Source organism: Bythopirellula sp. (assembly GCF_041737835.1).
GTDB lineage: Bacteria > Planctomycetota > Planctomycetia > Pirellulales > Lacipirellulaceae > Bythopirellula.
Window position 1 is genome coordinate 1 of the sequence record NZ_JBGSQY010000022.1, and the last position, 57,671, is coordinate 57,671.

46 protein-coding genes (1 of these 46 running past the window's edge) are annotated in these 57,671 nt (G+C 54.9%); 26 read left to right on the plus strand and 20 right to left on the minus strand.

The features are described from left to right. Positions 1-259 precede the first annotated feature (259 nt). From AC6T8Q_RS06415 to AC6T8Q_RS06425, 3 genes are all read left to right on the plus strand, one after another. Positions 260-3,208: a hypothetical protein gene (locus tag AC6T8Q_RS06415; RefSeq protein WP_500678283.1), complete on the plus strand. Its 2,949-nt coding sequence runs from the start codon at positions 260-262 to the stop codon at positions 3,206-3,208. A gap of 317 nt (positions 3,209-3,525) precedes the next feature. Further along, positions 3,526-4,596 carry a pseudouridine synthase gene (locus AC6T8Q_RS06420; RefSeq protein ID WP_500678284.1) on the plus strand — a complete coding sequence of 357 codons (1,071 nt, stop codon included), beginning with the start codon at positions 3,526-3,528 and terminating at the stop codon, positions 4,594-4,596. Then, positions 4,593-5,492, plus strand: a complete 900-nt coding sequence (locus AC6T8Q_RS06425; protein ID WP_500678285.1) for a dihydroorotate dehydrogenase electron transfer subunit — start codon at positions 4,593-4,595, stop codon at positions 5,490-5,492. The genes AC6T8Q_RS06420 and AC6T8Q_RS06425 overlap by 4 nt, the downstream gene beginning before the upstream one ends. Positions 5,493-5,588: 96 nt before the next feature. On the opposite strand, the gene rpsT is transcribed toward AC6T8Q_RS06425, so the two are convergent. Next, entirely contained in the window at positions 5,589-5,870 is a 282-nt protein-coding gene (gene rpsT, locus AC6T8Q_RS06430) for a 30S ribosomal protein S20 (protein ID WP_496922260.1), read from the minus strand. A 58-nt stretch (positions 5,871-5,928) separates the two neighbouring features. Beyond that, positions 5,929-7,398 (minus strand): tetratricopeptide repeat protein, encoded by a 1,470-nt coding sequence (locus AC6T8Q_RS06435; RefSeq protein ID WP_500678286.1) that lies wholly within the window; start codon positions 7,396-7,398, stop codon positions 5,929-5,931. Positions 7,399-7,695: 297 nt separating this feature from the next. Here AC6T8Q_RS06435 and cobA point away from each other — a divergent pair, with 297 nt between their 5' ends. The 3 genes from cobA to AC6T8Q_RS06450 all read left to right on the plus strand — a co-directional run bounded on the left by cobA (position 7,696) and on the right by AC6T8Q_RS06450 (position 11,616). Then, positions 7,696-9,225: a uroporphyrinogen-III C-methyltransferase gene (gene cobA / locus AC6T8Q_RS06440; protein WP_500678287.1), complete on the plus strand. Its 1,530-nt coding sequence runs from the start codon at positions 7,696-7,698 to the stop codon at positions 9,223-9,225. A 78-nt stretch (positions 9,226-9,303) separates the two neighbouring features. Further along, positions 9,304-10,266, plus strand: coding sequence for a DUF1559 domain-containing protein (locus AC6T8Q_RS06445; protein ID WP_500678288.1), 963 nt, complete (start codon positions 9,304-9,306; stop codon positions 10,264-10,266). Between the two features lie 12 nt (positions 10,267-10,278). After that, positions 10,279-11,616 (plus strand): PQQ-dependent sugar dehydrogenase, encoded by a 1,338-nt coding sequence (locus tag AC6T8Q_RS06450; RefSeq protein WP_500678289.1) that lies wholly within the window; start codon positions 10,279-10,281, stop codon positions 11,614-11,616. Positions 11,617-11,640: 24 nt separating this feature from the next. Here the strand turns inward: AC6T8Q_RS06450 and AC6T8Q_RS06455 are convergent, their stop codons facing one another. Further along, complete coding sequence (locus AC6T8Q_RS06455) at positions 11,641-13,590, minus strand: acyl-CoA dehydrogenase family protein (RefSeq protein WP_500678290.1); 1,950 nt, start codon at positions 13,588-13,590, stop codon at positions 11,641-11,643. A gap of 1,224 nt (positions 13,591-14,814) precedes the next feature. On the opposite strand from AC6T8Q_RS06455, the gene AC6T8Q_RS06460 reads away from it, so the two are divergent. After that, positions 14,815-15,030 (plus strand): hypothetical protein, encoded by a 216-nt coding sequence (locus tag AC6T8Q_RS06460; RefSeq protein WP_496922268.1) that lies wholly within the window; start codon positions 14,815-14,817, stop codon positions 15,028-15,030. A gap of 294 nt (positions 15,031-15,324) precedes the next feature. Then, entirely contained in the window at positions 15,325-16,437 is a 1,113-nt protein-coding gene (locus tag AC6T8Q_RS06465; RefSeq protein WP_500678291.1) for a S1 family peptidase, read from the plus strand. A gap of 3 nt (positions 16,438-16,440) precedes the next feature. Here the strand turns inward: AC6T8Q_RS06465 and coaD are convergent, their stop codons facing one another. Further along, positions 16,441-16,929: a pantetheine-phosphate adenylyltransferase gene (gene coaD, locus AC6T8Q_RS06470; RefSeq protein ID WP_500678292.1), complete on the minus strand. Its 489-nt coding sequence runs from the start codon at positions 16,927-16,929 to the stop codon at positions 16,441-16,443. Between the two features lie 164 nt (positions 16,930-17,093). Between coaD and AC6T8Q_RS06475 the strand changes: the two genes are divergently transcribed. After that, positions 17,094-18,278 carry an alkaline phosphatase family protein gene (locus AC6T8Q_RS06475; protein ID WP_500678293.1) on the plus strand — a complete coding sequence of 395 codons (1,185 nt, stop codon included), beginning with the start codon at positions 17,094-17,096 and terminating at the stop codon, positions 18,276-18,278. Here the strand turns inward: AC6T8Q_RS06475 and AC6T8Q_RS06480 are convergent. Both AC6T8Q_RS06480 and AC6T8Q_RS06485 read right to left on the minus strand, forming a co-directional pair. Further along, the gene (locus tag AC6T8Q_RS06480) at positions 18,235-22,440 is read right to left on the minus strand and encodes a PAS domain S-box protein (protein WP_500678294.1); all 4,206 of its coding nucleotides are present in this window, start codon (positions 22,438-22,440) and stop codon (positions 18,235-18,237) included. The genes AC6T8Q_RS06475 and AC6T8Q_RS06480 overlap by 44 nt on opposite strands. Before the next feature lie 206 nt (positions 22,441-22,646). After that, on the minus strand, positions 22,647-23,792 hold the full coding sequence (locus tag AC6T8Q_RS06485; protein WP_500678295.1) for an aminotransferase class V-fold PLP-dependent enzyme: 1,146 nt from the start codon (positions 23,790-23,792) through the stop codon (positions 22,647-22,649). Between the two features lie 27 nt (positions 23,793-23,819). Here AC6T8Q_RS06485 and AC6T8Q_RS06490 point away from each other — a divergent pair, with 27 nt between their 5' ends. The 5 genes from AC6T8Q_RS06490 to pdxA all read left to right on the plus strand — a co-directional run bounded on the left by AC6T8Q_RS06490 (position 23,820) and on the right by pdxA (position 29,296). Then, a complete protein-coding gene (locus AC6T8Q_RS06490; protein ID WP_500678296.1) occupies positions 23,820-25,037 on the plus strand; it encodes a protein-L-isoaspartate(D-aspartate) O-methyltransferase in 1,218 nt (405 codons plus the stop codon). Positions 25,038-25,202: 165 nt separating this feature from the next. Then, a complete protein-coding gene (locus AC6T8Q_RS06495) occupies positions 25,203-26,201 on the plus strand; it encodes a TIGR03000 domain-containing protein (RefSeq protein ID WP_500678436.1) in 999 nt (332 codons plus the stop codon). 221 nt (positions 26,202-26,422) lie between these two features. Next, positions 26,423-27,166, plus strand: coding sequence for a hypothetical protein (locus AC6T8Q_RS06500; RefSeq protein WP_500678297.1), 744 nt, complete (start codon positions 26,423-26,425; stop codon positions 27,164-27,166). Then, on the plus strand, positions 27,166-28,143 hold the full coding sequence (locus tag AC6T8Q_RS06505; RefSeq protein WP_500678298.1) for an HTTM domain-containing protein: 978 nt from the start codon (positions 27,166-27,168) through the stop codon (positions 28,141-28,143). Before AC6T8Q_RS06500 ends, AC6T8Q_RS06505 begins: the two co-directional genes overlap by 1 nt. A gap of 115 nt (positions 28,144-28,258) precedes the next feature. After that, on the plus strand, positions 28,259-29,296 hold the full coding sequence (gene pdxA, locus AC6T8Q_RS06510) for a 4-hydroxythreonine-4-phosphate dehydrogenase PdxA (RefSeq protein ID WP_500678299.1): 1,038 nt from the start codon (positions 28,259-28,261) through the stop codon (positions 29,294-29,296). Between the two features lie 17 nt (positions 29,297-29,313). Here the strand turns inward: pdxA and AC6T8Q_RS06515 are convergent, their stop codons facing one another. Then, entirely contained in the window at positions 29,314-29,967 is a 654-nt protein-coding gene (locus AC6T8Q_RS06515) for a putative ATP-dependent zinc protease (protein ID WP_500678300.1), read from the minus strand. A 412-nt stretch (positions 29,968-30,379) separates the two neighbouring features. Here AC6T8Q_RS06515 and AC6T8Q_RS06520 point away from each other — a divergent pair, with 412 nt between their 5' ends. The 5 genes from AC6T8Q_RS06520 (at position 30,380) to AC6T8Q_RS06540 (ending at position 35,802) form a co-directional block, all read left to right on the plus strand. Further along, the gene (locus AC6T8Q_RS06520; RefSeq protein WP_500678301.1) at positions 30,380-31,492 is read left to right on the plus strand and encodes a hypothetical protein; all 1,113 of its coding nucleotides are present in this window, start codon (positions 30,380-30,382) and stop codon (positions 31,490-31,492) included. 82 nt (positions 31,493-31,574) lie between these two features. Continuing rightward, entirely contained in the window at positions 31,575-32,909 is a 1,335-nt protein-coding gene (locus AC6T8Q_RS06525; RefSeq protein ID WP_500678302.1) for a dockerin type I domain-containing protein, read from the plus strand. Between the two features lie 25 nt (positions 32,910-32,934). Further along, complete coding sequence (locus AC6T8Q_RS06530) at positions 32,935-33,975, plus strand: DUF1559 domain-containing protein (RefSeq protein WP_500678303.1); 1,041 nt, start codon at positions 32,935-32,937, stop codon at positions 33,973-33,975. A gap of 20 nt (positions 33,976-33,995) precedes the next feature. Beyond that, on the plus strand, positions 33,996-34,388 hold the full coding sequence (locus AC6T8Q_RS06535; protein WP_500678304.1) for a hypothetical protein: 393 nt from the start codon (positions 33,996-33,998) through the stop codon (positions 34,386-34,388). A 94-nt stretch (positions 34,389-34,482) separates the two neighbouring features. Further along, entirely contained in the window at positions 34,483-35,802 is a 1,320-nt protein-coding gene (locus AC6T8Q_RS06540; RefSeq protein ID WP_500678305.1) for a hypothetical protein, read from the plus strand. Here AC6T8Q_RS06540 and AC6T8Q_RS06545 read toward each other — a convergent pair. Beyond that, positions 35,696-36,670, minus strand: coding sequence for a hypothetical protein (locus AC6T8Q_RS06545; RefSeq protein ID WP_500678306.1), 975 nt, complete (start codon positions 36,668-36,670; stop codon positions 35,696-35,698). The genes AC6T8Q_RS06540 and AC6T8Q_RS06545 overlap by 107 nt on opposite strands. 317 nt (positions 36,671-36,987) lie before the next feature. On the opposite strand from AC6T8Q_RS06545, the gene AC6T8Q_RS06550 reads away from it, so the two are divergent. From AC6T8Q_RS06550 to AC6T8Q_RS06580, 7 genes are all read left to right on the plus strand, one after another. Further along, the gene (locus tag AC6T8Q_RS06550) at positions 36,988-38,352 is read left to right on the plus strand and encodes a hypothetical protein (protein WP_500678307.1); all 1,365 of its coding nucleotides are present in this window, start codon (positions 36,988-36,990) and stop codon (positions 38,350-38,352) included. Between the two features lie 27 nt (positions 38,353-38,379). Beyond that, positions 38,380-39,204 (plus strand): hypothetical protein, encoded by an 825-nt coding sequence (locus AC6T8Q_RS06555; RefSeq protein ID WP_500678308.1) that lies wholly within the window; start codon positions 38,380-38,382, stop codon positions 39,202-39,204. Positions 39,205-39,223: 19 nt separating this feature from the next. Beyond that, positions 39,224-40,531 carry a hypothetical protein gene (locus tag AC6T8Q_RS06560; RefSeq protein WP_500678309.1) on the plus strand — a complete coding sequence of 436 codons (1,308 nt, stop codon included), beginning with the start codon at positions 39,224-39,226 and terminating at the stop codon, positions 40,529-40,531. 436 nt (positions 40,532-40,967) lie between these two features. After that, complete coding sequence (locus AC6T8Q_RS06565) at positions 40,968-41,906, plus strand: YybH family protein (RefSeq protein WP_500678310.1); 939 nt, start codon at positions 40,968-40,970, stop codon at positions 41,904-41,906. A 39-nt stretch (positions 41,907-41,945) separates the two neighbouring features. Next, positions 41,946-43,400: a hypothetical protein gene (locus tag AC6T8Q_RS06570; RefSeq protein WP_500678311.1), complete on the plus strand. Its 1,455-nt coding sequence runs from the start codon at positions 41,946-41,948 to the stop codon at positions 43,398-43,400. A 110-nt stretch (positions 43,401-43,510) separates the two neighbouring features. Further along, positions 43,511-44,422 carry a DMT family transporter gene (locus tag AC6T8Q_RS06575; RefSeq protein ID WP_500678312.1) on the plus strand — a complete coding sequence of 304 codons (912 nt, stop codon included), beginning with the start codon at positions 43,511-43,513 and terminating at the stop codon, positions 44,420-44,422. Between the two features lie 83 nt (positions 44,423-44,505). Beyond that, positions 44,506-45,621, plus strand: coding sequence for a pyridoxal phosphate-dependent aminotransferase (locus tag AC6T8Q_RS06580; RefSeq protein WP_500678313.1), 1,116 nt, complete (start codon positions 44,506-44,508; stop codon positions 45,619-45,621). Positions 45,622-45,624: 3 nt separating this feature from the next. On the opposite strand, the gene AC6T8Q_RS06585 is transcribed toward AC6T8Q_RS06580, so the two are convergent. From AC6T8Q_RS06585 to aroE, 12 genes are all read right to left on the minus strand, one after another. Continuing rightward, the gene (locus AC6T8Q_RS06585) at positions 45,625-46,248 is read right to left on the minus strand and encodes a hypothetical protein (protein ID WP_500678314.1); all 624 of its coding nucleotides are present in this window, start codon (positions 46,246-46,248) and stop codon (positions 45,625-45,627) included. A 158-nt stretch (positions 46,249-46,406) separates the two neighbouring features. Next, positions 46,407-47,336: an ABC transporter ATP-binding protein gene (locus AC6T8Q_RS06590; RefSeq protein WP_500678315.1), complete on the minus strand. Its 930-nt coding sequence runs from the start codon at positions 47,334-47,336 to the stop codon at positions 46,407-46,409. A gap of 9 nt (positions 47,337-47,345) precedes the next feature. Then, positions 47,346-48,305: an ABC transporter permease subunit gene (locus AC6T8Q_RS06595; RefSeq protein WP_500678316.1), complete on the minus strand. Its 960-nt coding sequence runs from the start codon at positions 48,303-48,305 to the stop codon at positions 47,346-47,348. Continuing rightward, a complete protein-coding gene (locus AC6T8Q_RS06600; protein WP_500678317.1) occupies positions 48,292-49,224 on the minus strand; it encodes an ABC transporter ATP-binding protein in 933 nt (310 codons plus the stop codon). Before AC6T8Q_RS06600 ends, AC6T8Q_RS06595 begins: the two co-directional genes overlap by 14 nt. 87 nt (positions 49,225-49,311) lie before the next feature. Beyond that, complete coding sequence (locus AC6T8Q_RS06605) at positions 49,312-51,402, minus strand: elongation factor G (protein ID WP_500678318.1); 2,091 nt, start codon at positions 51,400-51,402, stop codon at positions 49,312-49,314. Positions 51,403-51,490: 88 nt separating this feature from the next. Continuing rightward, positions 51,491-52,246, minus strand: coding sequence for a 1-(5-phosphoribosyl)-5-[(5-phosphoribosylamino)methylideneamino]imidazole-4-carboxamide isomerase (gene hisA / locus AC6T8Q_RS06610; protein WP_500678319.1), 756 nt, complete (start codon positions 52,244-52,246; stop codon positions 51,491-51,493). 264 nt (positions 52,247-52,510) lie between these two features. Beyond that, positions 52,511-53,119, minus strand: a complete 609-nt coding sequence (gene hisH, locus AC6T8Q_RS06615) for an imidazole glycerol phosphate synthase subunit HisH (protein ID WP_500678320.1) — start codon at positions 53,117-53,119, stop codon at positions 52,511-52,513. Positions 53,120-53,236: 117 nt separating this feature from the next. After that, positions 53,237-54,067 (minus strand): OmpA/MotB family protein, encoded by an 831-nt coding sequence (locus AC6T8Q_RS06620; RefSeq protein WP_500678321.1) that lies wholly within the window; start codon positions 54,065-54,067, stop codon positions 53,237-53,239. A gap of 92 nt (positions 54,068-54,159) precedes the next feature. Beyond that, a complete protein-coding gene (locus AC6T8Q_RS06625; protein WP_500678322.1) occupies positions 54,160-54,669 on the minus strand; it encodes a hypothetical protein in 510 nt (169 codons plus the stop codon). Beyond that, positions 54,669-56,006, minus strand: a complete 1,338-nt coding sequence (locus AC6T8Q_RS06630; RefSeq protein ID WP_500678323.1) for a prepilin peptidase — start codon at positions 56,004-56,006, stop codon at positions 54,669-54,671. The genes AC6T8Q_RS06625 and AC6T8Q_RS06630 overlap by 1 nt, the downstream gene beginning before the upstream one ends. Positions 56,007-56,088: 82 nt before the next feature. Next, positions 56,089-56,619, minus strand: coding sequence for a shikimate kinase (locus AC6T8Q_RS06635; RefSeq protein ID WP_500678324.1), 531 nt, complete (start codon positions 56,617-56,619; stop codon positions 56,089-56,091). Between the two features lie 14 nt (positions 56,620-56,633). Next, positions 56,634-57,671, minus strand: partial view of a shikimate dehydrogenase gene (aroE, locus tag AC6T8Q_RS06640; protein WP_500678325.1) — the 3' portion only. It continues 465 nt past the right edge of the window; the window shows 1,038 of its 1,503 coding nt (coding positions 466-1,503); its start codon lies beyond the right edge, outside the window; the stop codon is at positions 56,634-56,636.

Genomic DNA, 57,671 nt, shown 5'->3' on the forward strand with positions numbered 1-57,671 from the left:
TAAGTTCGCAGTCGCTGCTTACCCAACGTGTGGGCGACCTGCAGAATTCGCTTCGGAGACTTGCTCGTCTGGGACATGCCTTCCACTACGATGACACGAAAAGCATTGTTTAGCTAGCAGGTGAGGGTTTTCGACAGAGCAGGTTAAGACAGATATTTCTTGACAGGCCATTTGTAAAGAACCACAATTCAGCCTATCCACACCAATCCTGGCTGTTCGTGAAATCACCTGGATCAAGCACTTGGGATTCGAGAAATCCATGATCAATAAATATCTTGTTATCGCTCTCGCGGGATTGATTTTTACGTTTGATGTTGAAGTTAGTTCTGCCCAAGTTTCATCGTCCTGGAACGGCACAACGGGCAATTGGTCCGACGCTACGCGGTGGAGCACCGATCCCTTGTTTCCCAACAACGGCAACGGGGAGAACGACTACAACGCCGTCATCAACGGCGGCACGGTGACGCTTGATCAGGAGATTGAGATCGAGGGACTGGCACTTGATAACGCAACAATCAATGGTGACTTCGATTTAACTCTGAAGGATATGTCGAATTGGTCCAGTGGCACGATGGAGGGTAGTGGCGTAACGACGATCGGTTCGGAGGGGAGCCTGGCGATGATTGGCGTTGATCAAACGCGTAATCTTAATCGAATTCTGGTGAATGACGGCTCAACGACATGGACGGGCGGTAATCTCAGCTTGGTCAACGGCACGTTCCAGAACAATGCGGAGTTTTTGGTTGATGCTTCTTTAAGTGATCTGTTCATTTACAGCCAGGCCGGCACGAATGCGTTTAACAATGCGGGCACGTTCACGAAGACGGGAGCTGGCACAGTCACGTTTGTCCGCTATGGCGGTACCTTCACGTTCAACAACTCGGGAACCGTTGATGTCCAAGAAGGTAGCCTCTTATTGCTTGGTGGCGACCACACCGGGACCTTCACCGGAGCGGTAGGAACATCCCTCCAATTCGGTGGGAATCACAACTTCGCCGCTGGGGCTGATATCTCTGGAGGAATGAACGTTAACTTCTCAGGAGGGACGGCAACGCTCGACAGTCAACTGACGACCACCGGCACGGTCAATATCCAGGGGACGGTGGCCATCGAAGCAGGGCATCTGGAAGCGCCGACTGTGAATCTCAGCGGTACTGTGACCGGTTCGGGAGATTGGGATGTCGATGACGATCTCAATTGGACGTTAGGCACGATGGCTGGTAGTGGCGTAACGACGATCGGTTCTGAGGGAACCCTTGCGATCATTGGCAATCAAACCCGTAATCTTAATCGAATACTGGTGAATGACGGCTCAACAACATGGACGGATGGTAATCTCAGCTTGGTCAACGGCACGATCCAGAACAATGCGGATTTTTTGGCTGATGCTTCCTCAAGTGATATGTTCATTTACAGCCAGGCCGGCACGAATGCATTTAACAATGCGGGCACGTTCACGAAGACGGGAACTGGCGCAGTCACGTTTGTCAGCTATGGCGGTACCTTCACGTTCAACAACTCGGGAACCGTCGATGTCGAAGAAGGCAGCCTCTTATTGCTTGGTGGCGACCACGCCGGGACCTTCACCGGAGCGGTGGGAACCACGCTCCAATTCGGTGGCAATCACAACTTCGCCGCTGGGGCTGATATCTCTGGAGGAATGAACGTTAACTTCTCAGGAGGGACCCATAACTTCAATGGCACCCTCGACACCACGGGCACGGTTAATGTCGGCTCGGGCGGAAGTTTTCAGCTTAATGGCGGCATGCTTAAGGCCGAAGAGATGACTTTCAGCGGGGGCTCGGCCAGTTTTTCTGGTGGACGCGTGGCCGTGGGGACGATTCATGGAAATTTGGGTGTCCAGGGGGCAACGGTCTCCCCGGGCGGGCCAGGCAACATCGGTACGACGAACGTCGTCTATGGTTCTGTACTCCCGAATTACAGTCCCAGTTCGACGAGCACGCTGGAGATTGATTTCGCCGGTCTCGACTCATTCGACCAACTGAATGTGGAAGGGATCGCTTATCTAAATGGCACGCTTGATCTTTCCTATTTGCCCGAGCTAGGGGAATTGAATAATCAGACTTTCCGAATCTTGACGGCAAGCAGTATTGTCGGAACGTTCGATACCCTGCAGGGGAACCTGTTCGACAATGGGACGGTGATGCCCATTTATGGCGACGACTATGTCGATCTTTTAGTATCGTTTGATCCCCCACCAGCCCCCACTCCCGTGCTCAACGAAGTGCGGAAGCTTACGGCCTCCGATACGGCTTTCGACGACGCTTTCGGTCGCCATGTAGCTATCAGTGGCAATATCGCCATTATTGGTGCGCGGCGAGATGATACTGATGTAGACGACTCGGGCTCCGCTTATCTCTTCGATGTGACCACGGGCCAGGAACTTTTTAAGCTCACCGCTTCCGACGCTGGGGAAGGAGATCTATTCGGTGCGTCAGTGGCAATCGATGGCAACGTCGCGATCGTGGGTGATCCTTATTCAGACTCCGCTTATCTCTTCGATGTGACCACGGGCCAGGAGCTTTTTAAGCTCGCCGCCTCCGATGCTGCTGAGTTGAATTTTTTTGGCGAATCCGTGGCAATCGATGGTAACGTCGCGATCGTAGGTGCTTTTGTAGATGATTCCGCGGGACAAGATTCAGGATCAGCTTATCTGTTCGATGTCACGACGGGAGAGCAACTCTCGAAACTCATGGCGTCTGACCCCGAATTTGCCGATTACTTCGGATTTTCCGTCGCCCTTAGCGGCAACATTGCAGTTGTGGGTGCACCCACCGGCTTCATAGATGGGGGTCTGGGTGCGGCGCATGTATTTGATGTCACGTCAGGTGAGGAGTTGTACCAACTTATCACCTCCGATGCGTACGAGAGTCAATCCGCCGAATTTGGCTATGCTGTAGCAATCGACGGCAACAAAATCATTGGGGGGAGCTACTATTTGGAGGCAGCCTATATTTTCGAACTCCCACTCCCTGGCGATCCCCTCTCAGGTGATTTTGACGGCGATGGGGCTGTCGGCGGTCGAGATTTCTTGTTGTGGCAGAGAAACCCGAGCGTCGGGAATCTGGCCGATTGGCAGACAAATTATGGTGAGGGTTCACTCACGGCAAGCGTCACCGTGCCGGAGCCTACGAGTTTGCTATTGTCTGTTGCTTTATTCGCGGGTGTCGCACTACGGCGGAAGTAATAGCCCTCACCAGGATGTTGCGGCTATAGAAGCAAGCGATTGCGACGGCCCGATGACCCTGTGATTAAGAACAAATTCTTTTCTAAACGAATGTACTTGTCAGCATGCCCCGCTAACACATGGCATATCTCTCTGGCACGGAATCAGTTGTCATTCTTTGAAAGTCCTATCGCTGACGGATTATTTCAATCTGCTGGTCCCTGAAGTCCACCTCCCCCCTTCCCCATAGCCCCTGGGTTTCTCCTTTCGTGGCAGGTATGATGGGGGGTATGCGGCCGTGGTGTTGTCGCTCTCCCTTTCGACCATGAGCCAGCGCGATGACTCCTCGCAAAAAAATCAGCCCCAAAAAATCTCAACAGCGAACCTTCGGCAAAAAAGCGCCGGTGCGCGGCAAACGTCCCGACGCGCGGCCCAGGCGGCGGACCGTCTCCACGCCTCCCTCCGATTTGCCCGGTGAGCGGCTGCAAAAGTTTCTCGCAGCGGCGGGGATCGCCAGTCGTCGCGAGGCCGAGCAGATCATTCTGGAAGGCCGGGTGCAAGTCGACGGCCAAGTCGTGACCGAACTCGGCACGCGGGTGGAACCTGCCAAGCAAGAAATCTTCGTCGACGGACAAAAGATTGGCAAAGTGAAGCACGTTTATTACGCCGTCAATAAACCGACCGGGATCGTGTGCACGGCCAACGATCCCTCGGGCAGGCCGCGCGTGATCGATTTGCTGCCGCCCGACGTGGGCCGCGTGTACAACGTCGGCCGCCTCGACATGAGCAGCGAAGGGTTGATCCTGGTGACCAACGATGGTGACCTAGCCAATCTGCTGACCCATCCCCGGCATGGCGTGCGGAAGTATTACGAAGTCCACGTGGCGGGCGAACCGGGGCCGGACGTGTTGTCGCAATTGCGGCGGGGCGTGCATCTGGCGGAAGGATTTGTGAAGCCGGTCGACGTGCGCTTCAAAGGCAAGAAAAAAAATAGCGGCGTGCTTGAAATGGTCCTCGACGAAGGACGCAACCGCGAAGTGCGGCGGCTGTTAGCACGCGTGGGACACAAAGTGCAGCGCTTGATTCGCGTTGCCGTCGGACCGATTCGCCTGGGCGAGCTTCCCAAGGGAGCATCGCGCATGCTGACTCCGGAAGAAGTTCGCAAACTGCGCGCGGCCGTCAGCGAACAACCGGTCGCGCGGAAACGGGCCCCCTCCCCTGCCGGCCAGGATGACGTCAAGAAACTGGCCGAGGTCGCGCGCGAACGTAAGCGCAAGGCAGCGATGGGTAAGGCCACCAAAGGTTCGGCCCCAGGAGCTCGTAAGGGAGCCAAGAAGCAAGGGGCTGGTCCCAGTGGCTCGAAGAAACCGAGCGGATTTGGACGGCCGCGAAAGCGAGGTTCGCGTTGAGCACCGCAGGATGCGACTCACAATCGAATACTCTGGCTGCGGCGTACTATGCCGACCGCGCGCGGCAATATCGCGTAACGATTACCCTGAATGAATGCTTAGCGCGGAGCACCTACCGCGTGCGATTCGAGTGTCCCGAGCTGGCCGCGACGATCGTGCCGGGGCAATTTCTGATGGTGCGGTTGCCGCACGATAACGACCCGCTGCTGGGGCGGCCGTTCGCACTCTACGACACGGTGCTCGATGCGGGTGGCACGCCGATTGGAGTCGACGTCGTCTATTTGGTCGTCGGCAAGATGACCAGCCAGCTCGCCCACTATCAGCCCGGGCAGCAGCTCGACGTCTGGGGACCGCTGGGGAACGGTTTTTCTGCGGAGCCGGTCGAGCATCTGGTGATGGTCGCGGGAGGAATCGGTCAAACACCGTTTCTCGCGCTGGGGCGCGAATTTTTGGGCAAACGTTCATACGGATTGGGGGAACGCACCGTTTCACCGGCCCAGAAGGTGACGCTGTGTTACGGCGTGCGGACCAAAGATTTCCTGTCGGGGGCCGAAGATTTCCGCGCGTGTGGTATCGACCTGTGGATCGCCAGCGACGATGGCAGCGTGGGGCATCATGGCTTGGTCACGGAAGTCTTGGAGCAAGTGCTCGACACGCAGACCGCGACTTCCACACGCATCGCCTGCTGCGGGCCCGAGCGGATGATGGAAGCCGTGGCGGGCATCGCGCGGGTGAAGAATGTGCCGTGCGAAGTGTCGCTCGAAACCCCGATGGCCTGCGGCATCGGCATCTGCTTCAGCTGCGTCGTGAAGACCGAACAACCCAGTGGCGACTGGGACTACAAACGCACGTGCGTCGAAGGCCCGGTGTTCGACGCGCGGAAGATTGTTTGGTGAAGCTCGCGGCAGAGCTTGTTCCGCCTTGCACTCACATATTGAAACCACCGGCTTGCGCCGGCGGCTCTTGGTGGCAAACTTAGGCTGTCAGCGAACTTAGGCGCTGGCCTTTGCCGTTTTGATCTTCTTGATCGAAGCCGAGAGGCGCGACTTCAAGCGCGAAGCTTGATTGTCGTGAATCACATGCTTCGAGGCTGCCTGGTCGAGCTTCTTGGTGGCCAGGATGAATTCCTGCTCACTGGTGGCGACGTCGCCTGCCAGGATGGCGGCACGTACCTTACGGATTTGAGTCCGGAGCGTGGACTTGATGGTGCGATTGTGGGCACGACGATCGATGCTCTGACGCAAACGCTTCTTGGCACTGGCTGAATTGGGCATGTTGACTGATTAACAACGGGACTGCGGATTACTGTTGGCCACCTTCGGCCAACGGGAATCACCCACTATCGCGTAATTTGTTGATTTTGTCCAGCCGGTCGGCCACATCCCGATAGCTAAAATCGAGGCCCGCCAATTCGGTCAAATGTCGCTCGGCGCGGTCAAATTCTCGCATTCCCGTGGCCAAAACCCCCGCGCGATACAGCGCCAGGCGGCGGATTTCTGAATCTGGCTCCTCGCAGGCGGCCACGGCCTGTTCGTAGTTGGCCAGGGCCAATTTGTACTGTTCGATCTTCTGGAAGCACTCGCCCAGCTCGACCAAAACCTGGGCCCGCCGTTGAACGTCGCCGCGGGCGGCTTGCAGCAGCGGAATCGCGTCCTTAGGTTTGCCAGCCCGCTTGAGCCGCAGGGCGAGCTCATACTTCAAACGCAAATTGTGCGGATCACGCTCGGACTTGGCGGCGTAGGTTTCCAGCTCGAGCTGATTCGCGCGGATGCGCATCTGGTTGGCGAGCTGCTGATTCTCTTCCGTGGGATCCTGCTGATGATTCTGCTCGGCGATCGCCTGTTGCTGTCGCGAACGCCTTAACAATACTTCTTCCAAACGCTCGCGCACCGTGAGGTCGCCCCCGCCGGAAGCTTGCAAGGCGCGCTCAAGAACTCGTTCCGCCTCGTCGAAGCGTTGCTGCTGCACGTACAAATCGGAGAGCTGGTAATAGGACTGCAAATTCGACGGATCGCGGTCGATTGATTTTTGCAGCCGTTGCTCCGGCGGCAGGTCGATATCTTCGTCGTTGGCGACCGTTTGATGATCTTTGGCATTGCGGGCGTAATTCGCCACGGAGATTTTCGACGTGCTGCCAGCCGTGCTCCCTTGCATCAACATGCTGGAATCGTAGCCCCCTTCGTGGATCGTTTTTTCCACCGAAAGTCGCGAGATGGCTTGCAGCGCTTCTTCGTCCTGCGGCTTGGCTTGTTCGACGCGATGCCAACAGGCGATCGCTTGATCGAACTGGCCCATCCGTTGAAGCGTCATCGCCGCTTGGCGGTTGGTGGCGATATCTTTGGGATTCGTGTCCAAACCCCGGCGCAGATACGACAGTTGGGCTTCGTCGAGGCCCAGCTCGCGGCAGACTTGGGCCATGCCCAACAGTGTGGTGATATCCCACGGATTGTACGCGAGCGCATTGCAGCCCGCTTGCAGGGCTTCGGTCCAATTCCCTTTGGCGGCCGCGCGATTGAGGGTCGATCGCTGGCTTTTAATTTTCAGCGACGCCAGCATTGCGCCCGACTTATTATTCTTATATTTCTTCTGCAAGTTCGAGAAAAAGCTTTGCAGATAGATCGTGTTGCCTGGGTCTTCGACCACGCATTGCGTGAAAAGTTGCGTGGCGTAATCGAAATCGTCCTTATCGGCACAACGCTGGCCATGCTCGAAAACCTTCTGCAAACGCTGGCGCGAAGCGGGCGACAGGGGCGCAATTCCTCGCGCTCCGCGTGTGCCGCCAGCTTGTTGAGAAGGTTCCATAACCATTATTCTAGCATTCTGTGCTTTGCCCACCAATTTGCCACGACCAACAGTCTAGGAGAACTACCAAGTCGAATATTTGAACCGCCAAGATCGCCAAAATCCGCCAAGAATTACAAAATACGTTTTAACCACAAATCCGCACGAATTTCACAAATCTACCATTCGTGTGATTCAGGTGAATTCATGGTGAATCACTTTCTTGGCGCTCTTCGCGTCCTTGGCGGTTCATTTTGACTTGGCAGTTCTCGGGGCCCAGCAGTAATTTAGCCTCATGACCCCCAAGACCCACAAATTATGAAATCTGGCAAAGTGTATCTCGTCGGTGCCGGGCCGGGGGAACCGTCGCTCATCACGTTACGGGGTTTTGAACTGCTCCAAAAAGCCGACGCCGTGTTTTATGACTACTTGGTCGATCCGGTTGTGCTCAATCATGCCGGCTTGTGGGACGAGAGTCAAACACCGCGCGAACTCGTTTGTCTCGGTCGGCATGGCGAAGGGCGATTATTGTCGCAGGACGAAATCAACGCCCACATGGTCGCGACGGCTCAGCGGGGCAAGATGGTCGTGCGGCTCAAGGGGGGCGATCCCGCGATCTTTGGCCGCACGGCGGAAGAAATCGCCGCCCTCGAAGCGGCTGGCGTTCCGTACGAAGTCGTCCCCGGGGTGACTTCGGCACTCGCCGCGAGCAGCTATGCGGGCATCCCGCTCACGCACCGCGATCGAGCCTCCTGCGTGGCGTTTGTCACCGGGCAAGAATCTTGTCACAAGGAAACCGATTCGCTCGATCTAGCGAACCTCGCCAAGTTTCCCGGGACGCTCGTGTTTTACATGGGCATCACGACCGCGCCCCGTTGGTCGACCGAATTGATCTCCCACGGCAAGCCAGCTGCCACACCGGTCGCAATCATTCGCCGGGCGACGTTTGCCGATCAGGAAGTGATTAAGACGACGCTCGGGGAACTGGCCGAAATTTTGGGTCCGAAAAAGATGCGTCCCCCCGCGATCATCGTTGTTGGCGAAGCCGTCGAAGCGGCCACGCAGTCGGCCTGGTTTTCGACCGAAGTTCAGCACACAACCAAGCCACTCGCGGGGCAAACGATTTTGGTCACGCGGCCCGAACATCAATCGGCCGATATGTTGCGAGATTTGCATTCGCTGGGAGCGACCACTTGGTGCCAGCCCGCGATCGAGATTTCCGCGCCGGCGGATTGGAGTGCGGTCGATCAAACCATCGAAGAGTTGCCGACGTTTGATTGGCTGGTGTTCTCGAGCGCCAACGGCGTCGACTACTTCTTGCGGCGTATCTTGGAAAAAGGTCACGATCTACGTCACTTGGGCAACTGCCAAATCGCGGCGATCGGTCCCGCGACAGCCGAGGCGTTAAAAAAGTTTCATCTGCACGCCGATTTGCAGCCGCACGAATACCGCGCCGAAGCCTTGGCCGCGGAGCTTGCTCCGCAAGCGAAAGGCAAACGCGTTCTCTTATTACGCGCCAGTCGTGGCCGGGAAGTGTTGGCCGAGATGCTCACCGCTGCGGGGGCCGACGTTTCGCAGGTGGTCGTTTATCAAAGTGCCGACGTCGCCCAGCCCGCGGATCACGTGCTGAAACGTTTGCGGTCGGGCCAAATCGATTGGATCACAGTCACCAGCTCCGCGATCGCGCGGTCGCTCATAAAAATGTTCGGCGACGATCTCCAGCAAGCGAAACTCGTGGCGATCAGCCCGCTGACAGCGGAAGTCCTGTCCGCCGCCGGTTACAAAGCCTCCGCGGTGGCGAAGGAATACACGAGCGAAGGAATGATCGCGGCACTAGTGGAGTCTTAATAGGCGGATCGCCACGCGATCCTGCACACCCCAGGACTACATCGCCCTGGAACACTTATTGCTTCTCTCTGGCTGGCGATGGCCAGGATACATAATAAACGTGGGGAAACTTTCGGCGTTGGACGCGGTGCGTTCACGTTGGTTGAACTGCTGACAGTCACCAGCATCATTGGCGTGCTGGTGGCCATGTTACTCCCGGCCGTCCAAGCGGCACGCGAAGCTTCGCGGCGCATGACGTGTGGCAACCATGTGCGTCAAATTGGTCTGGCTGCGCAAAACTATCACGCGGCGTATGGCAAATTCCCGCCTGGACGAGGTGCGCCCCTTCCTTCGGTATTTTCCACGCACGCCTTCTTGCTGCCATTTTTGGAGGAAATCTCGCTGCGCGAACTCGTTGACTTTGCAGCGCCACCCACGAGTTTCACGGTCGGCGCTACGGCTTACGACGGCACGCCGAATTACGCAGCGGCAACGCGCCGCGTGGCGATTTTCTTGTGCCCGAGCGATCCCGCCGCCGGAGACATTGCTGGCTCGCTGTATGGTGCAACGAACTACGCGGCCAATGCCGGTAGCGGTCGGCTCAACGCCGGAAACATCGTCGAGTCGGACGGCGTGTTTTACACGAACTCCGCGGTCGGATTTCGTCATTTGCTAAGAGGCTCGTCCGCGACCGTGGCTTTCAGCGAGCGAACATTAGGCGTCGGGCAAACCTACGACGCAGCACCAAATGACCTCATGCTGGAATTACCGCTGGCGAGTGATCCAGGTGATAGCTCGTGTGCAGCTAACAATAGCGGCTCGTGGTACGGCCAGCGTGGGGCGAAGTGGATTTTGGGCAACTACGGCAACACTCTCTACAACCACTATTACGCGCCCAATTCTGAAGTCTGGGACTGTATGAATCTGTCTCAACAAAAAGGTTTGCTCGGCGCGCGGAGTCACCATCCGTCCGGCGTGGTGACTCAATACTGTGATGGAAGTCAAAAATTTATTGATAACGACATCGACGTGGAACTGTGGCGCGACATGGCGATGCGCTAGAAAGGTTTGAATATGAGAATCGATTACGTTTTGAAGATGACATTAGCTTGCGGCTTTGTTTTTGGAATTCAGACGGCGGCCGTGTTGGCTGAAACGACCAACGAGTTGGGGCAGCAAGTTGCCAAAGAACTACCAAAGCCATTTGCGACCGAATCGGTGATTAACCATCCGGAAGTGATCGGCTGGCCAGAAGGTAAGACGCCGCAAGCTCCCGCCGGGTTCAAAGTCACCGCGTTTACGAAGGACTTAGACAACCCGCGTTGGCTTTATACGCTGCCGAACGGCGATATCTTGGTGGCTCAAGCCCGTACGATGCCGAAGCCGGCGCCTGACGAAGACACCCCCGCCGAAAAGCGCGAAGAAGAAGAAAAAATGAATGCGGGCATGAAAAAATCAAAAACCGTAACTGGTGATTCCCCCAACATCATCACATTGCTCAGAGATGCCGATGCCGACGGCACTCCGGAGGTTCAGGAGACTTTTCTCAAAGATTTGAACCAGCCGTTTGGGATGGCGATTGCGAACGAAACGCTGTTCGTGGCCTGTACCGATGGCGTGTGGGCTTACCCTTACGAAAAAGATCAAACGACCATCGACAAACCGGGCATGAAAATCTTGGATCTGCCGGCCGGGGGATACAACAACCACTGGACGCGCAACATCATCGCTTCGCGGGATGGCACGAAACTGTATATCACGGTTGGTTCTGCCAGCAACGTGGCCGAACATGGCATGGCCGAGGAAATGTTGCGAGCCAACATTCTGGAATGCAACTTGGATGGCACGGGCCTGCGCGTGTTTGCTTCGGGGCTGCGAAATCCGAATGGACTCGCTTGGGAACCAATCACCGGAGCCCTGTGGACGACGGTCAACGAACGGGATCAGCTGGGCGACGAACTCGTGCCTGATTATTTGACGAGCGTCCAAGAGGAAGGATTTTATGGTTGGCCGTACGCTTATTTTGGAGCTCATGAAGACCCACGGCTCGAAGGCCAGCGGCCCGACCTTGTGAAAAAGACGATCGTCCCCGACGTGCCGTTGGGCTCGCACGTGGCCGCGTTGGGTTTGGCGTTTGACAAAGTCGATCGGTTTCCCCAAAAGTATCATGGGGGAGCATTCGTCGGCTTGCGCGGTTCGTGGAATCGCTCGGAGTTTTCGGGTTACAAGGTCGCCTTCGTCCCCTTCCGCGATGGCATTCCCGCGGGCGATGCCGAAGATTTCCTCACCGGCTTTATCGCCAACGACAACGAAGTTTACGGCCGGCCCGTGGGCGTGATCTTCGCCCAGGATGGATCGCTGCTCGTCGCCGACGAACCAAGCGACGTGATCTGGCGAGTGACGACGGAGTAGGTTGTTCTTGTCGATGAAGTCGCGTTATTCTTTATTCTTCGTATTTGACCGCACCGCCATATCCCAAAATTCACGACCGAACCGCTTACTGACTACAGACATCCGCATAACGTCTGTGGTTCCATCGGCAATGCGGAGCCCGTTTAAATCTTGCAATCTGTCCCCGAGATCGACTTGTGTTGAATAACCTTCGGCGCCAAATGCTCTGGTTGCTGCATCAACAGCAGCTAAAGAAATTTCCACGCCTTCCGCTTTCAGGCCATTGATCAGTAACTCTGCCCGATCCAGATTTTCTTTACCGCCCAAGTCCAAGAGTCGAGCCGCTTCACGTGCTAATGAGGCTGCCATTTCAAGCTCAGTTGTGTATTGTCCCAGTGGTTGTTGTAAATGTGTGAAGCGGCCTATGGGTCCGCCAAAGGCATTGCGGGTACTAATCCTTTCTGCCATTTGTTTGAGAGCCCCTTCGCCAGTACCCAAAGCAGCAGCGGCTTGCATAAGACGCCAGTAGCGAAAGTGCTTTTCAAATATGTCGGCACCTTTGCCATCTTCGCCGATCAGCTGGCTGTCGGAGACAAATAAGTCCTTAAACTTTAGGCCTCCAAACGAGTTTCCTTTGAGGCCATGTGCATTTAACTCAATTACCTCTAAACCAGGAGTGTCTAGCGGAATCACAAACGCGCTAAGTTCTCGATTTTGACCACTGGTTGCCTTGGCAAATAGCACGACGTACTTTGCCTCTTTTAGTCGTGCTACATATCTCTTCTCACCGGTGAGAAGAAATCCACCTTCCGTTTTCTTTGCAAAGCTTTTAATTGCGTGAAAGTCGCTGCCGGCTGTTGGTTCTGTCATGGCGACCGCTATGTACGCATCGCCATTGATGACCTCTTTGATAATTTTTGCAACTTCTGGATTGGTTGAATTTGTTAAAAGCCGACCGTGTGCTCCACCGACGATATCCCGAAAATTCAGGTTGTGAGAACCCGCGTGTCGGAAAACTTCAAGTGTTTGCTCAGCATTCCATCCAGCTCCACCAAATTCGATTGGCATATCCAAGCCAGGAAGACCAAAATCGGCTGTCTCTTGACGCCAAAGTACTGGAGAGGTGAAACGGTCGGACGGTGTTTTATTTTCGCCCCAAAGTTCACGAGCTGTTTCATCAATCTTTGCGTTAACTCGTTCAACGGACTTGGGGTGGCTAGGTGCATCTTGATAGCCTTTCTTCGTTTCATCAACGGTGACTGTAAACACAGTATTCAACTCATAGATGAGACCATTCGGATTTCCCGTGGACGGACGATTCAGATAGATTCTGCGAAATTGTTTGTCGTCATCGAATTTGACTTCATATCTGTAATCCTTAGTTGGGTTGCTAGGATCAAGAACCGTCAAAAGATTCTCCTTTCGCTCTTTTAGCAAAACGAAGTGGCGACCGAGTTCGTTTCCTTTGGCTTCAGTAACGGTATAGCTTAATATCTTCAACTGATGCTTATCTGTATGCAGTTTCGGTCCACGATGGCGACGCCATTTCTGGTCGTAAGCTGAATAGCCAGGCGAAGACTTGATCGAGATTTTCAGGTTGGAGTCAAGCAGATGTTGTTGGTCGTAATACTTAATCAGCTTTTCAAAGAGTTCATTGGGAACACGTCCATTTAGGAGGCGTGGCTCATGTGTGAAAGCCTCAAGTGCTACCTTGTGTGGATTTGCAATAAGCTTATCCCCAGTCATGCCCAAGAGCACTTGTAGAAGGTCGATAGCAGCGGCACTGGGGCAGGCGCCCCCTCCGGCCTTAGCAATCAATATGTCTAGCTCTTTTTGGAGGACAAAAACATTGCCATTGGCTTCGTGAGATTTTTGAGCGAACGTAATTGCATCGCTAGGATAAGGCAAGGTTTGAGCAATTGCTTCCAACTGAATCGTAAGCATGCAAATTGAGACGGCCAAAAGCCGAAGACAATAGCTTGAAAATACAAACACTGTGGTAGCTCCTTGGCAGACAGAATGTGAAAGAGCTAAGTATACACTTATTCAGTGTTCGGTAAAACAAGTTTTTCGTGACAGATTGGCCTCTCTCGGAATGACCAAATCCCCAGCGGCTGGAAGCCACCGTTACGGATCCGATCTCACAGAGGTCAGCTACAGGAAGAAGACTTTAGGACCGTGGGCTGTGGGACTATGGACTGTAGATAAGCTTCATGCCGCCCAAATCGCGTTTTCTCTCATGGCTAACGGCCACTCTCACCGTAGCCTGGGGCAGCGCCCCAGGACTCAGGCCGCAACAATCCGTTTAGCCGAAGGCCTTATTCATCGAGAAAGTCTTGGCCACAGTTGAGTATGGCTTTCAGCCAACGATGCGACATCGATTCTATTCCTAGGTCGTTGCCCTAGGCTACGATGAGGTTTGGCTTTCAGCCAATGAATTCGAGCTTGTGTCGCCCCAGCCTGCATACATCCATTCGTGCCATTCGTCTGATTCGTGGTTGCTTCCCCTCCGTGCTGTCTGTGCCCTCTGTGGTTTAATCATTTCTCCCCGGCCAAGAATCGTTGTGGCGAAGCGCTTGGCAATCGCGATAATGGGGTTCGCCCATTGTGTGGCGTGTTCTTTGGAAACTCAAACTGTGGAAGGTCCATTTGGAACGCGCTCAATGTACGTTTTGACCAAAAGTCGCCTCGTTTTGGCACGTGCGAATTTCGCAAGAGCTTGAACTTTCAGCACTTGCGACATGCCCAAGTGACAAAACCCAGGAGTTTCGGCGCGAAAGTTGGGACCCCAGCGAACGGGCGATAAATCGAGCTTGGCGTGTTCAGGGAGCTGCAAACCAAGCAAAGCTCGCCAACCTGGCAAAGCTCAGTGGGACTGTGGGACTGTGGGACTGTGGGACGATGGGACGATGGGACGATGGGACGATGGACGATAAGAAGCTAGAAGTTGGAGGCTAGTATTTCCGACCCCTGGCCCCTGACCTCCGACCTCTCCCCCATGATAAACCTTGCCGGCCGTGCTGGTTATTCGCTTCCCCTTATGACGTTTAGCGAACGGCTACCGCGAAACGTCGGACGTTTGCAGTATCGTGAGCCAGTATCCGATGTTTGTGTTGGGGGAAGCTTGGTGCTCGCGATCACCTGCGAGATCCAAGCTCCACAACATGGGATACCCAGTCATTCAGGGACAAGAGTATGCAATCCGACGGAAACCCAAAAGTGCGTGCCACAATTTACCTGCCGCTCGACGTTCTGAATGAGGCTCGGGACGCCGCGGTGCATTTGGCAGGTTACCCGGCACGGCTGACTCTGACTCAGTTGGCGGAGAATGCCCTCCGGGCCGAGTTGCGGAGACTCAAAGCTCTCTACAACAACGGCCAGGATTTTCCCCGTCGCGACGAAGAGTTGCGGGGCGGTCGTCCTATTGCCGCTTGAGACCGATTGAAAAAATGCCACGACCCACGGCAGTCGACAGGGACTGCCGTTCGTCGTGGCGCATTGCAGTTGGTGAGGACAGTGAGAACGCAGTGATGGACATAACACCCTCAGGAAAACGGCGCAGGGATGCGGTTAGCTCAGCCACCGCGAAGGTGGAAGCCGCGCTCGCTTCACGTGAGGAGGCTGCCAAACTTCGTGAGCGGTTGCTGAAGATGATCGTCGAGAACGAAATGAGACGTCGTCAGTCTCCCACCGAATCGACACCTTCACCCACCCAAGTTTGACACCGCAGTGAAAGTTTCCAGAAACGAAACGATTGACCGTTGGCGTGTCCGCTATTGCCTGGCAATAGCGGGCACGATCATCTTTGCGCAGCTGGGCTTCGCGCCCGTGGCGGTCGCAGAGTTTTCAGCCGCCAACTTTAAGAACGTCTGGGCGCAAGAGTTCGGGCTTGGTTCGGAAACCCCTGCTCCGCCCGTGGACAGCGGGTTTCGGTCGGTGCCGCCAGCCACAATGCAACAGCCGCATCCGGCCGTGGCGAGGATTGTTGTTCCCGAAGGGGAAGCGACATCGATGGGGAGCGGCACGTTGGTGGATCTTCGCGATGGCTATGGCATCGTCGTGACCAACTGGCATGTCGTGCGCGATGCTCAAGCGCCGATTGAAGTGATCTTTCCCAACGGATTTACGTCGAAGGCACGAGCTTTGAAGGTCGATTCCGATTGGGATTTGGCCGCTTTGGTGATTTACGAGCCTAAAGGCGTGCAGCCGGTGAAGATCGCCCCAACCGCGCCGCAACCGGGCGATCAACTGACGATCTGCGGCTACGGGCCGGGGATCTATCGCTCGGTGACAGGACGCTGCACGCAGTATTACTCGCCGAAAGAACATTTGCCGCAGCAGATGGTGGAGTTGAACGTCGAAGCGCGCCAGGGGGATTCCGGCGGGCCGATTTTGAATAGCAACGGCGAACTCGCGGGAGTGCTGTTCGGCGCAGGCAACGGCACAACGATGGGAAGCTTCGGCGGCCGGGTGGGTGAGTTCTTAGCATCGCTCGCACCGGATATTGGCCGGCCAACTCAGGCTCAATTGGTGTCCGCGCAAACAACAAGTGACAACGATTTCAACGCGGCCCCAACGGCCAATCCGTGGCAGTCGAACCTTGCCGAACAACCGGCCACGAAGCCCGCGACGACCGAAATTTTGCAACCGCCCGCTTTCGATGAGTTGCAGGCGAACAACAATCCCGCACCAGCGCCACAAGTCGATGCCTTTGCCGCCCAATCGCCAAATATGATTGTGCTCCCCGAGGAAGACAAACCGCTGTTCGAGAAAATCAAATCAGGGCTCGCCGCGTTGGGGCTGTTTGCGATTGTGGTGATGTTTCTCAAAGCGGCGGGGTGATCGCTATTCCACCAGCTTGGCTCGTAAGTCGGCGACGATATCGCGGGGGACAAAGCGGGCTAACTCTTCATCGCCAGCGAGCGACGTGATCTGTTTGATCAGCGAGCTCGAGACGTGCGAGAACTCGTCGTCGGCCATCAGGAAGACGGTTTCGATCCCGGGATCGAGCTTACGATTGGCAAGCGTCATGGTGAATTCGCTTTCCATGTCTGTAAGCGACCGCACGCCGCGGATGATCACGCGGGCTTCGCATTGGCGCACGAAATGCACTGCTAAGCCTGTAAACACCTCCACGCGTACGTTGGTCAAGTGTTTGGTCGAACGCGCGATGAGATCGACTCGTTCCTCACCTGTGAAGAGCGATGTTTTTTCGATGTTCGTGCCGACGCCGACGATCAGTTCGTCGACTAACCGGCTGCTGCGCTCGATGACGTTGATGTGCCCCAATGTAACGGGGTCGAAAGAACCTGTGTATACGGCGCGACGGGACATGGGTTTTGATAGCTTCAAGTGATAAGGATGGATAACAAATTATTTTGGTGGTTGTGAAAGAAATCGGCCAGAGCAATTTTCGATTAATGGCGAATAGCGGTAGTCATTAAACAGCATGAGTTTTAATTAACCGGGGGTTCTATGGATCAACAAAGGTATGCATGATGTCAAACACGAAAAAGGTCTTGTGCGGCGTTGTGGCAGTCGTCGTCGGGCTATTGGGTGGCACATCGGTGACGGCTCAGGTTGGACATGTGATTCATATTAGCATTGACGGCTTGCGTGGTGATTTTCTCGAATCTCGGGTTGGAAATAGCCCTGAGCTTTACTCGAATTTCAAACGTCTTGTCGATGAAGGGGCCACCACGTTCAATGCTCGTACTGATTATACACATACGAACACCCTGCCGAATCACACGACGATGATCACTGCCCGGCCGGTTTTGCAGCCAAGCGACGCCTCGTCGGCAATCCATCACGGTTACACACGCAATGGCCAACCAAGCATTGAAGATACCCTCCATAACTCCGGCAATCCAGATATTGCTTATGTGGCCAGCACGTTTGACGTAGCCCATGATAATGGACTGAAGACCGCACTTTATTCTGGTAAACGCAAGTTCGCGATTTACGATCAGAGTTATAATTCAACGACTGGTGCGCTTGATGTCGTGGGCGTTGATAACGGACGCGACAAGATCGATTTCTTTACTGCACATCCACTAGCTCATGAAATGTTTCTGACGGATCTAAGTGAGGAACATTTTGAGTACAGTTTTTTACACTATCGGCATCTTGACGGCGCGGGACATTCGGAAGGTTGGGGATCGGAGTCGTGGGATGTCAACTTGCAATTTGTTGACGATCATTTGGGAAGCATCATGGACTATGTACACTCCGATCCCGAACTTGCGAATGATACCGTATTGATACTTACTGCCGATCATGGAGGGGACGGCACCGGGCACGGTAACGCTGCAAATGTCAGTAACTACACAATTCCTGTTATGGTTTGGGGTGCAGGAGTAGCAGCTGGTGCAGACTTGTATACACTAAATTCCGAAACGCGAACTAATCCAGGCACAGCACGGATCGATTACAATACAACGGGACAACCGATCCGCAACGGAGATACGGGCAACCTAGCGCTTGATTTGTTAGGTTTGGGTGCTATTCCCGGTTCAACTATCAATGCAAACCAAGATTTGGTTGTTGCGATCACCGAAATCCCTGAACCGAGCGTTGCTGTTCCAATATTGTGGAGTTTGGTAATGTTGACCATCAGACCGAGGCACGCGTTTAATTTTAAGCTTGCGAAGCAAGCGGCTTCGACAGCCGTGGATGGGTGAGCAAGTCCATTAACATGTCAACCGATGGTGGTTTGACGAGGTGCTGATCGAAGCCCGCGGCTTTGGAGGCTTGGATGTCTTCCGCTTGGCCATAACCGGTGAGCGCGACTAGGAAAGGCTGTTGAGCATTGGCATTTGCGCGGATGGTTTTGGCGACTTCATAGCCGTCCATGCCGGGCAGGCCGATATCGAGAAGCACCAAGTCGGGTTGAAAGGCAGTGACGCTGTCCAAAGCGGTCGGACCATCATGAGCCATTTCGACTTGATGATCACCCAGCTTCTTAAGTAAGAGTGAAACGACGCGTGCCGCGCCGAAATTGTCGTCGACCACCAGAATTCGGCGGCTAGGTGTTTGGACTCGGGGGCGAATCGTTTGCGGCGTGGGAGTTTGAGAACTAATCGGAAGTTTGACGGTAAACCGGCTCCCCTTCCCTACCCCTTCGCTATCGGCAGAGACGGTCCCCTGATGGAGTTCCACGAGACTGCGAACTAAGGTGAGGCCAATTCCCAAGCCACCCTGCGCGCGGTCCAAGGCGCGGCTCGATTGGGTGAATAAATCGAACACGCGGGGGAGCAATTCGCGTTCGATACCGATCCCGTTGTCACGAATCTCCACGGCGACGTTGTTGTCGTTATGAGTCAGGCTTAACTCGATATGCCCGCCTGTGGGCGTGTACTTTGAGGCATTGTTCAGCAGATTGCCAAGAATCTGCACGAGTCTCACGGGGTCGGCATGGACATGAATACCAGCCGGCGCCAGCGAAACCTTCAGAGATTGATCTTTCTCCTTGAAGGCCCAACTCACGGCGTCAACGGCACGCTCGACGAGTGGCACGATATCGACAACTTCCTTGCGCAATTCCACCTTTCCACGGGCGATGCGGGACACGTCGAGCAAATCGTCGACCAGTCGCACCAAGTGCTCAACCTGATTGCGCATGATGCCGACTGCTTCGTTGGCTTCGTCGTCTTGAACGGTGAGGAAGTCGAGCCCAGTGCGGATGGGAGCAAGGGGATTGCGAAGTTCGTGAGCCAGCATCGCGAGAAATTCATCTTTGCGATGGTCAGCCTCGCGCATCGAATTGATCATTTGCATTTGCTCGATGAACGCCGAGGCTTGATGGGCGTAGAGATCGAGCATCCACAACTCCCGGCGGGCGAGCCGTCGAGGCTGACGGAAGTGCGTTGCTAGAACTCCCAGCAGCAGGCCGTTGCGATTGCGTAAAGGGGTACATTGAATCGCACGATAACCGGCTTGCTGGGCAAATGGCAACAAACTGGCATAGTCGGCGTCGAGTTCCACGTCTTCGATAATGACTCGGCTTCCAGTGCTGAGCGCTTTGCCGCAGGCGGAATTTTCTGCGAACTCGGCGCCACTGACTGTATCGAGTAATGCTTGATCGAAACCCTGTTGGGTGGCCATTTGAAACTTGTCGGCCAGCGGATCATACAAATGCACCGAACCCATATCGGCTTGTTGCATCGTGATCACCGAGGAGAGCACCAATTGCAAAGCACGATCCAAGCTCTGTGCGGCAAGCAATTGCTCGTTAAGATTATGTAAGCTCTTCATGCCAGCGAGTTCGGCGGTGATTCGCTGTTCGTTTTCGCTTAGGGCCTGCTCCGCGAGTTTGCGGGACGTGATATCCGACACCGTGCCGATGTATCCGAGCATGTGGCCTTCGGCGTTACGCAGGGGCTCAGCACAACCTTGCAGCCAGGCCACGCTGCCGTCGGGCCGCTGGAATCGAAATTCCGTGTGAGAAGGTTGCCCGGCATGGCAGGCTTTTTGCCAATCATCGATGACGCGCTGGCGATCATCGGGATGCACCGCATCGATCCAGCCGCTGCCGTTGGCTTCGTGCGCGCCGTAACCAGCGAGCTGGCACCAGGCGTCGTTGACAAATAAAGTTTCTCCCTCAAGGTTCGTTTGAAAGATTCCCACGGGAGCATTGTTGGCGAGCGTGCGGAAGCGTTCTTCACTCTCGCGCAAGGCTTGCGCGGCTTGCAGTCGCTCACTGATGTTCCGCGCTACTTTGGAAGCCCCAATCACCCGGCCTGTGGTATCACGAATCGGTGAGACGGTTAGCGAAAGATCGAACAGTTTTCCGTCCTTGGTCAGTCGTTTGGTTTCAAAATGCTGAAGCCGGTCACCACGACGGATCCGGCTGAGTATTTGTAGTTCCTCGTCGTGGCGATCAGGCGGAATGACCATCAGAATCGCTTGCCCAATGGCTTCCGCAGCCGTGTAACCAAAGATCCGCTCCGCGCCTAAATTCCACGAGGTGACAATGCCGTCGAGCGTCATGCTGATAATCGCGTCGTCGGACGAAGAGACCACCGCTGCGAGCAAAGCACGATCCCCTTCGCCGCGGCGCTGTTCGGTGACGTCGAGCAGCATATTGATCGCGCCAGTGACCTTGTGCCGCTCATCGAACAACGGTTGCGGATGGGGCATCACATTCACACGCGTGCCATCGGGGCGTTCGATGACGACTTCTTCGCCCTGAACGGGCTTGCCATCACGTAGCGTACGGACCATCGGACATTCTTCCCACGGTAACAGCGTGCCATCGGGACGATAAATTCGCATGGGGGCTGCCCAATTATCCACGCCGACCGGAGGCACAAAACCAAAGAGCTTGGCCGTCGCGTCGTTGAACAGCTCAATCCGTCCGAGCGCATCGCAGGTGAACACGGCAGCTGACAGGCTTTCCACGAGATGCCGATAACGCTCTTGGCCTAATCGCGTGGCGTCCTCGACTGCTTTGCGGTCGGTCACGTCGCGAGTGGTGCCTGCCACGGCCTCGACTTCGCCATCGCTATCGAACACGGGGACGAAGATATACTCGTAAATTCTCGTCCCATGAGTACCGGTGAAAGGAACTTCCCCTTTGAATGTTTTCTTTGTCGAGACCACGTAGTCGAGTTCGCGACTATGCATGGCTGCATGCCATTCAGGATAGCCCAATTCGAGGCAGGTCTTACCGATGGCCTCGTCCCAAGTTTTGCCCCAAACTTCCAGCAACGTGTCGTTGGCATAACTGAAGCGATGATCCAAGTCGAAAACGTAGATGAAGTCGGGGGTCGAATTGAGAATCGTTGCATACAGTCGGCGCTGTTTCTCTGCCTCTACTCGCGTGCGATGCACCTCAGCCACCGCTTGACGGCGTTCCGTGATATCGACGGCGACTCCTCCCACGCCTTGCACTTCGCCATGCGAATCAATCAGTGGGAACTTAACGGCCAAAAAATCTTGGGCAAAACCTCCACGTTGGAGGCGCTCTTCATGCTCAAGAGGCCTGCGCGATTCGATCACCTGCAAATCATGCTCGCGAATTTTTTCAGCAGATCTGCGGTCCAAGAGTTGGTCGTCGCGGAACCCAACCACTTCGGGACGCCCCAAGGCCGTCGCAGCCAAGGGATTAGCGAGCGTGTAATGACCTGCCAAATCTTTCAGAAAGATTGCTACCGGCGCGTTGATAATCAACTGCTCAAAGCGACCTTCACTTTCATGAAAGGCCTTTTCGGCACGGGCGCGTTGATCACTTTCACGCTGGGCCTTGCCGTAGAGTTTCGCGTTTTCAATCGCCAGCGATGCTTGCTCGGCGATGCCTTGCGCAACGCGCTCGGCCGCCTCATCGAAGATGCCGATTTCGGTATGACCAAAAAATAGTCCACCGATCATATCCCCTTGTGGCGACTTCACCGGCACGGCCAAATAGCTCCGCACGGGAAGATGGCCCAAGGGCATGCCTTGGTGTGGATCCATTTGTCCATAAGCAGGATCTGCGAGCACGTCGTCGAGTCGCACAATCCGCTCGCCGCTGAACGTGGCAGAGAACAACGGCGTGTTGCGGGGCAGGCCAAACTTCTCAAAATCTTCGCGGGCTGCACCGCTCAGCGTGTACAGCAAAAAGGCTTCGCCTTGCTCGTTGACCGTGTTGTAGAAGAACGCACCAAACGACGCGAGCGTGAGCTTCGTGCCGATGTCGGTCACTTTCTGCAGGACCAGTTGTAAGTCAAGATTGCTATGCAGATCACGGGCGACTGCGTTGAGGGTTTCCGCTTCTTTGCGGAGCTTGATTTCATGTTCGAGCGCGCCGGCGGAATTCTTCAACACGTGCTGTTCTCTTTGTTGAGAGCGGTGCGCTGTGCTCATGGAAAGTGCTCTTTTTGTGCTAGCACTCTGGAACCAACAACCGCAAAAAAACGGTGAACGCTTATTGTTGCACTCGCAGGGGCCATTATCAACAAGAGCCAGTTGATTCGGCGTGAATTGGCTAGTCAGCTCTCCGTAATCTCCGCAGTAGAGCCAGCCTAGCCAGTAGAGGCAAAGCGGGGTGGTCACTACTTGACCAAGGCTGGTTACATTTCCCGCAGAACCGCCAAGAGCCGCTCCAAATCGGCAGTGTTGTTGTAGGCATGGGCACTCAGGCGGAGCCGACCTGAACGGCAGGCGAGCGCGACTCCCTGACCTAAGCAGGCTTTGCGAAGGGCTTGTGGGTCGCGGCCAGGAAGTTCCCAGGAGATGATGCCGGAACGATTGTCCTCTTCGCGGGGCGAGTGAACGACGCCCCCGGCAGCGCGCAGGCTTTCGCACGTCTTGTCGGTGAATTCGAGAATCGCCGCGGCAATGTTTTCCACTTCGAGTGACAGAAGCAGCTTGATGCTGGCCCCCAGCCCGATGAAGCCCGGCATGTTGTAGGTCCCCCCTTCGTAGCGGGCGGCGGAGTTCTTCAACCTAAAACCTGCCTGAGAGAATTCGCCAGCATTCACGACACTATTCCAGCCAATACCGATGGGCTGCAAACGTTCGAGCCAACCTTCATGAATGTATGCAATGCCGGCTCCTTCAGGGCCCAACAGCCATTTGTGGCCGTCGGCCGAGAGCACGTCGATTTCGTCAGCTTTCACGTCGATGGGAAACACGCCGAGTCCCTGGATCGCATCAACCAAGAAGAGCGCGCCACATTCGTGGGCAACATCGGCGATCGGCTTAAGGGGACGGCGACAACCGTTGCTGTAGCAAATCCAACTGACGCTCACGACGCGGGTGCGCTCGTCGCAATATTCGGCGATTTGCTCCGGCGAGACGCGTCCTTCATCGGTGGGGACGAGACGAGTTTCGACGCCCCGTTTCTCCAAATTCAGCCAGGGAAACATATTCGTTGGGAACTCATCTGCCAAAGTGACCACATTGTCCCCCGGCTGCCAAGGAAAACCTTCGGCGACGAGATTGATCCCCGCCGTGGTGTTGGGGACGAGTGCGATTTCGGACTCCCCTGCCCCAACCAATTCCGCAGCCGCTTTGCGACAACTGGACAGTTGCGCCGCCCAGTCGAGCCACTTGGTGTCGCCTTCGTGCGTAGCTTGCGCGAGCCACTCAGCGAGAGCGTCATGGGCCGGCTGCGTGAGGGGGGCCACCGCGGCGTGATCGAAGTAGGCCCACTTACGAGCGACCGGCATCGCCGCGCGCAGTCGTTCGCGTGTTTGCTCGATAGAATTAGACATTGGTTTCCATTGACGGAGTTTTTTTGAATGCGAATGACAGTTCAGTTTATCGTATTCTGCGTACTTTGCCTGGGAGGACTCGTAGGCACGAGTGCAAGTTCACAGGCCGACGAGCTCTCCGACGCCCGTGAAAAAATGGTCGCCGAAGAGATCGAAGCCGCGGGGGTGAAGAATCCCGCTGTTTTGGATGCGATGCGCGCAACACCTCGGCATGAGTTCGTGCTCGATAAATGGCGCGAACAAGCCTATTACGATACCGCTTTGCCGATCGGCGATCAGCAGACGATTTCACCGCCGTATGTCGTGGCTTATATGACCGAGCAGCTCGAGCCGCAGCCAACAGATCGTGTGCTTGAAATCGGAACGGGAAGCGGCTATCAAGCGGCCGTGCTGAGCCCGCTGGTGAAAGATGTTTACACGATTGAGATTGTGGATCACCTTGCGCGTCGTGCGACACAAACACTCAAGCGACTCAAGTACGACAATATTCACGTGCGGAGTGGCGACGGCTACTTGGGTTGGCCCGAGGCCGCGCCGTTCGACAAGATCATCGTCACCTGTTCGCCGGAAGCGATCCCAAAGCCGCTTGTTGAGCAACTCGCTGAAGGGGGACAAATGATTATCCCCGTCGGCGAGCGTTATCAGCAGAATCTCATTCGCGTGACGAAGCGCGATGGAAAGTTGGAGCAAGAGCCGCTACAGGCCACTTTGTTCGTGCAGATGACAGGCGAAGCGGAAGAGAACCGCCAAGTGCTTCCCAATCCGCTAAAGCCGCAGATCTTTAACGGCGACTTCGAGCAGGTATTCGGCGAGAAGAACTTGCCGGTAGGTTGGCATTACCTGCGGCAGGCTGTGACAAAACAAGATGGTGAAGGTAATCGCTATCTGGCGATTGCCAACAAAACTCTCGGCAAGCCGACGCGCGCGTTGCAGGGCTTCGCAGTCGATGGTCGCGAAATTCGGAACTTCAAACTTTCCGCGCGGATTCGTGGTAAAGATCTGGGCCCAGATCCACTGGGAAGGCCGTCGGCAGCGATTGTCGTGACCTTCTATGATCAGCGCCGCGCGGTGATTGAGAATCAGGTCCTAGGACCATGGACTGGAACATTCGATTGGCGCACGGAATCGAAAACTTTGCGTGTGCCGGTGACCGCCCGTGAGGCCATTGTGAGGCTGGGACTTTTGGAAGGAACCGGCGAGCTAGCAATCGATCAGCTAGCCCTGGAAGTGACGGATACCCCATAAGGGCGAGTCGTAAGGAGCCTATTAGGGTCTACGGAAACCGCGCAACCCCTAAATTCGGCTAAATTTACGTAGCTTGCTTGAATTACACTCATTCGCTGCTAGATTAGTGCAGGTAGCGGGAAACCGTCCTCGCTCGACACGCAGATAGTTATGGAGACACCGGTGATGAGAATTCTTGGCAAAGGCCGTTTTTCCGTGGCCTTGTTGGCAGCAGCTCTATTGGTTGGTTTGGTAAGTGAAGCAGGTGCTTGGTCTTACGGCAGCTGGGGATCCTCGGGTTCCTATGGTTCGTCGGGTTCGTACGGTAGCTCAGGCTCCTATGGATCCTACGGCGGCTCAAGCGGCAGCTGGGGTTCTTACGGTTCCAGCGCTAGCTACGGCAGCTATGGCCGTGTCGGAATCGTTGGCCGCATTCGTGCTCGCCACGCCGCTCGTCACAGCGCTGGCTCTTACGGTTCGTATGGCTCAAGCGGCAGCTGGGGTTCCTCGGGTTCAAGCGCCAGCTATGGTAGCTACGGCAGTTCAGGTTCGTCGGCCAGCTACGGCGGTGCCGTTTACAGCACCCCTGTCGAAACAGAATGCGAAGGCTGCACGGCAGAAGCCACGACCGACCAAGCTCTGAAGAGCTCGGGCAGTGCCGTGGTCGAAGTCACCGTTCCTGCTGACGCCAAGGTTTTTGTCAACGACAAAGCCACGACCAGCACCGGCAACTCGCGGAGCTACGTCTCCAACAGCCTGCAAGCAGGTCAGACCTACATGTACAATTTCCGCGTCGAGTTCCAAAAGGACGGCAAAGACGTTGTGAAGAACGAATCAGTAAAGCTCAATGCGGGTGATCGCGTGGCTTTGACATTCGATGCCAAGAATGAAATGAAGCTTTCCTCGGCAGTCCCCGCGGCTAAGACCGAATTGAAGCTGTCGGTTCCGGCCAACGCCAAGGTGTTCCTGGCTGGTGCCGAGACCTCGCAAACCGGTACCGATCGCACCTACGCCACGAGCCGTTTGGCCGCAGGCGAAACCTGGAACGGCTACACCGTTCGCGTGGAACTTGAACAAGACGGCAAAACCGTCGTTCGTGAGGAAACGCTAACGATGAAGGGTGGCGAAAGTTATGAGCTAGCGTTCGATTTCGAGCAGGCTGACGATCATTTGGCCGCGAAATAATTGATTCGCCAATAAAATTGAAATTCGCCCCCACATCGGTGTTGACCGGTGTGGGGGTTTTCATTTTGCTAAGCAATAACTGATAGCCGCCAACAGAAGTTGGTGGACAATGCAGCGCAAACCATTGGCTGTCGCCTGCGGCTAATAGTTGCTAAGGCGCTTATCAGAGTTTCAAGATTATTCAGGATGACGCCCGTTCGGGGCAGATAAGTTGAGCCAGGATGGCAAAAGTCGAACCTTCTCGCACGGAACCGCAGCGACCAACCCCACCCGGCCAGCAGCAGCCGGTTAAGAAACAGCCCCCCCGCGCGGCTGGTGAAATCGGTTGGCATCCCGTTTGGCGGTGGTTGGTAAGCCTCTTAATCGTGTTGCATCTGACGGCCGTGTTCAGCGCGCCGTGGGACATGGCGACATCCGCCGCATTGCCTCCGGGATATATCGCGCCGACCGACAACATGGGCCGGCCATTGCCTCCGCAGGCAGGGATTTTACAAGAACCAATTTTGACGCGCGCCCTGCATCGCACGTTCTTCAACGACTATTTGAATCTGTTGTATCTGAATCACGGCTACGAGTTTTTCGCACCCGATCCCAACGGCAGCAATTTGATTCGTTACCAGATTCGTGATAGCGGCGGTCGCGAGATCACGTCGGGACAGATTCCCGACCTCTCGAAACAATGGCCGCGACTCCTCTATCACCGGCACATGATGCTTGCGGCACAGACCGGCGACATGGGCGAAGAATCCGGCCGCCGCTATGCTCAGCATCTGCTGAACGTGAATGGCGGGCACACGATTACAACGGAATTGGTGTTTCACAAATTGCTGTCGCCGCAGGATGTGAAAAATGGTGCCAAGTCCGATGCCGCGGAGTCTTATCAAGTGTTGGCGAAAATCCAAGAAGTGGCTAAACCCAAACCGGAACAGCCGATTGCGTTGCCTTCCACGGAAGGAGAGCCGTGATGGGAGTCTTTGCCGACACACGCGGCTATGTCAGCGAAACGTGGCAAGCGTGGAACAAGTTTTGGTTTCAGTCGGTCGATCCCGCAACACTTTGTTTGCTGCGATTATTGGCGGGGACATTAATTTTTTACACACACTTGGTGTGGTCGCTTGATTTGCAGGCGTTTCTCGGTCCCGAGGGTTGGCTGCCGGTTGAATACGTGCGTCAGCTTCAAGTCAATCAGTTTCAAAGCAATCAGTGGTCGGTCTGGAGCGTTTTTTTCTGGATCAAATCGACGTGGCTGCTATGGACCGTGCATATCATCGCGCTGTTGATCTTCTTCTGTTTCATGATTGGCCTGTTTAGCCGCACGATGGCTGTGTTGGCGTTCCTGTTCGCGGTCTCTTATGCACATCGTGTGAGTCCCGGGGCGTTCTTTGGCTTGGATAAAGTCAACTGCATGCTCGCGCTCTATATCATGCTAGGGCCGTGTGGCGCGCGTTATTCAATTGACTCGCTGCGCCGTTCGCGGCGTGGCATTACGACGCCGGTTGCTCCAAGCACGTCGGCGAATCTTGCCATTCGCTTGCTGCAGGTTCATCTGTGTATCATTTACTTTTTTACTGGTATGGCGAAAGTCATTGGCGAAACCTGGCCCGCCGGGACGGCCGTTTGGTGGGCCATCGCGATCCCCGAATACCGTTCCATCGATATGACTTGGCTGGCCAACTGGCCCGTGTTCGTTGCTATGGCCACACACGCGACGGTCTTTTGGGAGTTGTCCTACTGGGCCCTGGTGTGGAATCGGTTCACGCGGCCGCTCGTGTTGTGGATGGCTGTCTTCGTGCATGGCGGCATCGCTCTCGTCATGGGGATGATCACCTTTGGCGCGGGGATGATCATTGCCAATCTGGCGTTTCTACGGCCCCAAACCGTGCACCGCTGGTTTGACCCGATTGCTGGCCGCTTCGCTCGATTGCTCGGGGCTGGCAAATAAAGAATCAGGAACATTCATCAACGCTCATCTGCGCTAATGAATTATTAGTGGAGATCAGCCATAATTAGTGCTCCCAATCTTTCTATTTGCTACGATCGCCGCCTAAAATTTCAACATGAGTATTTCTGAACAAAAACCCCGACTAGCGATCACGATGGGTGACGCAGCCGGCGTGGGGCCGGAAGTTATCGTTAAAGCGTGGAGTGATCCGCGCATTCATGAAGCGGCTGACCTAGTTGTACTCGGCCATCCCGAAGTCTTGCGCGAGGCCGTAGCGCTGGTTGGTGTGCAACTCAAAGTCAAACCCGTCGACAACATAACATCCGCCGACTCGCCCGAGTCCACGATTCCCTGTTTGGCTGTGGGGAACAACGACATTCTCGAAGTGCCTCATGGGCAAGTCGACGGCCGTACTGGACACGCGGCGTATGAAGCCGTCATTCGAGCGATCGACGATACAAAGGCCGGGGTGTTCGGTGGCATCGTGACCGCGCCCTTGAGTAAAGCCGCCTTGCACGCAGCGGGACATTTTTATCCCGGCCATACCGAACTGTTGGCCGAGCGTTGCGGCGTGAGCGATTTTGCAATGATGTTATATCTGCCCTCGCATGAACTGCCGCATTCACGGGCCGGCTTGGGGGTGGCGCATGTGACGCTTCATATGGCGCTCCGTGACGTATTTGCCAATCTCAATGGCGATGCCATCTTGGAAAAGTGCCGACTGGCCCATCGCGTGATGAGTGTCGGTTTTGGTCTCGCTGCACCACGAATCGGCGTTTGCGCTCTGAATCCCCATGGCGGCGAGAGCGGGTTATTCGGCGACGAAGAATCGCGGATCATTGCTCCCGCGGTGGAACGTGCCCGTGCTGAGGTGATCGATGCGCAAGGCCCCTTCCCTACCGACACGCTCATGGTTCGCGCGCGAGATGGCGAGTTCGATAGCATCGTCGCGATGTATCACGATCAAGGACACATCGCGCTGAAACTGTTAGGGATGCACCGTGCGGTGAATATCACGCTGGGGCTGCCCATCGTACGTACCAGCGTGGCCCACGGAACGGCTTTCGATCGTGCCTGGCAAGGAACAGCCGAATCAACCGGCATGGTTGCGGCGATCACCACCGCGGCGGAATTAGCGAAGCGGGGTTTCTAAGCGAAGCGGCACGAAAGTTATTCGCTTTCAGCCGTCTCTTCGACGGTGTTTTGCCCGTGGTCGATGTCGACAACAAAATCGCCTGACAAGAAGTTACGACCCAGTAGTAACGGATAGTCCATATCCGCGCGGTTATTGAGCGTCACCACGACTTCCTTCTCCACGTCCTTCCAGCGAAACGTGAGTGGAACTTTATAGCGGACTTCATGCTTTTCGGAAGTTTTGACCGTGACACAGTGATCGATTTCACTTTCGACCCACGTGGGCTCGTTTTGGTAATTACAGATTAGCACACGGATGGGCTTACCGATGTTGCTTTCCATGGACTCGGCCTCATCGTCGATCTCCCAGCCTTCGCAATGGATCGAGCAAGAGGCGGCACCCGTGTCGATACGAGCTTCAAATGCCAACGCGCTTTGAGATTCAACGATCCGAGCGGTCGCGCCGATGACGTGTTTTTCAAGCCGCTTGGGAATGCGTTTTTTGAGAATGTTCTCTTCGGAAGAGACCAGCTTTGCATGCCGGGAACTCTTCTTCTTCGGCTCAGCCTTTGGAGATGGCGCTGTCGCTTCAGACTTGTTGGAGCTTGTTTGAGCAGTATCTTCCGCCATGAGTACGGAGTATGAGCCCACCAACAACCAAGCGATGGCCAACGGTAAAAAGCGATGCATCACGTTTTCTCTCCGGGTGAAATATGAGCGGGAACCCGTGGATCCCTGCCTGCGAGCAAGTTCCACCATAACAAACGCTCAGCGTGGAGTTCAACAAAAAACGCGTCTGGACAGCTATTACGCACGATAAAAGCCGAAAGATCGAGAGCCGCATGCGCAAATTGCTCTAATCTAGGTGTGAAAAATTTCCAAACCACAAGTTCTCTCGAAGTTTTGCGATTTTTTTCAGCCACAGTTTTACTCATAAGTGCGGGAATTTGATTGACAAATTCATGTCACAATGCGATTCTGTTGCCAGGCAGAAGAAGAATTTGTTGCAAAAGTTTGTCGTATTCTAAGAGGCAATGGCGCACGATGTGCGCTATTGTCTTTTTTTTGTTGGTGGGTTTGGCCTCAATTGGAGCAAAGTCTAATGAACGTGAACATCTTGAGAATCTTTTTACCCTCTCTTTTCATGACCGCCTATTGTCTGAGTGTCTCTGCCGCGACTTTTACGTTCACGGGTGCTATCGACAACAACTTTAATAACGTCGGAAACTGGGATGACGGACTTGGTGGCCAGCCAGCAACGATGGCAGGCACTCTGGCGGACGACTTGATAGTCAACGGATTTACGGTTTCGGCAGGTACTGGATTTGGGATCGGCAGTGGTGGAAGTTTGACCCTGACGAACTCCATTCTTGATTTTAATCCTTCCACGAATGTGACTTTCTTCACTGGTAGCGAGGCCTTCATTACGGATTCAACTGTAAATCTTTTGAATAATGCTTCCCAGATGTCATTTAACAGTGGTTCGAGTGCTTCCTTGGATGGCGCAACGCTTAACATCGGCGACGATATGTTTTTTCGGGGGACTATTTCGATCATCGATTCGTCCATCACAAGCCGAGGGGACGACATTGAGTTTCAATCAACGGCAGTCATTACTACTGCCAGCGGCAACTACTTTGAAACCGTTGATCCAGCTCAAATCATCTCATTGGATGTAGATGCAACTTTTTCAACTTCGACATTTGTTTCTGGTCGATTCAGCATTCAAAATGACATTGATATTGTCATCGTTGATTCAGATGTCCAATTGAATGGCGACATCGAGGATGCGTTTAATTCCAGATCAACTGGTACGCTTACTTTGCAAGGGACCACAACTTTGCGTGCTGATCAGATTGATGAAGGAGTCGAGTTGTACTTAGAGGATTCCTCATCCGCCAATTTTATTGATGATGACGCCGAGGGCGAGTGGATCGGTGCTGCTACGATTGGCGATTTGAAGCCATCACTCGTTGTATTGAGCTCGCTAAATGCTTCGGTTTCCTTTACTGGACCTCAAGGTGCAAGCAACGACGCCACACAGATCATCAATGGATTGGTCGGACCGGCAGCGACCTATGCCAATTTTCCGAATCTATTCAGCCCAAGTAATTGGGACGGTCAATCTGATGTCACAATTTCTTTGGTTCCAGAGCCAAGCAGCATTTTGCTGCTAATGGTGATGGCGTGCAGCCTATGCACTCGTCGTATTTAAAGCGGTTTAGTAGGGAATAGGAATCTGGTTTATGCACCGCGGCATCGCTATATGCCGCGGTGTCCTTTAGGGAGAGGTCATTATGAATTGCTTTAAGCCATGGGGCTTGATGACGTTATTGATTTTTAGTCTGTGGCAAGTAAATCATTCGCACTCACAGACCTTCTACTACACAGGTTCGTCCGGAGGTGATTTCTTTACAGAATCAAATTGGAATTCCTTGCCGGGTGGCGGTGGTACTTCGCCAGTAGCGGGTTCAATTGAACCCGGAGCAGGAATCGCTCTGCAATTGATCATTGACGGAGATACCGTTGATGCCAACGGGGGAGTCGAAAGCGAACACGGCGTTGACATTGCAGCTGGTGGAAGGCTGGAAATACGCAGTGGCTCGACGCTAAACATCTACAATGACAATTTTGACGCTCAATTTGAAATCAGTTCGGGCGCAAGTTTTTCTATGACCGATGCGATGGTCACCGTTCAGGACGATATCTTCCTGCGTGGCGAGTCCGTTTTTTCGGGTGGAGCAATAGAAACCTTCTTCGATGATATTGAATTTCTGAGCAGTGATTTGACAATCAATGGGACTACGTTTCGAGCGACCGATGTAAGCAGTGGTGCTTCCTCCAATATCATCGCGCGAGCTCAACTGACTCCTGAGGCAGGAGCCTTCATTAACGGCGCTACATTTTTTACAAATTCTCGGTTCGGAATTCGCGAATTTGATGTAGTGGCCACGGATTCCATTTTTACGATTGCCGTGGATCTTGAAGATGCGTTCACTAACGATCAAGACACGGCGACCGCAGGCCTGACGCTGTTGGGTACGTCTTCATTGGAAGCTGAACAAGTTCAAGAAGGAGTGAAGCTGATCCTCGATGACTTCGCAGTCGCGACATTGAATAATGTCACCGGTACTCAAGTGACGACTCATGCGTGGCTCACCGAATCGTCGACGGTGACGATCAATTCTCCGGACGCACAACTGATTCTCGAGAACACCCAGATACTCTCGAGTGCCTCCAAGGTTATTAATGGCATTACTGGACTTGCGTACGAGGCTGATCCTAGTACTTGGAATGTTACTAACTGGAATGGTATCTCCCCCGTGACTCTCCAGATTGTTGGCGGACTCTTGGAACCAGACGCTGATTTTGATGGGGACGGAGACGTTGATGGCCGTGACTTTTTGACTTGGCAGCGAAACTTTGGAGCAATTGGGCAAACCAACAACAGTCTTGGTGATGCGAACGGTGATGGCACTGTCAACAGCCTGGACTTGGCGGAATGGCAAACTCAGTATGGCCAGCCTCCATTGTCGCATGTCACTTCGATCCCCGAACCGGCGACTTGTGTTCTGTTAATCTTCGGCGCAAGTTGTTTGTATTGGTATCGTAGAAAGCCAGTCCGCGCATAGCAGTCTCTTTGCAGGAAGCTAAAAAATGAAGAATTCTCATAATATGAGAACCCGCGCCACAGCATTTACGCTCGTGGAATTGCTTGTGGTGATAGCCATTATCGGCGTGCTCGTGGCACTCTTGTTGCCAGCGATCCAAGCCGCACGGGAGGCAGCTCGGCGTATGCAGTGTATCAACAATTGCAAACAATTAGCACTCGCCGTCCAAAATTATGAATCCGCGACCCAAACACTACCCCCAGCTGGGTTGTTTCTCTCCAAACCTAGTGCAGAGAACGCAAAAGTCAATTTACGAGCTGGCCGGAATCACAGCTGGATCGTGCTCGTGTTGCCCTATATGGAACAACAAGCAATTTTTGACCAGTTTGATATAGAGAACGTCAATATCGCCGCAACGAGGGGCAATCCTCAGCCACAAGAATCACAAATTCCATCGCTACTTTGTCCGAGCGATCAAGCACAAGGCAGGAGCTACAAACACTGGAACACTAATGCTCCGGACACGGGGGAACGTTCCCGTTTTGCAAAAGGCAATTATGCCGCCTACAACAGTGTGCATCACACGGACTATTTCCGTTGGCCCGGCGCAATGAGCTTGTATGGAAATGAATTAAAACACTTGAGTGATGGTACGTCGGCGACGATTCTCGTCACTGAAGTACGAACGCGTGAGCATGAGGATGATCAACGCGGTGCTTGGGCTCTTCCTTGGGCAGGGACTTCCCTGGTTTCGTATGACATGCATAGTGTCGGCGAAATCAGTGCGAGCGATGGCCTTGAGTTTGACCCACTTCCTGAATGGGCCGGATTAGCTAGGGATCCCAATAGCATCAATCCTGACGTCGGATATCTTTGCCCCGACGACGTTGGAGCCTTAGCCGAAGGAGTTCCTTGTGAAATCGGCGGGTTCATTTCCTCGGCTCCTAGGTCATTGCATTCGGGGGGGGTGAATGCTTCTTTTGTTGATGGTCATGTTACCTTCTTGAACGAAGACGTCGACGACTTTGTGATGGCATATTTGGTCTATATTCGCGACGGTCGAGCCGTGGATACAAGTAACCTTTAGGCAATTAAAAAAGGAATACTATGCACGAGAATTCGACCTGGAAATCATTCTTATTAATCGGTGCTACTCTTCTTGGGATTATTCTTGTTGGCTTAGGTGTCGTTTTGCCATGGTTGTCAAATCCCACCGAATCAGTGACTGAACAACAAGCCAAAGAATACTATGCCGCCTCTCGCGCCGTTGAAGAGGCTGCTGCAAACCGAGCACGTCAGAATCAGCAAGGCAACGCTCCGACAAGTGCCGACCAAGCCCGAGAATTACAAGCTGCTCGCGAACGTTATTCGGCAGCGCGACAGTCAGTAGAGGAAGCAAAAGAGAGCAAAAAGAATTTAACATGGTGGATGAAGATCGGCGGCTTTTTATTTGTTTTCGTTGGCGTTGGTGGCCTATTGCTACAAAAATCACATGGATGATTTCTCTACTATTAAGATTCACGCCGCTAAAGACTTGCCCGCAATGCTTCGCTCAAAACAAATTATCCGTATTAGATTTCCCTGGACGCCAATCTTGGTCGTTTGTTTGCTGTTAATGGTCGCTCCGAAGATACATGCCATCAATATCACGCTTGATTTTACGCTCGACGATAACAATCTGAACTGGTTCGGCAACTCATCGGCGGGCATATCACGGCGAGCCATTCTTGAATCAGCGGCAAGCTTTCTCTCAGGTATTATCACGAACGACGATTGGAATTCGCTACCAACTTTTGAGGGGGATTTGGAATTTACGGACATTTCCGTAAGCTCGATCACGGATCTTGGTGGCAACATTGTCTCAGGTACTCCTGAAAGTGATGGAGCGGGCTATTCCTATAGCATGAGTACGGTCAATCGGACTTCCGTAGCGGCTAACGAGTATGTGATTTATGTGGGAGCACTTGCCTTTGATAATGGAACGACAGCTCACGCTAAGGCAAGCTATGATGGAAACGACCGTAGGAATGCAGCAGGCCTATCACAGGCTGAATTCAATACCTGGGGCGGACAAATCTATTTCGACGTGACAAATAATTGGTTTTATGGGCTTAATCCGGGAGTTGATCCTTCTGACAATTACGGAGTGCAAGATTCAAACAAGAGTCCAACAACCGATATCACAACCGATAATTGGGATTGGAACACGACGTCGGACAGTTGGAAGGGGTTTCAACTATCCACACTCGATACTTCAGCCAATGGTCGTACGGACCTTTATGGTACGGCGCTTCATGAAATGATTCACGCCCTTGGCATGACATCAGGCAATATGCCAACATACGTGGGAGTGGACAGCAACGGCAACTTTATTGGAGAGAATGTTGTCTCCGTATATGGTGGTCCCGTGCCGGGCGATGGTGGGCACTTCGATAATGATGTCCAGTCGTTAGTGTGGAATTCACAAGATATAATTTCCGAAGTATTGCTCGATCCCAACTCAACAAGCGGCGTGCGAAAATATCTCACGGAAGTCGATGCCGCACTTCTACGCGATTTGGGGTATCAGGTCCTTGAGAACTTCTCGCCAGCGGACTTCAACTATGACGGCTTAGTCGACGCGACTGATTTGACCACTTGGCAAGCAAGCTATGGCGTCGATCTGCTGGGTGATGCCGACAAAGATGGAGACACCGATGGCCGCGACTTTCTGTTTTGGCAGCGCGAAGCCACAAGTTCCTCGCCGCTCATCGCTAATTCGCTTGCCGTACCTGAACCAACGAGTGTGGCCTTGCTGGTGAGCGGTATTATTTTCTTCGATCGGCGACGGCTGTTTGACCTTCGCCTTTTTGTCTTATCACCTGATCGAACACCAGCGAAGTCTCGTCACTCCAATCAACGTCGCCCGGTTTGAATTGGAAGATCGTGTTGTCGACCGCGGCGGCGAACTGAACTTCGAAAATCTCGTAGCGCGTGAGCGGATCGTGCGTCGGCTTGAGGCCCGTGAGGTTGTCGGCCAGGGGCGCGTCGGTTGCGCGACGAAATTCGATCACATAGGGAAATAGATTGCTTTCACCCACTAGCAGCAGTACGTGATGAGGCAGTTGCTCCGGCCACGGATGCTCTTCGTCGATGATCGTGCAAAGCTCGGCGAATTGTTCTGGTCGCCATTGGCCGATGAGGGCCTCGACGGCAAAGCCATTCAGCTGAGTGGCGCGTGGCGGAGCAAAGCGATAACGGCGCAAGAGGTCGGCCAGCATCTGGGAGAGTCCACCGCGGAATTCGGCGGCGCGCAGAAGTTCTTCCCATTCGCTCGTATCGTGCGCGGTTTTGGGATTGCTTCGTAAACGGGCTTTGAGATTTCCCACGTCGAGACGATGGATTTCGCGCCCACTGGGTACATGTCGATCTGACCACAAATAGCGTCCGTCGAAGACTTGCAGATAGCTAGCATTCTTGCCGGCGACTTGTGTTTGCATTTCCCAGCGAGTTACCCGCTGAGGTCCCGCACCGAGCTGCCAGTAATGACCGGAGCCGAGCAACGTGTCGTTGCCGAGTCGGGATTGATGCCGCAGTTTGGCGGTGACGTTGGGGCGGCGTTCCATCGCGGCCAGCACTTCAGCGACGAAAGCATCGCCGTTGACGGTGGCTTGCGCATAAGCAGTGCATTGCACTGGCAGGAAAACCAAAGCCAGCAACAAGCATCCACGAACGCCCCAGGATGGCAATCCCCAGGCATTCATTCGTGCTAGCGCGAAGCTGCGTCGTGTTAAGCCACGCAAAATGGTTTTCCTTTGTCGGTTTTGGCGGATTTGCCAAAGATTCCGGTCGTACCATGTCGACCATTACTCACCGGAAGACTACCTCGACTCGTCGGGGTCACTTCCCCATGGCTGAGATGCCAGCGATTCAAGGTGCGGGATTCTAGTGAGATCCTGCCATTTGGGTCCACGGCAAACGGTAACAGCATCCTGGTGCAGGGTGCTAGCACCTTCGGCCATGAATTGAACGAACACGGAGACCCCCGCCGCACGGCAAGGGCTACTCCACAACCTCGTATGCCAAACGCATGTTCGTGCGACTTGAGGGGGGAAACGCGATGAAAAAACGATTGTTCACAGTTGCGATAGCGTTGTTGGCCATGGTGGCCGGAGCGAAGTGCTCTGCGCAGCATCACTTGGCCTACAACTTGCCGCCTGCCCAGCGGCTGATGGAACCAGGCCCCGGCGTAGGTGGCCCTGGACCGGGCGTTTTGATGCCTTCCGCCGGCATGGGTGGTGGTGGGATTGCTCCCGCCATGGCCATGGGTGGCGGAATGGGAAGTGGTTACGCTCCTGGTTGCCCTCCGATGGGAATGGGTCCTGGGCCAACTTCTCAAATTGCCTTTTTGGGTGTCGAAGGGGGAGAAATCTCCTGGGACATCAGCGGGCAACAAATTTTTGATTCCACCCCGTTGGTGATGCCTGGTCGACAGAACTTTCCGCAGGGTGCGATCTATCGCTTGAAGCTTACCAATCTGCCGAGCCGTGCCGGAGTCGAGTTGTATCCCACGTTGGAAGTCGCTCCGGTGACTCCACGGACCGATGCCTACTTGGCTCACGCTCCAATTCCCGTGCAATTCACCGACGAAGACTTGGACCAAGTCCTCAGCGGTAACTTTGTGACCAAAGTCATCTACTTACCAGATCCCGAGTTCCAAGAACTCGCACTTTCGGGCGTCGAAACCTTGGTCAGCACGCGTCTCGATCCGGGTGTCGATCCGATTGCCGAAGCCGATCGTCGCGGTGCGATACTCGCGATCTTGCGAGTTGGTAACCTCGATTTGCAACTCGGTGGCGGTGGTATGGCCATGGGCCCTGGTGGTGTGGAACACGCTCAATATGCCGAGGGTGAAGAAGGAGCTTACCCAGCCGAAGGTGGTTACGCCGCGGGCGTTCCTGCCGATCCTAATTGCTATCCCGGTCAAGGTGGTGGCTACGGTGGTGGGTACGGTGGTGGGTACGGTGGTGGCATGCAACCTCCGATGGGGATGCCCACGGCAGGTTTTGCTCCGCAAGCGTTGCCTCCGCACATGGTGTCCGGGATGACCACTCCTCAGTGGGGCATGCCGAGCACCGGCACTCCGATTGGGCTACCCGGTCCTCCTCACATTCCTTTGGGTCACGAAGCGGGCCTCACCAAGCACGTGATGAAGAATCACACTCGCGTGATGATGCCGCCTCCAGTTCATAAACAAACGATCACGGTCAAGCAGCGGCCAGGTATGAACTACCCACGCCCTGTGAACCACGTGAATATTTCCGAAACGAATCGTGCTGGCTTGCGTCTCTTCCACGGCACGGTGCCACCGTTGGTGCCCACCGCCGTGAAGAAAGCGGCTGCCGCGGCTGCCGGTTGCCACGATGGATCTTGCTATGAAGGCGAGTGCATCGAAGGTGCCGAATACGTCGAAGATTGCCAATAGCAACAAGCAATTGGTGAATGGAGTTTTATGACAACGGTTCGCACTACTCAGCCATGTGATGCAAATCGCATGCAGGTCGCTGGCTCACTGCTGTTAGCAGTTCTGATTGGTCTAGCATGCGGCGCGGAAGCGCTGGCTGCGGAAAAATCAGCGCATTGGCACCACGCAGGTGCCATGCCTCCGGGAGCGATTGGCCGCCAGCGACTGCTGAGAGGTGCACCGTTGTTGGGTGCCTGTCAGCCGGTGGAGATTCGTGCTCCTCAGGGAGCCCGAATCGCCCCGGCGGCGGGAACCACTTTTCTCGAAGGTCAGCCTGACCGGCTGCTAGTAGGTCTTACGATTGGGCCGGTCTATCGTTTTCGCGTGACCGAAATTCCCGAACATCCGGGACTCGAAATTTTCCCAACCGTCGAACTCATCGACCGTTTGTATCCCCCGCCAGGACAAGCCATGCGCTTTCCGGTGCCCATTGAGCTGACTCAATCCGAGTTGTTGCTCGCGGCCGAAGGGCGCTTTATCACACGGGTGATTTATCTGGAAGACCCGGATTTGGCCCCGGCGATTGCTCGCGACGAAAAGCAACAACCCTGGGTCGAAGCACGCCCTGGCGACGATCCGTTGGTGATGGCCGATACACTGGGCCGTCCGATGGCAATTTTGCGATTGGGTGGTCGGACTCCCGAAGGAGATGAAGCCACATTTTCTTATGGCGCGGTCGACCCCATCGTGTTGCAACAACCACCGGCCGATCATCCTAACAAAGGCTATGTCGATCATGCCGTTCAGCCGGCGATTCCGAACGAGATTCTTATCAATCCGGAAGACATGCCAGCCTACGGCACCGACCAATAAAACATCGAGGCAGTCCGTCGTGCAATCTGCTTATCCACAATACCAAGCTCAATACGAAGATTATTCGCGTCCCCCCACGTGGTTTCGCTACGGCGTGATCGCGGTGGCGACGTTGATCCTTTGTTCCTGCCGAGCGGTTCCGGAACAACAATCACAGCAAATGCACGGAATGCCGCCGGGAATGCAGTTTGGCCCTCAAGGTCAACAATCTGCACAACAACTTCCATATCCGCCAGCTGAGTTTCCCCAAGCGGCGATGCCGCGCCGGGAAGTGATGCCAGCCATTTACAGCAACGATAGGCATGTGCCGCCATCGGCAATTCAGCAAGCACAGTATGCCGCGGGCATTGGAACCGGAGGTTGCAACACCCCCGGTTGTGCGGCCTGCGGATGCGGCTGCGAGAATTGCCCGATCGTCGGCCCACGTGATGAATACCTTTGTGATGGTGGCGATCACGGCACGCCCGCCGGTGTGAAAGCCGATTGGGAAGTCACTGGCTTAGAAGAAGAAGACACCGTTGCTCATTATGACACGGTCGATGGTCGCACGATTATTACGCCAAGCAATCAAGTCTGTATTTATGCCCCACGATTTGGCGTGGTCCGCCGCGTGATCGATTTGCATGAATACGCCCGCTACGATGCCGCGAATGGCTATGGCCAGATCACAGCCTTGGCGAAGATCGATGAAAACGAAAAGATCATGACCTCGCTCGCCAAGGTTGAGCCAAACGTCAATCGAGGCCGCGATCCGGCAAGCTTGCTGAAAGAACGTCAACAACCGGGGGAACTCGATCGTGAAGTCCGCTTGCTCTCCGACGTTGGCACGCTCGCGCCCTATGCAAACTTGCAACTCGTGAAGGCAGGAACGCTCACGGGTGATGAAAAAGTCAAAATCGCTCGTGCAAGTTTAGCCGCCATCACTTGGACGGGCGATCAAGCTCCGCAGATTACGATTGATAGCCGCAATGCCGTGGCCGCGGTCAGCGACCGCACGCCGGGCGTGATTTATCACTTGGAAGAACCCAATAAGCCGGTCTTGCGGATCGTGAAGCTTGCATCTTGCGGTTCCGCCAAGCCAGGCGAAATCATCGAGTTCACTTTACGGGTGGACAACATCGGCAATCGCGAGATGGGGAACGTCACGGTAGTCGACAATCTCACGACACGGCTTGAATATGTGCCCGACAGCGCGAAGGCGAGCGTCGCGGCCGATTTCTCGACCGAACCCAACGACGGTGGTTCCGAAATTCTCCGCTGGGAGATCAAAGACCCCGTGGCCAAGAACACAGGATTTATTCTGCAGTTCAAGGTGAAGGTGCGGTAAGAAACAACTTACGCAATTTCACAAAGGTAAAATCAGTCGTCCACGAACGCCATGCGAGTCGAGACGATGAGCCTCTTCGATCTTGTTGTTCTTCCTATTCATGCCTGCTGTGGGTTCGCGATTAATTCTGTTAGACCATTCACGGTCCCTCGCAATGTTACGCAGTATTATTTTGGACAGTTTGCGTTGTCTTAATCGCCCCAAATTGCTTCTCTTTAATTGTGTGCGTATTTCGACCCATCGTTCGCGGGCGAAATCTCTCTGATTGCGTTACACTCTGTTGCTACTTGTTCGCACGAAGAATAAGTTAAGGGCAATGAACAGTTAGAATCTTTTCGAGCTGGCATGCGATCAATACCAAAGCTGGCTTTTGCCGCAGATTGATCAAACGCCAAGCGAAGTTCCTAAGTTATTTCACGTCGAGGGAGGACGTACCATGAAAACATCTGTCTTTGTGTGGGCCTTATGCGGAGCCTGTCTGATTTTGCCACCGCTCCGCGCGGATCAAGCAGCTGATGAAGCCGCGATCCGTGAATCGGTTGCCTCGTACGTTAGCGCATTTAATGCGCAGGATGCACCGGCTTTGGCGGCCCACTGGTCGGACCATGGGGTTTACCAAAATCCTCTGTCAGGTGTAGAAGTCAGTGGCCGCAAAGCCATTGAAGAGGAGTTTGCAGCGGTCTTAAAGGAGTTGAAGGGTGCGAAACTTTCGGTCAACGTGGCATCGATCGATTTTGTTTCACCGAGCGTGGCCGTTGAACGGGGTACTGCGGAGGTAGTTGGTGCTCAATCAAGCCCCGAGGCCACGGAATATTCAGCTGTTCACGTCAAACAAGGGGATAAGTGGCTACTGGATCGCGTCACGGAGAAGGAGGCCATAACGGTCAACTCCCATTATGAGCAGCTCAAGCCGTTGGAGTGGTTGATTGGCACTTGGGTTGATGAGGATGAAGAAGCGCGGGTGGAAACCTCTTGCGAGTGGGCTAAGAATCAGAATTTTCTAACGCGCACTTTCACCATTGATTTGCCGAACGAGCCGAGACTCTCGGGAGTGCAGATTATCGGTTGGGACGCATCCCAAGGAAAAATCCGCTCTTGGACGTTTGACTCGGATGGCGGATTTGCTGAAGGAACTTGGGTTAATAAAGACAAAAGTTGGATGGTTGAGACAGCCGCCGTACTACCTGATGGACGCAAATCGTCGTCGATCAATATCACGAAGTTGCTAGATGACGACACGGTATCTTGGCAGATCACCGGGCGTGACGTCGACGGTGAGATCCTGCCGAATCTGCCCGAAGTGAAGATCACTCGCCACAAGGCATCGGAGCCTGTGCTCGACTCGGAAACAGAATCTTCGGCCGTGGTTCAATAACCTGCTATCTCAGCAAAAATGAAATAAGGAATTCGTCAGATGTTCAAGCTACGTAAATTCACGGCCGTACTTCTTGTCGCAATTTTGTTATACCCAGTTGACGTGTTTGCCCGCGGTGGGCGGGGCGGAGGAGGTGGTGGTGGTCGAGGAGGTGGCGGCGGAGGTCGATCAATGGGTGGTGGCGGAGGTATGAGTCATGGCTCGTCGATGAGTCGGGCACCTTCCATGAGTCGACCGTCGATGCCCAGCCAGTCGCGTCCCAGCCCTTCACGACCCACTAGCGGCGCTCGACCGAGCACTGGTGCAATCGGTAGTCGACCAAGTGGCGGTGCCGGCGCGCGTCCTGGTGCTCGACCCAGCACGGGCGGTCCTGGTAGGCCAGGTTCTGGTGGCATCGCCGGTGGCGGGCGACCCAGCGCTGGGCAATTGAACAGTTTTCTCGATATCCCTTCACAAGGGGCACGGCCGAGTGCAGGCCGGCCCTCGGCAGGAACGTTGCCCACCGGTGGTAACGCTGCCGTGGCCGATTTCTTCCATGGCGGGGGACGAACTGCTGGTGCGGCTGGCGCTGGTGTGGCGACTGGAGCGATCGCCAACAATCGGGCTGGCCAGATTGGAACTCGCGATGTGGCAGGCGGCGTAGGAGATCGAGCGACTCAGCTCGGCGATCGCGCCGCAGGGGCTCGTCAACAAGACCGTGCTGGTGACCGTGGCGATCGCCAAGCGGCACGTGTTGAGAATCGAGGTGACTATCGGTCCAATCTTGCCGAGGGCCGTGGCGACCGACGCACCGACCGGCAACAACAGCGGGGCGATCGCGCGGATAGTATTCGCGATGAACTGGGCGATCGGTTCGATGACAATCATCTCTTTGAAGACTTCTGGCGTGATCATCCAAACGCCTATGTTAACTTCCGGCAGAACCCGGTTTTCTGGTCATGGGCGACTTTTGCGACCGCCTCGGCATTCATGCCGTGGAATTGGGGGTCTGGCTATTACTACGACTATGGTAGTGGCGGGACCAGTGGATACTCGTCGGATACCGGAACCATGTACGCCGACGAAGCGACCTATTCCTCGCCCGAGTATTGCGCGGAAGCAGAGGCTCTAGCCGAGAGCGCGCCCGAGGAACCACCGGCCGACACGGAATGGCTGTCGTTAGGAGTGTTTGCCGCTACAGACGAAAACAGTCAGGCCGTGCCCAACATGTTTTTGCAATTGGCGGTCAGCAAAGAAGGGATCATCGCAGGGACTTATCAAAATAAGACCACGGGTCAGACGGAGTCGCTAGAAGGCATGGTGGATAAAGAAAGCCAGCGTGCGGCTTGGACCATCTCCGGGAAGAACACGCCGATTATGGAGACCGGGCTGGCCAACCTGACCATGAACGAGGCCCCCGCCTTGGCACATTTTGCTGATGGCACAACACAGCAATGGTTGCTGGTCCGCGTGGCCAAGCCGGAGGAGACTTCTGCGACAACGCCAAGTCCTTGATTGCGAGTATGGCTGGGGAGGTAACGTTGCGGACAACAACCGACTGCTGTCGTTTTCAAAAAATGGCAAGCAGGATAGTTGTTGCTGGAATTGTCCATTAGACTCTCCCCATGCCGTACTTCTATTTTTTATTCAACTGCCTGATTTGGGGTTCGAGTTTCATCCTCATGGATCGGGCTGCCAACGCCCTAGGGCCACTCGCGATTTCGACGGGCAGGCTCTTGGGCGGTTCGTTGACGCTTGCCTTGTATTGGGCCTGGACACGACCGCCGAGCCATCTCGCTAAAGGGGATTGGAAACACATCCTGTTTGTGGCCGCGGTGGCCAACGCATGGCCGTTCACGGTGCTGCCCTTTGTGATGTCACAGGCTGATGAACATGGCTACTTCGGCATGATGGTTTCGTTGTTGCCGTTGGTGACGATCATTGTTTCGATTCCGATGCTGGGCATTTGGCCCACCACGCGGCAAGTGATCGGCGTGCTTGGTGGCTTGATCTGTTTGTCGGGAGTCGTACTCGACGGTTCGCAGCGGGGAATCGCGCCGGGAGTCTTATCTCTCTCCGTCACCGTGCCGATGGCGTACGCAACAGGGAACACCTACATCAAATGGAAACTGTCGCATCTTGATTCCGTCGTGATGACAGTTTTGTTCTTAGGGATCGCTGGGCTCTTACTGTTGCCTCTCCAGTTGTTCCCTGGTTTGTTAGAACGTACCGGCTTGGCGGGACCGCATGAGCCCCATGATTGGGGGCTAGCCATGATTTCCATGCTTCTGCTGGCCGTGCTGAGTACAGGACTAGCAACGTTGATGTTTCTGCGGATGGTGAAAGACCAAGGGCCGTTGTTCGCGGGCATGGTGACCTACGTGATTCCCATCGTGGCGTTGGCCTGGGGACAATACGACAGCGAACGGCTCACCACCTTGCAAGTCGGCGCGATCATGGGCGTTCTCTCGATGGTGGCTCTGGTGCAGTGGCGAGCCGCGGGAGCCAATCAACCGCAAGCTGAACCCTTGGCCTAGGTGCCTCGCGAATCCGCAAGCGTATCGGTTATAGTGTGATTTGAATTTCTAACCCCCAGCCTCCAGCCCCTAGCCTCCTTCTTATGTCTCATCCCTGGTTAGCAGAACGTACCCGTGAATTCGATAGCTCCGGCATTCGCAAGGTGTTTGACCTCGCGGCAAAGATGAAGAACCCGATCAATTTGTCGATTGGACAGCCGGATTTTCCCGTGCCCGACGCAATCAAAGAAGCGGCCATCGAAGCGATTCGCAACGACAAAAACGGCTACAGCGTGACGCAAGGGATTCCCCAGCTCCGCGAAGAGTTGCAACGCCGCGTCGATGCAGAATATGGCCATGCCGATCGCCGGGTGTTGATCACCTCCGGGACGAGTGGTTCGCTAGTGATGACGATGCTCGCGCTGCTGAATCCCGGCGACGAAGTGATTTTCATGGATCCGTACTTCGTCATGTATCCTGCGCTGGTGAAGATGGTGGGTGGCAAGTGCGTCATGATCGATACGGCTCCGGATTTTTCCATCGATGTCGAGAAAGTCAAAGCAGCGATCACATCGCGAACGAAGCTGATTTTGCTCAACAGCCCGGCCAACCCCACGGGCGTGGTTGCGAGTCGCGAGAGTGTCAAAGCCTTGGCGGAGCTGGCCGCCGCGCGAAATATTGCGATCCTGAGCGACGAAATCTATCGCACGTTTAGCTACGACGGCGTGCCGGCAAGTCCCGCCGAGTGGAACGATCAAACGCTGGTGGTCGACGGCTTTAGCAAGACGTATGCCGTGACTGGTTGGCGCATGGGCTGGATTCACGGCCCCGCGGCGATCATCGACAAGCTCACCATGATGCAGCAATACACGTTTGTTTGTGCGCCGCATCCGCTGCAATGGGGCGGCATCGCGGCGCTTGACACCGATATGACCGCGCAAGTTGATGAGTACCGCAAGCGGCGTGATTTCATCGTGAACGGCCTGCGCGAGGCGGGTTACGAAGTGGCTCCCACGGGTGGAGCATTTTACGTGTTTCCCAAAGTGCCGGCAGGTCTTGGCACAGGCACGGAATTCGTCGCCCGCGCGATTGAAAAGGAATTGCTGATTATCCCTGGCAATATCTTCAGCCAACACGACACCCATTTCCGCATTTCTTACGCGGCGAGTTGGGACACGCTCGAACGCGGACTTGGGGTGTTAAGGGAGTTGGCAGGCTGACGATCAGCCCCCTTCGCTCTCATCGGTGGCGGAAAATTCTCGGCCACGTACTACCCCCACAGCAATGGCTAGCAGAACGAGCGTGTAGGCGACAAGCACGACCGCGTGTTCCCAGGCGGGCGGATCGCCGATAAAGGCGAACAGCACGTTCATGTCGGCGTCTATCGTGATATCGCTCCAAAGAACCGCCAGAGTCCGGATGCGATATTGCACGGTGAACGTGTTAATCAATGCGGGAACCAAGCTGATGATCAATTCAAAAACCAGTGTGAACGCAACCGCGATGACCATCGACCGTTTGGGAAACAATGTGCCAATCAGCAAGTACAACGCTGCATAAGCCGGGCAGGAAAGCAACGTAATCCGTACTATGACCCATGCGATTTCCGTGCCATTGTCATACGGCATAATTGCCGTGGCAGCGCAGAGTCCCACAATCGCTGCACTTAATGCCCAGGTAAGGGCAACCAAATACTTACCCAGGAGCACGTTGGTTTTACCTTGCGGCCGAACCGCCAAATAAATCCAACTTTTGCGTTCAAGCTCCGCGGACACGACGGGCGTGGCCCACAGGAATGTGGCCAACATGCTCACGAGCATTGGCACGAGCGTGAAAAGTATAGCCATCCAAAGCCCTCTTGGCATCGATTCTCCGCGCAGGGAGAATCGGATCATACTGACGATCGCTACTGGGAAGAGAGCCAATACCAACCACCAAGCCATGCGGGCGAGTGTGAAGGCACGACGCCATTCAAAAAAAAACACGGCGGCTATGCTGCTAAGGTTCATGCCAATTCTCCGCGATGAATCTTTAACAGCGAATTGAACAAGGCTTGCAGTGATTCGTCAGTCGAATGCATTTCTTCGACGCTAATTCGTTTTTCCGCAAGCCAGCCCGGGAGTTGTTCATAGAGTTTGAAGGGATGTCGCGTGGAAACAATCAATTGATTTTGATCGATTCGTAGGGAATCAGTGATCTCGTGTTCCAAGAGCAGGCTCGCCAAACGGCGAGGATCGTTTGTGCGAATGGTGACCTCATTTGGCACGTCCACGAGCAAGGCATGAACCTCAGCAGCTGTTCCCGAAGCCAGCAGCCGTCCGCCGCTGATCAAAAGGAAGCTGTCGGTGATCGATTCCACTTCGTAAAGCAAATGACTGGCGAGCAATAAGCTCTTGCCTTGGCCAATCCATTGCTTGAGCAGCGAGCCCATTTCGTGTCGGCCTATCGGATCGAGGCCGTTAAACGGCTCATCAAGGATCAAAAAGTCGGGATCGTGGGCGATGGCTTGGGCCAACTTCACGCGTTGCCGCATTCCGCGGGAGTAACTGGAAATGGCCCGATGCATGGCGTCCTTCATGCCGACAATAACCAAGGAATCTTGCGCCGCTTTGGTAGCAGCCGATGCACTCATCCCTTGCAGTTGACTCAGATAGCGAACCCACTCATAACCAGAAACATTCGCATATAGACCTTCGCTGCCGGGGCAATATCCTAAACGACGAAACAAGGCCGCGTTATTGCGTGGTGATTCTCCAAACACCCGCACCCGGCCAATCGTGGGGCGAAGCTGACCGGTAAGCAGATTCAAAAGCGTGCTCTTCCCCGAGCCGTTGGGACCCAGCAGTCCGTACGCTCCCGCCGGTAGCGACAGCGTCATATCGTTGACACCGATGACCGTACCGTAAAGTCTTGTAACGTGGGAAAGTTCAATCATGACCAGCTTTCAAGCACGCAACGGTGCGGAAATCCTGCGGAAAAGAATCACGGTGGAAACAACGGTTATCGTGGCGAGGATTGCGGCGGCGTGTTTCACCTGGTCAAAAGTGGAAATATCAAAGACCCAGCTTTGAACTTGTCCCAACGAATGATAAAGCGAAACCGTGGACCATTTTTCAAGCACCGCCGGTGAAGCCGAGTTCATGAGATCCATTTCTATCTCGGTCATCATGACGTAAGTGAATGCGCCGAGGATCCAAACGGCAAACCAGCCAAACCCTGCGTAACGGCTTTCTTGTGTCATTGATGACATGCACAAAGCGAGCGATGCGGTTGGGACCATTAGGACCGCCGACGCGGCAATGATGCGTAATGGCAAATCCCACGTGTCGTACACGACATTCGCACTGGGCGAAAGCAGTACTCCGAGCACGTAGAGCACTAAAGCCGGTGCGGCGGAAATCATGATCAAGTAAAACCAGACAGTGGCCAGCTTGCCGAGCGCATATTGCCACCGTGCCAACGGCCGCGAGAAATACAGGAGAAAAGCCCGTGAACGGACGTCTTGCGAGATCAAAGGTGGGGCGATGATTCCCACCATCAACACCATGAGCCCTCCCTGAGAATAGCGGAGGAACAAATAGAGGAGCCAAGACCACACCGAATGTCGCGCGACGGCTTCATCCTCTATGTCGAGAGTTGCGGTCAAACCTGGCAATGTTGACACCTCTTGAGGGAGTATAAATCTGAGATTACCTCGCATTTCTTTCACTGTGAGTGAATGTTCCCAGAGAAAGAAAACTGCCCCAAAAAAAATTGCCGGCAACCAAGCAAAAAGCATCATCCGCTTGAGCCAGCTGCTTTGCCATGCGCGGCCGACCCCGGCCTTGGCGATGACAACCCACCGTGTCCAGGGGGATGCCAGCTGCTCATGCCACTCTCGGTAGCCCAGATCATGAATTGGCATCTGGTTGCTCCCGTACAGCGGAGAGGAATATTTCTTCGAGAGAGTTCCGCGACGGTTCCAACGACCGAATGCCAATATTTGCTTGATTGGCAACCTGCCAAATTTTGACCGCAAGTTCCGCGTGCTGGCCATCGACGGTGATCGCACCGAGGGCGCCGATACGTGCTTTGAGTCCGGCGCGTTCCAATTTCTGTGCAAATTCTTCGGGGTTATCGATCACATGAATCTTGAGAGAAGGCGCAGTTGGCTGGCTCAAACGATCCAGGCGATCGGAGATTCGCACACGTGATTTCGCCAGAATAATGACGGCATCGCTCACGGCTTGTACGTCGGGCAAAATGTGCGTGCATAACAGGATTGCCTTGCCGTGATTGCGAGCCAATATCTTAATGCGGCTCAGCATGGTTTCCCGTTCGGCCGGATCAAGCCCCGACGTGGGTTCGTCGAGAATCAACAGTGGCGGATCATGCACTAACGCTTGCGCGAAACGCAGTTTTTGACGCATGCCGGTTGAATAGGTTTCCACCGTGCGATACCGTTCCTGGCCCATGCCGCAAAAGTCGAGAATCTCATGAGCACGGCGGAGCGATTCCAACCCTGGCAAACGAGAAAGCTGCGCAGCGAACTGCACTGATTCCACGCCTGAAAGGCCCGAAAGGTAGCAATCGTCCTCGGGCATGTAGCCGACGCGCTCGCGAATCTGGCGGTTGTGACGGCCGAGTTGGTATTCCAACAACCGGCCGCGGCCGCTCGTGGCCCGCAACAAGCCCAGCAAGACTTTAATGAGCGTGCTTTTGCCCGCACCGTTGGGCCCCAACAGGCTTGTGATGCCAGGCTCGATCTGGAGCGACACCCGGTCGAGCGCCCGATAAGAACCGTAGTTCTTGGTGATCTCTTCCAATTCGATCAGTGGGGTCATCAAGGGGTCGCGCCAGCAGGTCGGTTCGTATATCTCGCTAGGAAGATAATAGCGTATTCGCCGCCCGATTGCGATTCTTGGCTTCTATTAATCTTCTTCGGCCTTAATTTGTGCTTTGGAAATAATCTCCTGCTGGACGTTGCCGGGAACCACGTCGTAATGGGAAAATTCCATCGTGTAGCTCCCCTGCCCTCCCGTCATTGAAGAGAGCGTGCGGGCGTACGTTGATACTTCCGCGAGTGGGGCTTTGGCTTCGACCGTGGTCATACCTCCGCCGACTGTTTCCATGCCGACCATCTGGCCACGCCGGCCCGAGAGATCGCTGGAAATATCACCGACATTCCCCGCGGGGACTGTGATGTGCAGATTCACAATCGGCTCCAGCAAACCTGGGCGAGCCTGTTTAAAAATCTCCGCGAAGACGCGGCTCCCGGCAATGCGAAACGCTGTTTCGTTGCTATCGACGGGGTGGTCTTTGCCGAAGTGGACTTCCACGCAAACATTTTGAATGGGGTAACCAGCGACTACTCCCTTGCCGATCCGCTCAAGAAAACCCTTTTCAATCGCGGGCATGAAGTTACCCGGGATCGTGCCTCCCACGACGGAATCAACCCAGAGGAAATTATTTTTGGCGTGGTAGTGCTTCGATTTGAGATGGGGAAAGCGTTCCTTGGTGGCGAACTCTTCAGGATTAGCGCCTTCGGGGAAAGGATAGATTCGCGCATGCACTTCGGCGAACTGACCCGCCCCGCCTGATTGTTTTTTGTGACGGTAGCTTCCTTCGGCGTCGGTCTGCACGGTTTCTCGATAGGGGATTTTCGGTTCCTTGGCATCGACCTCGACGTGATCGCGCCGCTTGAGCCGCTCACGAATCATCGATAAATGCAATTCGCTCATGCCGGTGAGCACCATTTCTTTGGTTTCCGGATCATGGTCGAGATGGATCGTGGGATCTTCCTCGGTGATCTTGTGCAGCGCACCAGAAAGTTTGGCTTCATCGCCACGAGTTTTCGGTGCGACGGCCAACCCCACCATCGGTGTGGGATAGTTGATCGGCGGCAACTGGACGTCGCCCAGCGACATTCCCGTATGGAGGTCTTCGCACTTCGCCACTGCCACGATGTCGCCCGGGCCCGCTTCATCGACCGCGGCTGTATCGTGAGCCTGCACGCTAAGCAACGCGGGAATCTTGATTCCTTTGCGCGAGCCGTTGGCTTCGAGCGTCGAATCCTTCTTGAGGGTACCCGCATAAATGCGAATAAAGCTCAAACGATGCACGAAAGGATCGATACGGGTTTTGAACACCTGTGCCGCCAGCGGAGCCTTGGCGTCGGCCTTAAGTGTCACGGTATCGCCATTACGACCGGCAGTCCGTGCCACGCTATCTGGCGGCAGCGTGGCCGTTGCCAACACGTCGAGCAGTTCCGTAACCCCGACATCCTTTTTCGTCGACACACACACAATGGGCGTGAGGTTTCCCGCGGCAACAGCCTGGACCAACAACTTGTTGAGTTCGGCTTGGGAGGGCATTTCACCTTCAAAGTAGCGCTCCATGACTTTCTCGTCGACTTCGATGATCGATTCCACGAGTGCTTCGTGGATCGCCTTGGGATCCATGATCGCACCGTTGGTATCGCCAGGGACTTCCAGTGTGTTAATGACCCCTGTGAGCGATTCCCCCAAGCCCACTGGCACATTGAGTAGCGCACAGCCGTTGCCAAATACTTCTTTGATCGTGTTGATCAAACCGGGGAAGTCGATATTCTCGGTGTCGAGCTTATTGATCACCAGGATCCGGCCGCAACCGGCTTTGCCCGCCTCGTTCCAAGCGCGGCGCGTGTTCACTTTTATGCCCGAGTGGGCATCGATGGCGATGAGTGCCGTTTCCACGGCTCGCAAGGCGCCGACCATTTGGCCGACGAAATCGGGGTAGCCCGGACAGTCGATGATGTTGATCCGTTTGCCAGCGTGATCGAGATGGACCACGCTCGATTCAATCGAGTGCTTATGATGTTTCTCTTCTTCGTCGAAATCACAGATGCTCGTGCCGGCATCGACGCTTGGCTTGCCGTTCACTGCTCCGCTGTGAATGAGCAGTTGATCGACCAAAGTGGTCTTGCCGGCATTGCCGTGACCACAAATCGCAAGGTTCCGAATATCGGCGACATTCCTGACCATGATTGCTCCCTGTGAAAAGCTACTGAGCAAACGCACCAGCCGCCGCCGCGGCGCGCGTCTGTCATAATGTAATTGAAAAGTAAGTTCTTTAGCGCTCTGCTCCTCTGACTAAGGGGTTCATGGTTGCAGACTCCGAGGTGAGTTGAATCGCTTCCGCCAGATTGATCGTGTTTTCGTACAAAGCTCGGCCGATAATCGCGCCGGCCATGCCGGCTTCGGCCAGTTGCTTCACGTCGTCGAGCGTAGTGACGCCCCCCGAGGCCACCACAGGCACGGCAACATGCTGCTGCATGCGAGCCATCTCGGGGACGTTCGCGCCCTGCATCATGCCATCGGTGGCGATGTCGGTGTAAACAATCGCTGCCAAAGGAACATCGCGGAACCAGTCGGCCAGTTCGATTGCTTGCATTTTGCTGACTTCCAGCCAGCCGTCGGTCGCAACATAGCCATCCTTGGCATCGATACCCAGCACGAGTTTTTCGGGATAGGCTTTGCACATCGCGCGAAACCAGTCGGCATTTTTTAGGGCTTTGGTGCCGAGGACGAGGCGATGCAGGCCAAGTCCCAGGAGATCTTCGATGATCGCTTGATCGCGAACGCCGCCGCCGAGTTCACATTCCATGTCGACCGCGGCCACGATGTCGCGAATCACGCTGCGATTGGTGGGTTTGCCATCTTTCGCGCCGTCGAGATCAACAATATGCAGATGCCGAGCACCGGCTTGTTGAAACTTCAGCGCGAATTCGACGGGATTATCGGAAAACACCGTCACGCGGTTGTAATCGCCTTGCCGCAGGCGAACACACTGACCACCCAGAAGATCGATCGCAGGCCATATCTGCATCGTAATGCCACCAACTTCCGAGTGCTAATTGAAAAGTGCCTAACTGAAATATCGCATAGAAATGCGTGAATTTCAAGGAGCGGGGTCAGCAAGATTTACCACGAAGGCACCAAGAACACGAAGTAATTTACTTAGATTGATGCAGTTTTGTCTTGAGATACTTATTTTGGGAGTTCTGCTTTTCCTTAGTATCAAGACGGCAAAATTCAGCTGTCAGCGAAAGCTACTTTCCTTAGTGTTCTTCGTGACTTTGTGGTTCAGGATTTACTTTAGCTCAGCGAAATTTCGCAATACACGCAAACCATCGTTCTGACTTTTTTCGGGGTGGAATTGCGTGGCAAACAGATTGTCGCGCCAAATCGATGCGCAGAAGGGATCAGGATACGACGCTTCGCCGTCGATTACGCCTTTGTCCTCAGGCACAACGAAGTAAGAGTGAACGAAGTAAAAATGAGCGTCGTTCGATATGCCTTGGAAGATGGGGGCACGCCGTTGAAAGCGCACCTGATTCCAGCCCATGTGCGGCACTTTGTACTCCGAGGGAATATCAAACTTGCGGACCTCGCCGGGAATGATCCCCAGCCCTTCATGTTCGCCATCTTCAAAGCCGCGATCGAACAAGAGCTGTAAGCCCAAGCAAATTCCCAAAAACGGTTTGCCACTTTCGATGGCATCGTTGATTGGTCCTACGAGTTCGCGGCGATGCAGTTCGGCAATGGCATCGGCGAAAGCTCCCACGCCGGGCAGCACGATCTTGCTGGCTTTTGCGAGAATGCTGGGATCGCTCGTGATGGCCGCCGCATGGCCGACGCGTTCAAAGCCTTTTTGAACACTGCGGAGGTTGCCCATTTGATAGTCGATAATTGCGATCATGCGGTTGCCGTGGAGTAAAACAATTTCAGCCGCTTGCGGCTTAGCGAATCGGTGGCCAATGGACGGACACTTGGGTAAATTCTAAGTTCACATTGTAACTCAGAAACCGCGCCATTTCTAAGGGCGGCTGGCGATTCGTTCGGGATAAACCACGAACTCGATGCGACGGTTGCGCGCCTTGCCTTCTTCAGTCGCATTAGAAACGACCGCGTGGTTCCCGCCGTGGCCGATCACAAAGATTTGCACGGCGGGCATCGTTCCCTGTTCGATCACGGCATTGTAGACGGCCAAGGCTTGGGCCGCGGAAAGGTGATGATTGCTGGGATGCTGCTGCGAATGAGTCGGCGAATCGTCAGTGTGGCCTTCGATGCCCACGATGTGCTCGGGAAAATTCTGGCGGAGATCGGTGGCGATGCTCACCAACAGCGGCTTCGCATCATCTTTGAGGTACGGGCTTCCCGGCATGAAAAGTTGATCGGCGGGAACCTCCACGCGGAGTTGATCGCCATCCTGACGAATTTGCACGCCGGGCATATCGGCGATCTTCAAATTCTTGGTCATGCTGTTATTCGCACGAATCTCGCCCGACTCGCGCTGCGTGGCCGAGGCCATGAGTGCCGACGTCTTATTGCGAAGCTGCGAGTTGTCATCCCGCATCGCCAGAAGTTGATCCGTCGTCGAACGAAGTTGATCGCGCGTGGCGCTCACTTCATCGGTGAGGAGCTGCACTTTTTGCCGTGATTGGGCAAGCAGAGTTTCAAGTTCTTGATTGTCGCGATCGAGCGATTGTGCGCGTGTTTGATATTCTTGACTTTGCTGTGCGACGAGCTGCATTTGCTGATCAGCCGCTGCGGCGGCTTGCGCATTGGGCTTCGAAGCCATGCGTCCACAACCGCTTGTGGCGAATAAGCTGAGACCGACAACAGTGATCAGAACGCGTGTGAGCATGTTTTGCTAAGGGCAACAGACGGCGCGTGCGGCGAATCGACCTCGCGCGAGGGCGGACGTTAGCAAGCACCGCCGGGAGTAACAAGAGCAGCTCAACAACTGCTAGCAAAAGGCAATCGGACGGCCGGATAATGGCCGTAGAATCGCTTGATGAAATTGCGATGCCAGCGTTGCGGCTTGTGCTTTTCCCAGCCTTGCCGTGCTAGTAGTCGATCCGACAATCGACCATTGGCAGCATCGCACACAATCGCATCAATTTGCTTTTCGGCCGCAATGGCATCCAGCGTGGTAATCGCTGCGCGGCAAGTGGCGTAATTTGTCCCCCTACTGGAGACCAAATATTTAAGGGCCAGAAAACCCGGGCAAGAGCGGGGTTGGTTGTAGTACAACAGGCAGCGATCAGTCCGCCCCTTGGCATGGTAGCGGCTGGCAACCGGCCACAACTCCGGCAGGTCGATGAGTTTGGGAAACCAACTCAAGTGAACGGCCTGCAGGCGGCCCGCCGATGTTTCGATCACGGCGTAGCGTGCCTCGCGAATCGCTGGCAACGCGGCGAGCCATTCTTCTGGTGTTCGGCAGGTTAATGTTTTTGCGAACCACATTATTCGCACTCTCCCCAGCCAAAGAGGCGGATTTTGATCTGCTGCCAGATAAACAGAATCACGCCTAACAGCAGGAAACACACAAACAGCACCGCCGGCATCAGCCAGCCTAACTGGAAGGCGAATTCCACGCGGTTCCAGACGGTCGCCCAGTAAACCATCACAAATAATGCGCCCAGGCAGAGAAACGGACCGTAGGGGATCACGTCGTCGCGTTTCGTGACCGCTTGAACAAGACCGATGACGAGTCCTGCAAACGGGGCGACAAAAAACACAACCACACAAGCTTGCCAGCCGAGGAACGTGCCGATCATCATCATGAGCGTGACGTCGCCAAAGCCCATCGCTTCGCGTCCCAAAGCAGCCGAGCCCACGAGACGAACAATCCAAACGAGCCCTCCGCTCACAACGAGCCCCACCAGCGCGGTGAGTAACCCAATCCACGCGGCCTCGCCCCACAGCCAAACGCCGACAATCGCCAGCGACCCAACCAGCGCAATCACGCCCAGCGGTGGCCGCGTCAATTCGCGCACCACGCGGCGAGTGATGACTTTCAATTTGCTGATTGCACTACGTCGCCCCCGCCAGATACGCGGCGTGAGCGCGAAACACCACAGCCACCAACAGGCCAGTCCCGCGACGAGCGATTTCCAATTGGGTGCGCCGTTGAGGCTGTCCGGCCAAACATTGGGTGCGGAAAGCGTGGCGGGTTCGACATACGCAGTCAGTTGAGGGGCAAGTTGGGCAAGTGGTACTTCAGTTCCTAGCGATGGAACGGCGAGAGGAAAGGTCCCAATGGGCAGCAAACTCAAAGGGAGGCACGCGGCCAATATCAGACCGAGAAACGTGCCGGGGACGGTGATTTCGTCGGGGATGATTTTTTCGTCGATATCGATGAAGCTCGCTGCAACCATCAACGTAATTAGCAGCACATGACTGAGGAACGTTGGCCAAACGGCTGCAAAGGGAATTAAGCTGGGATCAATCGTGATTGGTTGATTGGCGTTGAGTAACAGAATGTCTTCAAGTTGAGTAACCACGAGTCCGCGCTGAAACACTTCCCACCAGCAAAGCGTCGCCAGGCCGAGACCCATGCCAAGTTCCAAAAGCATGGGCCGAATCCAAAACCCACGACCATGAATTTCGCTCTCACGCGCCAGCCTTAACCAACCGAGCACCGGCACACGATCCCACGCCGCTCGCGGCTTAGCGATCTTTGGAGTTGGCCCCCACGGAGAAATCTCACGCGGGTTCCAAGCCAAGCGATAGATGGCCCAATTCGCAGGTGCTCCCAGCACCGTGCCTAAAACAAAGATGGCCGCCAGTACAATCGCCATGGCTAATAGCCGCGGGCGGTAGCCAGCGGTCGAGACAGTGCTGACCGCTGGCTACCGCCTGCGGCTAGGAAAGATGCTTGAGTTACCGAGTCCTGACCGCCGCGAAAATTTCGTCGGCAATCTCGGCCGGTTCCTTACTATCCGTATCGACCTCAAGCGTAGCACACCCCCGATAAAATGGCTCTCGTTGGGCCAAGAGGGTTTCGATTTCGGTCCGTCCGCCGTGATTAGTCAGGTTAGGACGCCTTGCGGCGGTCGTTGCATCCTGGTTAATCCGTTCGTCCAGTGTTTCCGCCGTGGCCCGCAGCCAGACAATGGCTTGGCACTCACCAAGAGCCAGACGGTTGGTTTCGCGTAAGATGACGCCTCCACCGAGCGCCAGAACGGTTCGTTCGCGGCGGCAAAGCTCGGCCGTGGTTTGTTCTTCGAGATCACGAAAGGCTGGTTCGCCGTTGTCGGCAAAGATCGCGGCGATGGATTTCCCCGCGCGGAGTTCCACTTCCACATCGGCGTCGATCCAATCCCATGCCAGCCGCCGTGCGAGCAGCTGCGCGACGGTCGTTTTGCCCGTGCCGCGGTATCCGATCAATGCGATGGGGCGTGAATCGTTCATAGCGGGGAATTCGATCAACGACCTCCCCCGATGGGGCCGATCGCCTTCTTCAAAACTTCCCGCATAAGATTCGGTTGTGCTTCTTGCCGCGTGAACAAGAAGAACTGCAACTGTGCCTGACGCACGAACATCTCGACGCCGGTGATGACTTCGCAATTTCGCGCGCGGGCATCTTTGATGAGCAATGTCGACTCAGGATTGTAAACCGTGTCGAACACCAACATCGAAGGCTTGAGGAACGTCTTGCTGATGGGAGATTCATCGACATTGGGATGCATGCCAATCGGGGTGCAATTGACAATGATGTCGCATTGAGCCCGATGCCGAGCATCCCAATCGATGGCCTTGCTATCAAACGCCTCAGCGAGCCGGTCGCTGCGCTGCTTGGTCCGCGAGGCGATAGTGACCAGTGCCCCGCGACTTTTGAGCCCATAAACAATCGGCCGAGCCACGCCGCCGGCGCCTAAGACCAGCACTCGCTTGTTCTTGACGGGGCTCGGCTTTGCGCCGATTTCTCCCAGCGAGTACTCAATGCAATCCATCGCCGCGTTGTAGTCGGTGTTGTAGCCGATGACTTCCGTGCCTTCGAAAACGACCGTGTTGACCGCCGCAATGCTTTTAACCGCGGGGTCGACCTTGGTGAGGTATTTGGCGATCGCTTCCTTGTGGGGAATCGTGACGCTCAAGCCCTTCACGCCGAGACGCGGGGCATCTTGGATGAATTGACCGAGCGCATCCGAGGGTACGCGAAAGGGTACGTACACCGCGTTGATTTCTTTGTTCATGAATGCTGCATTATGCACGTGCGGGCTCAGGCTATGGCCCACGGGGTCGGCGATCACGCCATACACGGCCGTTTCCGGTGTGATGTGATTGTAACGATAGACCTCGTTCATCTGCTGAAAGCTGAGCTGCCCGGGTGCAAGGGTTCGCTCGTGATGGAACGTGGCGTAGGTGTAGGGAGCGCCAAACTTCGCGGCGAGGATCCGCGACGGCGTCCCGATGTCTCCCATGCACATCGCCACGGTGGGAATCTCGCTCTCCTGCATCAT

Coding starts and splice junctions, on each gene's coding strand:
- AC6T8Q_RS06415 (WP_500678283.1), top strand. CDS start 260: ATGATCAATAAATATCTTGTTATCGCTCTCGCGGGATTGATTTTTACG.
- AC6T8Q_RS06420 (WP_500678284.1), top strand. CDS start 3,526: ATGACTCCTCGCAAAAAAATCAGCCCCAAAAAATCTCAACAGCGAACC.
- rpsT (WP_496922260.1), bottom strand. CDS start 5,870: ATGCCCAATTCAGCCAGTGCCAAGAAGCGTTTGCGTCAGAGCATCGAT.
- AC6T8Q_RS06435 (WP_500678286.1), bottom strand. CDS start 7,398: ATGGAACCTTCTCAACAAGCTGGCGGCACACGCGGAGCGCGAGGAATT.
- cobA (WP_500678287.1), top strand. CDS start 7,696: ATGAAATCTGGCAAAGTGTATCTCGTCGGTGCCGGGCCGGGGGAACCG.
- AC6T8Q_RS06445 (WP_500678288.1), top strand. CDS start 9,304: ATGGCCAGGATACATAATAAACGTGGGGAAACTTTCGGCGTTGGACGC.
- AC6T8Q_RS06450 (WP_500678289.1), top strand. CDS start 10,279: ATGAGAATCGATTACGTTTTGAAGATGACATTAGCTTGCGGCTTTGTT.
- coaD (WP_500678292.1), bottom strand. CDS start 16,929: ATGTCCCGTCGCGCCGTATACACAGGTTCTTTCGACCCCGTTACATTG.
- AC6T8Q_RS06475 (WP_500678293.1), top strand. CDS start 17,094: ATGTCAAACACGAAAAAGGTCTTGTGCGGCGTTGTGGCAGTCGTCGTC.
- AC6T8Q_RS06480 (WP_500678294.1), bottom strand. CDS start 22,440: ATGAGCACAGCGCACCGCTCTCAACAAAGAGAACAGCACGTGTTGAAG.
- AC6T8Q_RS06485 (WP_500678295.1), bottom strand. CDS start 23,792: ATGTCTAATTCTATCGAGCAAACACGCGAACGACTGCGCGCGGCGATG.
- AC6T8Q_RS06490 (WP_500678296.1), top strand. CDS start 23,820: ATGCGAATGACAGTTCAGTTTATCGTATTCTGCGTACTTTGCCTGGGA.
- AC6T8Q_RS06495 (WP_500678436.1), top strand. CDS start 25,203: ATGAGAATTCTTGGCAAAGGCCGTTTTTCCGTGGCCTTGTTGGCAGCA.
- AC6T8Q_RS06500 (WP_500678297.1), top strand. CDS start 26,423: ATGGCAAAAGTCGAACCTTCTCGCACGGAACCGCAGCGACCAACCCCA.
- AC6T8Q_RS06505 (WP_500678298.1), top strand. CDS start 27,166: ATGGGAGTCTTTGCCGACACACGCGGCTATGTCAGCGAAACGTGGCAA.
- pdxA (WP_500678299.1), top strand. CDS start 28,259: ATGAGTATTTCTGAACAAAAACCCCGACTAGCGATCACGATGGGTGAC.
- AC6T8Q_RS06515 (WP_500678300.1), bottom strand. CDS start 29,967: ATGCATCGCTTTTTACCGTTGGCCATCGCTTGGTTGTTGGTGGGCTCA.
- AC6T8Q_RS06520 (WP_500678301.1), top strand. CDS start 30,380: ATGAACGTGAACATCTTGAGAATCTTTTTACCCTCTCTTTTCATGACC.
- AC6T8Q_RS06525 (WP_500678302.1), top strand. CDS start 31,575: ATGAATTGCTTTAAGCCATGGGGCTTGATGACGTTATTGATTTTTAGT.
- AC6T8Q_RS06530 (WP_500678303.1), top strand. CDS start 32,935: ATGAAGAATTCTCATAATATGAGAACCCGCGCCACAGCATTTACGCTC.
- AC6T8Q_RS06535 (WP_500678304.1), top strand. CDS start 33,996: ATGCACGAGAATTCGACCTGGAAATCATTCTTATTAATCGGTGCTACT.
- AC6T8Q_RS06550 (WP_500678307.1), top strand. CDS start 36,988: ATGAAAAAACGATTGTTCACAGTTGCGATAGCGTTGTTGGCCATGGTG.
- AC6T8Q_RS06555 (WP_500678308.1), top strand. CDS start 38,380: ATGACAACGGTTCGCACTACTCAGCCATGTGATGCAAATCGCATGCAG.
- AC6T8Q_RS06565 (WP_500678310.1), top strand. CDS start 40,968: ATGAAAACATCTGTCTTTGTGTGGGCCTTATGCGGAGCCTGTCTGATT.
- AC6T8Q_RS06570 (WP_500678311.1), top strand. CDS start 41,946: ATGTTCAAGCTACGTAAATTCACGGCCGTACTTCTTGTCGCAATTTTG.
- AC6T8Q_RS06575 (WP_500678312.1), top strand. CDS start 43,511: ATGCCGTACTTCTATTTTTTATTCAACTGCCTGATTTGGGGTTCGAGT.
- AC6T8Q_RS06580 (WP_500678313.1), top strand. CDS start 44,506: ATGTCTCATCCCTGGTTAGCAGAACGTACCCGTGAATTCGATAGCTCC.
- AC6T8Q_RS06585 (WP_500678314.1), bottom strand. CDS start 46,248: ATGGCTATACTTTTCACGCTCGTGCCAATGCTCGTGAGCATGTTGGCC.
- AC6T8Q_RS06590 (WP_500678315.1), bottom strand. CDS start 47,336: ATGATTGAACTTTCCCACGTTACAAGACTTTACGGTACGGTCATCGGT.
- AC6T8Q_RS06595 (WP_500678316.1), bottom strand. CDS start 48,305: ATGCCAATTCATGATCTGGGCTACCGAGAGTGGCATGAGCAGCTGGCA.
- AC6T8Q_RS06600 (WP_500678317.1), bottom strand. CDS start 49,224: ATGACCCCACTGATCGAATTGGAAGAGATCACCAAGAACTACGGTTCT.
- AC6T8Q_RS06605 (WP_500678318.1), bottom strand. CDS start 51,402: ATGGTCAGGAATGTCGCCGATATTCGGAACCTTGCGATTTGTGGTCAC.
- hisA (WP_500678319.1), bottom strand. CDS start 52,246: ATGCAGATATGGCCTGCGATCGATCTTCTGGGTGGTCAGTGTGTTCGC.
- hisH (WP_500678320.1), bottom strand. CDS start 53,119: ATGATCGCAATTATCGACTATCAAATGGGCAACCTCCGCAGTGTTCAA.
- AC6T8Q_RS06620 (WP_500678321.1), bottom strand. CDS start 54,067: ATGCTCACACGCGTTCTGATCACTGTTGTCGGTCTCAGCTTATTCGCC.
- AC6T8Q_RS06625 (WP_500678322.1), bottom strand. CDS start 54,669: ATGTGGTTCGCAAAAACATTAACCTGCCGAACACCAGAAGAATGGCTC.
- AC6T8Q_RS06630 (WP_500678323.1), bottom strand. CDS start 56,006: ATGGCGATTGTACTGGCGGCCATCTTTGTTTTAGGCACGGTGCTGGGA.
- AC6T8Q_RS06635 (WP_500678324.1), bottom strand. CDS start 56,619: ATGAACGATTCACGCCCCATCGCATTGATCGGATACCGCGGCACGGGC.